Below are 57,671 nucleotides of genomic sequence, written 5' to 3'. Positions count from 1 at the left end.
CGAAAGTTGTCAAATATGACTAGTTTAGTCAGCCAACTTGCATTTGACAAGCCCTAAATTTAATAATACAACAAAAAATAATAGAGCTTGTAACAATGCCTTAAGTTTAAATATATTAAATTAATAATTAATCATATGCTAACTTAAGTGCTGCGATTGCAGGTAGGGTTTTGCCCTCTACAAACTCTAAAAAAGCACCGCCGCCTGTGGATAGATAACTGACATCATCTGCTACTTGGTATTTATCAATCGCTGCCAATGTATCGCCACCACCTGCAATGCTAAATCCTGATGAGTCTTTGACAGCCATTGCTAGCACTTGTGTGCCTGTGCCAAATTTATCAACCTCAAAGACGCCCACAGGCCCATTCCATAAAATGGTAGCAGCCTTATGAATATGCTTGGCAATCTCATCGGCACTTGCTTTTGAGATATCCAAAATCATGTCCGTATCATTAAGTTCATCGACAGGCTTAACCGTTGCTGCTGTCCTCTCAAGTGAACCTAAAAAGTCATCAAAATCAATCTCATTTTTGTCAGCCACCACCACTTCAGATGGCAACAAAATATTGGTTTTCTTCATGATTTGTTTAGCGGTATCAATCAAATCAGGCTCATATAATGATGCACCCACATTCACGCCTGTTGCAGCCAAAAAAGTATTGGCGATACCACCGCCAACGACGATACTGTCACATTTTTGAGCAAGGCTTGTCAGTACATCAAGCTTGGTTGAGACTTTGGAGCCGCCAACAATTGCAAGCACTGGTGCGGCAGGATTATCAAGCGCTCGAGACAGAGCGTTTAACTCCTCGGTTAATAAATTACCCGAACAAACCTGCTTGCCTTGCTCAATAGCAGCACGAATGACGCCTTCGGTTGATGCTTGGGCACGGTGTGCAGCACCAAAAGCATCCATCACAAAAATATCACAAAGATTGGCGTAAGCATTTGATAGTTCATCAGAATTTTTCTTCTCGCCAACATTAAAGCGTACATTTTCAAGTAAAACCAATTCGCCTACTGCCACTTCTATGCCATCTAGATACTCGGCCTCAAAGCGTACGGGTGCATCTAAATGCTTTGACAAATAGTCAGCAACAGGTGCCAGCGAATATTTTTGGTCAGGCTCACCCTCGGTTGGCCGGCCCAAATGTGATGCGACTAAGACCGCAGCACCTTTTGCTAAGGCATCTTTTAGGGTTGGTAAAGCGGCTTGTAGTCGCACATCGCTGGCGATGACACCATCTTTAATGGGGACATTCAAGTCCTCACGAATTAACACACGCTTGCCTGCCAAGTCCAACGCTTTCATGGTTAAGATTGCCATAAATATCCTTTGCTTAACTTAAAAATAATTTAAAAAATTTAGATATAAAATCCAAAACCAACAACAAATTATAAATGAAATTTTGGGTCATTGGCAACCATCATATCATCATGAGCAGTGATCGCCAACGGATATCACCGCCCCATCGCTCAGCCGATAAGCCACAAGCTTACCACCCCATACACAACCGCCATCAAGTGCACGCACAAATTTGGTCGCCACCTCAGCGTTTAAAGCTGCCCAATGTCCAAATAAAATGCGTCTTTCTCGTACCACAAACCAAGAAAACCAAGGGCGAAAATCCATTGGCATATCATCTTTTAGTGATTTTTTAAAAGAAAACTCCAATCGCCCTGATTGGGTGCAAAGACGCATCCGAGTAAAGTAGTTGGCGATGGCACACATTCTTTGGTGGCCATTTAAGTCATCTGACCACACTTCGCTTTTTTTACGATAAAGGTTTGGTAATAAACGATCTAACTGTTTTAGGTTGCCCGACAGCTGCTTTTCAAGCTCTTTGGCGTATCCTGCCGCCTCAGTGATGGACCAATTTGGCGGAATGCCTGCATGTGTCAGTACGGTCCTGTCATCTGGAAATACCAAAAGTGGCTGCTGTCGAAGCCAGTTAAGCAGCTCATCACAGTCAGGTGCTTCAAAAATCGGTAGCGTCTTATCTTTTGCTTTGGGGGTTAAGACACCCCGCCAAGTGGCGATTAAGGTAATATCGTGATTGCCAAGCACTGTGCTCAGTGCGTCAATGTCTGATAAGCGTTTTGCCTCCCTAAGTGTGGCAAGCGAATCTTCACCTCGTGCTACAATATCACCTGCAAGCCAAAGTTTATCTTGGGTTTCATCAAAATTTAACGCACTTAATAGCTCATTAAATGCACCAAAGCAGCCTTGTAAGTCACCGATGACATATTGATGGCGGTAGTGTTTTTGTTCTGTATTCATACTCAGCAATGATATGATTAAGGTGATGGCTGACGGTTTTTGACGACCAAATCAGCAAGTAAAACAAACTCATGTACACACAATGTCTCAGGGCGTGCACTTGGATTGATGCCGATTTTTTCAAAATCTGATTCATCTAAAGTCGGTAATAGCCCATTTGCCTTAAAAATTGCTCTTAAAGTCTTACGCCGATGATTAAAGCTTTCACGAACCACCAAAGCAAACACCGACTCATCCATTGCTGTAATGGGCTTGGTTTTATAAGGCGTTAGTCTAAAAACTGCACTGGTAACTTTGGGTGGTGGATTAAATGCCCCTTTGGGGACAGTGAGTAAATAATCCGATTGACAATAATATTGCATAATCACCGATAATCTGCCATATTCTTTTGAATTAGGCTCAGCTGTGATGCGATCAACCACTTCTTTTTGGAGCATAAAGTGCATATCTTTGATCACATCACTAAATTCAAGCAAGCGAAATAAAATCGGTGTAGAAATATTATAAGGCAAATTGCCCACCACCCGAAAAACACCTTTACCAATCTGCTCCGCCAACGCACGATAATTGACATGCATCGCATTATCATTGATGATCGTAAAATCAGAATGACTATTGGCACCAATATTAATCTTCAGCTGAGATGCTAAATCTCGGTCAAGTTCAATCACCGTCATGCCATCAACCTCAGCAAGCAAAGGCTCGGTTAATGCCCCAAGACCTGGCCCAATCTCTAATAAATTATCCTGCCTGTCTAACCGAATAGCGGTCACAACCTGAGAGATGATATGAGTATCGTGTAAAAAATTTTGACCAAAACGCTTACGAGGTGCATGCTTGGCTTGTTGCGGGGACTTTGGGATAATGTGCATAATTAATGATTGAACGCTGAATAAAAATTGTGATCATCATATCATGTTTCGATGATGAGCGTGAAAATTTTCATGATGAATTTTGCAAGTTTATGCCAAATCAAAGTCAGATATTGACATTTTATTGGCATAAAAAATCGCTTGTTTTAGGCTGCTACTAGATGCTCTGCCTGTCCCTGCCAAATCTAACGCCGTGCCATGATCTACCGATGTACGCACATAAGGTAAGCCCAAAGTGATATTGACTGTATCACCAAAACCATGCGACTTAAGTGGTGCAAGACCTTGATCGTGATACATAGCAATCACAGCATCACAGTCCGCCAAGTGCTGCGGTGTAAATAGTGTATCAGCAGGCATGGCATAAGAAATATTAATACCCTCAGCCATCAATACTTTTAAGGCAGGGTTGATAATGCAAATTTCTTCATCACCCAAATGCCCGTCTTCGCCTGCATGTGGATTAAGACCACAAACCAAAATTTTGGGTGATAAAATACCAAATTGTGTCACCAATCCTTGATGAGTAATCCTGATGGTTTCTTGGATTTCATTGGCGGTAATGGCATCAAAGATATCTTTGAGTGGCAAATGTGTTGTTACTAGTGCCACTTTCATCACACGATTAGCAAGCATCATCACGACTTTATGACAGTTTGATTTGTGCATAAAATATTCGGTATGACCGCTAAATATATCGCCATTATCAAGGCAAATGCCTGCTTGAATCATCACAGATTTTTGTATAGGAGCGGTGATGATGGCACGGATTTGATGCATTTTTGCTAACACATGTGCCAAATGTAGTTGCCGCTCTACCATGGCAGCGTTCGCGGTGTTTAATTGACCTGCGATAACTTCATCACAGCAAATTATATTTAAAACAATCACCAAAGGATGATTTTTTGATTGATTTTTTAAATTATCAGTTAACTGACTATCCAGCCAATTTTCTGTGATGTGATCTATTTTGTCAGGCACATCAATCACATAAAAATCAGGTATTTTGCTAAGCTTGCCTACCTTGATAAGTACTTTGGCTCGTGCAATAAATGCCGATTTATCGGCAGTGATCAGCCAAATACCTTCTGATAAATCGCCAGCATCGATCACATCCAACACAATATCCATACCAATGCCAGCAGGCTCACCTGTGGTGATGAGCATTGGCTTAGTAGGTGTGTGATTGAGCGGATAATTCGCCTGATTGTCAAGTGATTTATTGATGATATTTTTATCAAAATTAGGCATTTTTGAAGATTCTCACAAGGTTTTTATGGTACAATTTAAGTTTTTTTATGGCATATTTTCCAGCCGGATTTTATCATTATTTATAGCGATTACCAAACATAAATCCTATTTGTACGACCTTTTGCATAAGCCAAATACTGACATGACCAACACGAACGATAAAAAAGACAGCCTCCTTACGCTTCAGCCGCCCCACAGCATTGAGATGGAGCGTTCACTTTTGGCAAGCTTGATGAGTATTAATGATTCATTTGAAGACATAGAAAATATCATCAACGCCAATGATTTTTATGGCGAAAGACACAAAAAAATCTTTGATGCCATCAGTCATTTGGCGCGTGTCAATGAGCCATACGATAGCATCATGGTGCATGATTATCTAAGTCGCATTGGTCAGCTGGTATCAGCAGGCGGTGAAGACTATCTCATTACCATCAATCAAAGCACGGCAAATTATTTTAATCTCATCAATTATGCCGAAAAAGTACGAGAAATGTCGGTATATCGTCAGCTGATTTCGTCCGCCAATCATATGCTAAATTTGGCATATCACCCAAAAAAGCAAACCATAACAGAGATTTTAGATACGATTGAATCGGATATTTTTCGTATTGGGGAGAGCTTTGCTAAAGGTAGTAGTAAAACAGGCCCACAGCGTATCGATGATGTCATGGCAAATGTCGTCACTCAGCTTAACGACATTCGCTTACGCCCTAATGGCCTGATTGGTCTTGATACAGGGTTTATTGAGCTTAATAATAAAACACTTGGTTTTCAAAATGGCAACCTAATCATTTTGGCAGCTCGCCCAGCGATGGGTAAGACGGCTTTGGCACTAAATTTTGCACAATCGGCACTGATGTCTAATAAAGCAGTTGCCATTTTTTCGATGGAGATGCCTGCTGAATCGATTGCTATGCGTATGTTGGCAGCATGGGGCAGTATTGATATGAAGCGTCTAATGTCGGCGAATATGAACGAAGATGAATGGGGGCGTTTTATGAATGGCGTCACTTTGCTTCAAGACAAGCATTTATACATCGATGACCGTTCAGATCTTAGCCCTTCTGAAATCAGAGCCACTTGCCGTAGGATTGCCAAAAACCACCCTGACGGTTTGGGATTTGTTTTGATTGATTATATGCAATTGATGCGTGTGCCTGGTATGGGCGATAACAAAGTCAATGAAATGGGCGAGATTTCTCGCAGTTTAAAGGCACTGGCGCGTGAGCTTAACTGTCCTGTGGTTGCTCTATCTCAGCTTAACCGCAAAGTTGAAGACCGCCCAAACAAGCGACCATTAATTTCAGATATCCGTGAATCAGGGCAAATTGAGCAGGATGCTGACTTGATTTTATTTGTATATCGCCATCATTATTATCACCAAGACAAAGATGATATCAAGCATTTGGCGGAGGTTATCATCGGCAAAAACCGTCAAGGTGAGCGTGGTAAAGTGCCGCTCAAATTCATTGGTGAATATGTCCGATTTGATGATTTAATTCCAGGCGATATGCCTGAAGATTATGATATCGATGAATAATTTTAAGAATAATGAATACGATGCGTAGCACCTCTATCACCATCCACCCTAATGCTTTGACACACAATCTGCAAATCATCAAAAGCCAGCTTGACCCAACGACCAAAGTACTTGCTATGGTCAAAGCAGATGCATACGGTCATGGCATAGATGCAACCGTCCCTGCTTTGATCCATGCCGATGGCTTTGGTGTGGCGTGTTTGTCTGAAGCCATGGCGGTCAAGCAAGTACTTGATGGCATGAATCACAAAAAACCCATCGTACTGATTGAAGGTGCGTTCAGCTTAGATGAGTGGAAAGTGGCAATTGACCATGATTTTGGCTGTCTGATTCATCATGAAAATCAGCTCATATGGGCATTGTCTCATCGGCCCAAGCAAGACCAATTTTGCCATACCATTTGGCTAAAATACAATACGGGCATGAGCCGCCTAGGATTTAATGACGATCACATCATCACGGCCGCCAAATCGTTGGCCGATGCAGGCTATCGGCTAATTTTGACAAGTCATTTTGCATGTGCAGATGACAAATCACACCCACTAAATGCACAACAAATCAGCAAATTTGATCAAGCCTTGGCGTGTATTCGATCGTTTGCACCTGATACGCTTGCCAGTTTGTGTAATTCAGCAGGGATTTTTAATTTTAAGCACCAGCATCATGATTGGGTGCGTGCTGGTATTGCCTTGTACGGCTCTAAGCCCATCACCGACCAATCAGCCAAAGCACTCAATCTCATGCCTGCCATGACGCTATCGGCACAAGTGATGGCAATTCACACCTTGGCAGCTGGCGACAGTATCGGTTATAGTGCACTGTGGGCAGCACAAAAACCACATCAAATTGCTGTTGTCAGTATTGGCTATGGCGATGGTTACCCCAGAGTGGTGATGGGTGCTAAAGTCAGCGTGACCGATACTTCAGGCAATCGCCACTTATGCGATATCATTGGTAGAGTTGCCATGGATATGTTTATGATTGATATTGATGGGCTTGATATTGCCATTAATACGCCTGTTGTGCTGTGGGGCGATTCGCCCACGATAGATGAGGTGGCAATGTGTGCAGGGACAATTGGCTATGAGCTGATGTGCCGTTTGACCACTCGACCAAAGCGATGTATTATGGATACATACCTACCCAAGAAGGAATTTAAATGAACATAAAAACTTTCAGCTTAGCTGTGATCTGTGGGCTAACGACCACCGCATACGCCCAAAGCTTACCGATTGATCATGATGCCAACCTAAGACTTGGCGTCAATGCGACTTATAATGCGACCGCTTATCATGCCAAAGATCCTATTTTTGTCATGCCCCAAGCTTTTTATGATAATAATCGTTGGTATATCGAAGGTGCTGAAGCAGGTTTTTACCCTTATAAGGATAACAAGCACCATGTGCGTATCGGCTTAACTTATGATGGTCAGAGCTTTGACCCCAATCATGCCAATGCCATAGAACTTAAGCAGCTTAATAAGCGTCAATGGTCAGCACTCGCCCATGCAAGCTATCTTTATATCACCCCTTACGGTGGTCTAAAAGCAAAAGCTGCCACCGATGTGCTTGATCGGCATGATGGTCAGACTGTCACTTTATCGCACCTAAGCCGCTTTAATAAAGATGCTTGGACGGTATATCCAGAATTTGGTGCAACTTGGCACAGTAAAGATTACAATCAGTACTACTATGGCATTTTAGATGCCGAGGCCTTAAAAACCAATCATACCGCATATCAAGCCGATTCTGGTTGGTCGCCCTTTGTGACAGCGACAGTCAATTATCAAGTCACACCAAAAGTCAGTGCATTTGTTAATCAGCGTATCGAATGGCTATCAAATGCCCAAAAAAATAGCCCGATGACTGACAATAAAATTGACAGTAAAACTCGGCTGGGTCTAAATTATCATTTTTAATGATTTAACCTTTGATTAGCCAAAAACCGCCTATCTGATTAGGCGGTTTTTGTGAAACTCAATGGCTGATTTATTCAAATCAATTAATCATTATCTTGAGCTTTTAATTGGATATAGTTTTGAATACCCATATCTTCGATCAGTTCTTGTTGCGTGGTCAGCCAATCTTCGTACTCTTCATTTTCATCTTTTAGCTTCACCAAAATCTCTCGTGATACATAGTCACGATGATCCTCACAAATACCAATCGCTTCTACCAATATATCATGTTTACGCTTTTCAAGCTTTAAATCACATACCAAAATCTCAGCAACATCTTCGCCAATCAAAAGCTTGCCAAGATCTTGTAGGTTTGGTAAACCTTCTAACAGTAAAATTCGTTCGATCAGCTCATCAGACCATTTCATCTCTTGAATGGATTGCTTATAAAATACTTCATTAAGCTCATGGACGCCCCAATTTTTGGTGATGCGTGCATGTAAAAAATACTGATTGATCGCAATGAGTGACTGACCCAATACCAAATTTAACGCACGGATAACTTCTTTATTACCTTTCATAATCACTCCCAATTAGTGAGCATTGCCCTGCTGATCAACTTCAGCAGTCACACTTTGTAGGTAGTTTTGTAGACCCATCAAATCAATCAAACGCAACTGTTTTTCAAGCCAATGGGCGTGATCTTGCTCAGTATCTTCAAGCTGACGCACCAAAATATCTCGTGTCACATAATCTCGCTCTGTCTCACACAATGCGATACCCTCTTTTAAATGTTCTTGTACACGATACTCTAGCTCAAGATCACTTTTTAGCATACTTGGCACATCAGAGCCAATCTGAATTTCACCCACTTGCATATTTGGCTTTCCGCCCAACATCAAGATACGCTGAATTAATAACTGTGCATGTCCTGTCTCATCTTGCATTTCGTGATAAATACGATCATATAATTTACCAAAACTCCACTCCGCATACATTTGTGCATGAATGAAGTATTGATCACGAGCACCAAGCTCACCACCTAATAAAAAGTTAAGATAATCAATGACTTTTTGAGATGATTTCATGATAAAACTCCTTAGTAATATACCAAATTGATAACACTGTTTTAAATAGCGATTGGTAACTATATTGGCCACTATCTTATCATAAAATTTCAAATCGTCTATCTTAGCTTTGTAGGGATATTGAACCGCGAACGCTTTGCAATCTGATAAGCATTTACAAGTAAAACAAAAAATCATCTGCATAAAACTAGGCAGATGATTTTTAGGATAGATATAACTTTTTGATTTTAAATATAAAATATAATCTATAATGAGAATTGGTATAAATTGTGATTGATTAACCACTCGGTTTATTTGCTTATTTTGTTCAACAGACCGCCCAAAGCCGACATCGAATAAAAATTAGAAATAATTTAGAAACATTAATAATCAAAGTTTCTTAACCTGCCATCACATCAATGGCGATCACATTGGCTTGATGCTCATCAATCAAATCCTGAACCATCGGTACACAGCAACCACAACAAGTACCAACAGATAAAGACTCTTGAAGACCCTTCATACCTGATACGCCTGATGATAACGCAGTCTTGATTTGTGAGTCTTTTACATCATGGCAAATACATACATACATCAGATGACTCCTTTCGCTTTCGATACCGATAAACTTGAGAGGTTTTCATGATCAACAATGATTCATGTTTTTTACTTTACAGGCTTATAATAACAATAATTATTCCCATTTGCAATTCATTTTATTAATTTTTTCAAAAACAATTATTTAAAAAATTGATCATGATTAAAAATAGATTGAATATCACACTTATCGCCATGATTCATTATCGTATTTTAGCCTTTGGTAACATTTGATAAGTCGGCAAATCATCAAAATTTATTATCAATTGCTCATAAGGCTGTAATCCATTATAATCAATTGTATAGATAATTATATTTGGAATAATGCTTTATGATCAGCGTTTTTGAACTGTTTAAAATCGGCATCGGACCATCAAGTTCACATACGGTCGGCCCCATGGTGGCAGCCAATCGTTTTTTGGTATTGCTTGGCGATCGTATGGATAGCGTCCGTCAAATTACCATTGAGTTATATGGCTCGTTATCATCAACGGGCAAAGGTCATGCCACAGATACCGCTATTTTGCTTGGTTTATCAGGGCATGAGCCACCTACGATTGATACCACTCGAACCGAAGAATATTTAAAGCCCATCTACCAAGAAGGTCGGTTGATGTTGGGCGGCACGCATCAGATTGCATTTGATGCTAACGAACATCTTTTATGGGATGACACGCCATTGCCTGAGCATCCCAATGGCATGAAACTCATCGCCATACTTGATGATGGTGAACAGTTGGCACAGACTTATTATTCTGTTGGCGGTGGCTTTATCAAAGATGAGCAGCAAATTCACTTAGCACCATCTCAAGATACTCAATCAGCCTACCCTTATGATTTTGACAGTGCAGAAGAGCTGGCGGCATTATGCCAAGCACATGATTTAAGTATCGCCGATTTGATGCTTGCCAATGAAACTGCCCTAAGGGATATTGATGATGTTAAAGCGTATTTAAACGATGTTTGGGATACCATGCAAGCTTGCGTCACTCAAGGCTGTAAAGTTGATGGGATTTTGCCCGGTGGCTTAAATGTCAAACGCCGTGCCAAAGATCTGTATGAACAACTATCCAAAGAATATGGGTATTCAGGCAATGGAGGTCTGCTTGCCATGGATTGGGTGAATTTATATGCCTTGGCGGTCAATGAAGAAAATGCCGCTGGCGGAAAGGTCGTTACAGCACCTACCAATGGTGCGGCGGGCATCATTCCTGCTGTATTACATTATTACCGTGGATTTATTCCAGCATTTAGCTATCAAGGGGTGCGTGAATTTTTATTGGTTGCAGGTGCGATCGGTGCACTCATTAAACAAAATGCCTCAATTTCAGGGGCAGAAGTTGGCTGTCAAGGTGAGGTTGGCTCTGCTTGTGCCATGGCAGCGGCAGGATTGGCTCATGTTTTAGGCGGCAGTGTTGCTCAATGCTTGAATGCAGCAGAAATTGGACTTGAGCATAATTTGGGCTTGACATGCGATCCAATTGCAGGACTGGTTCAAGTCCCTTGTATCGAACGAAACGCCATGGCATCGGTCAAAGCCATTAATGCTGCGCGTCTTGCACTACGAGGTGATGGCAGTCATCATGTCTCATTAGATAAAGCGATTGCCACAATGAAAGAAACTGGCATGGATATGATGGATAAATACAAAGAAACCGCCAAAGGTGGACTGGCTATCCACGCTACCAATGCCATGAAGACAGCACAGCGTATTGATGCCATTAATATTAGCTCAGGATTTAGTCAATGCTAATCTCAATCATAAAAAACCAAGCAATGAGCTTGGTTTTTTATTGAAACACTTATTGAAACATTGATTGAAACAAGCTGATAATTATAGCATTTCAGGTGTTTTTGAGATAATTTTATTCAAAGTCCATTTTGGAACAACTTGACCAGTTGTCTCATTTAATAGACGCTCTTGTTTTAGGTCTAATACATAGCGGAAACCTGGCTCGTATTGGAAACCCTCAATATCACCACTTAGCACATTAAAATTACGATCAAAAGTACGGCGATATTGTAAGCATTCTGCTTGCACGGTTTCACCCAAGTTATTGGTTAGCTCGCACACAGCTTTACGAGGTGCGATCTCTACTTGGAAGCTACGCAAATCTTGAACTTGCACCTGCTTAACTTCACCCTCAACAATCATCAAACGCTTATCATCAAGCTGCTTTGATGCACATCCTGCCAATGCTACAGAAGCCAACGCCACGCCTGCAAATAATTTTTTCATATCAATTATCCTTTAAATAAATCATCTAAAAAAAGAGGAGACTATAAACTATAATCACACCCCGATGACGGATCTGCCATTCCAACAAATAGGATGCGATCTATAATCATCTTGTATAAATGCTACCACAAAATTTTGATACTTTTAAGTAAAAATCTGACACAATTTGTAAATCTTTTGTAAATTTATCAAATATTGCCATATAATGTGCAAATAGGCAGTATGACGCACTAAGATAGGCGATCAAAATTTGTCTATATAAATACAAAATAAGCACTTGCATATGATTAATGCTCAATAAAAACCCCACTTGCATGACTTTACAAGTAGGATTTTATTCAAAAGTAAAAATCTATCGTAATATTACAAACCTGCTTCTTTTTCGGCGGCCTCGACAGTTTGACGGATAAGCGTATTGATGGTCATTGGACCAACACCGCCCGGCACTGGCGTATAAGCAGAAGCGATGGCCTCAATACCGTCCAATTCGATATCCCCACAGCCGCCTTGATCGGTTGGATGAAATCCTGCATCAACGACGACCGCACCTTGCTTAATCCATGATTTTTTGATTAATTCAGGTACACCAACAGCACCAACAACGATATCAGCTGAAGCGAGATACTCAGCTAAGTTTTTGGTGCGTGAATGGCAGATTGTTACAGTACAGTTGGCATTTAATAGCATCATCGCCATCGGCTTACCTAAGATGGCACTACGACCCACGACGACCGCATGCTTACCTTCAAGTTCAATACCATAATGTGTCAACAGATGCATGATACCTTGTGGTGTGCATGAGCCATAAGCAGATTCACCCATTGACATACGCCCAAAGCCTAGGCAGGTGACGCCATCGACATCTTTATCCAAACTGATGCGATCAAAGCAAGCTCGTTCATCAATCTGAGTTGGCACAGGATGCTGTAATAAAATGCCGTGCACATCTGGATTATCATTTAGCTCATCAATCTTAGCAAGCAGCTCATCAGTTGTGGTATCTTTTGGCATATCAACACGCATGCTATCCATTCCGACACGCTGGCAGGCATTGCCTTTCATGCGTACATAGGTCGCTGATGCTGGATCATCACCCACCAAAATTGTTGCCAAAATTGGCGTGCGTCCTGTTTTTTGTTTTAATGTCTCAACACGCACTGACAGTTCGCTTTCAATGCTTTTTGCCAATGCCTTGCCGTCTAGTACAGTTGCCATAACCTTGCCTTTTTAGTGATCATCAATCAGTTAATAAATAAATCCAAATAAATTATAGTCAATTTGGCTTAATTTTACCAGTCAATTTGGTATCAATTGTCTCAAAATTAATCGCACCATCTTTCATGGTTGCAGCCACTTTCACACCTTCTTTACCCTGCTTTAGATCGCCAAACAAAATCAGTTTTGATAGCGGTTTTTTGAGTAGCTCTTGAATGGTTCTTGCCATGGGTCTTGCACCCATTAAGCGATCATAACCTTTTTTTGCCAAATGCAAACGCACCTCATCGTCCACAGATAAGATGATATTTTTATCAAGCAATTGATCATATAATTCGGTTATGAACTTATCAACCACATCGCCAATCACCTCGGGCGGTAATGGTGCAAAATTTACGATGGCATCCAAGCGATTGCGAAACTCAGGGCTAAATGTACGCTGTATGGCATTTTGATTATCACTATGATGATCTTGCTGTGTAAACCCCATCGATCGGCGGCTGATGCTATCTGCTCCAACATTGGTCGTCATAATCACAATCACCTGCTTAAATGATGCCATGCGTCCATTATTATCTGTTAATGTGCTATGGTCCATCACTTGAAGCAACAAATTAAATACATCACTGTGTGCTTTTTCTAACTCATCTAACAGTAGCACGCAATGTGGATTTTGCTGAATTTTTTCGGTTAATAAACCACCTTGATCATACCCCACATAACCAGGCGGCGCACCGATCAAGCGTGATGCTGTATGTGCTTCCATATATTCACTCATATCAAACCGCACCAAAGGCACACCAAGCAAATAAGCCAACTGGCGGCTGATCTCAGTTTTACCAACACCTGTCGGGCCTGAAAATAAAAATGAGCCAATGGGTTTATCAGGATGGGTTAATCCTGAGCGTGCAAGCAAAATCGCATCAACAAGTGTATCAACGGCTTGGTCTTGACCGAAGACCATCTGCTTTAGATTAGCGTTTAAATTTTTTAAAATATTCTTATCATCATGAGAGACAGATTTGGGCGGTATGCGTGCGATTTTTGCGACCACTTGTTCTATGATATCAATATCGACTTGGATTGATGATGAGGTTTTTTGGGTATCCATTTGACTATGATTGGTGACTTTATCATGATGCAAACGCACAAAAGAGCCTGCTTCATCGATCACATCAATGGCCTTATCGGGCAAAAATCTTTCATGAATATGCTTGACAGATAATTTAACAGCCGCCTCAATGGCATCTTCGGTGTATGCCACGCCATGAAAATCTTCGTAATATCCTTTCAACCCTTGTAAAATGGCGATTGTATCAGATACCGAAGGCTCTTTAATGTCTATTTTCTGAAAACGCCGAGATAGTGCATGATCTTTTTCAAAAATTTGGCGATACTCAGCAAATGTTGTAGAGCCAATTGAGCGAATATACCCCTTGGCAAGTGCAGGCTTGATTAGATTTGATACATCCATACTACTGTCCATGGACGCACCTGCCCCAATCATCATATGAATCTCATCAATAAATAAAATTGACTCTGGTGTATCTTTTAGCTCATCAATCAAGTCTTTCATGCGTGTCTCAAACTCACCACGAAACTTCGTACCTGCAATCAGCGCACCCATATCCAAGCTATAAATTGTCGCATTAGCAAGCGGTTTTGGCGCCTTGCCATTCACAATCAGCCACGCCAAACCCTCAGCAATGGCTGTTTTACCAACACCAGGATCACCAACCAAAAGCGGGTTATTTTTGCGGCGGCGGCAAAGGATTTGGACGGTGCGTTCAATTTCATCTGCCCGCCCAACCAAAGGGTCGGTTTTACCTTGCTTTGCTTGCTCATTAAGATTTAAAGTATAAGCATCCAGCGGATTTTGCTTGGGCTTTGTCGATTGATTGGCAGACTCGTCGACACCGTCATAAGCGTCATGTGCAGAACGCTGATGAATCGAAATTGCACGAGTAACCGATAAAATATCCACGCCACAAGACTGGATCAACTCATTGGCATAACTGCGTTCTTCTTTAAAAATTGCGACAAGTGCATCAATGGGTTTGACCAGCTGCTGGGTTTGGCTGGCTTGCACTTGCCAAATTGCACGCTGCATCACACGATTTAGGCTTTTGGTTGGCAATGGGTCGACATCTTCACGCTTGGGCATGAAATCTTTAAGATATTGCTTGATACTTGATAAAATAAATTCACTGTCAGCACCGCACTCCTCAAGCACTCTGACGGTAAACGCATCTTTTAATAAACCCATCAACAAATGCTCAACGCTGATAAATTGATGTGAATGTTGCTTAGCAAACTTCAGCATAAATTCTTGAATCGTTAACAATTCAGGACTTAGCATAATAATCCTTATAATAAAATCTAAAAATTAGGCAGGCTCAATCGTAGTGAGTAACGGATAAGACTCTTGTTCTGCCAATGCCGTCACTTCATCTACCTTCATCTCAGCTAAGTCATAAGGCAACAAGGCAACCGCCGCTTGTCCCAACTCATGAATCTGCATCATAAGCTGATACGCCTTATCAATATTGTGCTGAAAAATCTCAACGAGTACATATACCACAAAATCCATGGTCGTATAATTATCATTATACATAATCACTGTGTACAGCTTGGGCTGCTTGACTTGAATTTTGGTTTCGGTGATGACATCGGTATCTGACCGATGTTTGGAAGGTGATTTAAAATCTTGGACTGCCTTAATCAAAAAATAACTGCTGCACTGCTTCGTCATATCGTATTGCTGCTGGAAATTTCAATTTTGGTTAATATAAATTTGGTTAATATAAAACAGGCGAAAGCCACTGCCTCGCCTGTATTTGTGATAAAAAGTACCCATAAATTATTGCGTGCTTTTTTCAATTGGTCGGTGGTTTGAATGTGACATTTTTGCCAATGAAGGTGGTGCATTGGTGATGATTTTGCCAATTTGCCAATTATACAACTGCTGAACTTTTTGATTGCCAGCGACCAGCTCAAGCTTCATTTGCTTCGGCTCAAAGCCCTCAGGCATGATAAATCGACCACGAATATTTGCCACACCACGAATATCATAGCTTGATGGCTCAAGCGGTACCTCAACCATACTGGTTTCGTTTAGTAAAGTCAATTTAGGAATCATCTTAACGGCTTTTCCAGAAATATCAAGCATGGACACATCAAAGCGATATTCAAAGGTATCATTTGGTAAAGAGATGATTTCTGATGCCATGATAGATAATGCCACACCGCCCTGCTCGGCAACTGCAGTTTTTAGTAGCTCATTGACCTGCTCAAGTTGTAAATTGGTGGTCTTTAGATTGTCATAATCTGTACGCAGATTATTTAATGTCGATCGACTGATATCACGCTCTTGGATGGCAGTTGTCATCTCCTGCTTTAGCCGCACATTTTCAGCGGTCAACTCACTGACATTGACTGCTGTATCATGCTTTGCTAAGACGGTACGCTCAACACTGTGCATGCCTTGACGATAGCCAAATTTATAGCCAATCACAGCGACAATCAATGCAGAAACAGCAAGCGCAATCAAAAACAATGCCAAAATCTGATTGGTTGAGCCACGCTGCTTTTTAAAATGAGTGAAAAGGGTTAAATTTGGCATAAAAAACCTGATATTCATTGGTCGATCAAAATATCGCTATTATAACAAATATTGTATAAATAAGAATAATTATTTTTTATCAGCCAAACTCAGCCCCACTCTGCTCAATCAACAAAGCAGATGATATTAGCCCACGGATTTATCTGAGTGCATATCGTTTGGTGTAAGCTGTACACGCTTTAGTCGCATGGCATTTAACAGCACCGAGATTGAACTTAGTGCCATCGCAGCTGCCGCCATCATGGGATTAAGTAGCCCTATTGCAGCTAATGGAATACCGATACAATTATAAACCAGTGCAAAAAAGAAGTTTTGCTTAATATTGGTTAAAGTCATGCGCGCGATACGATAAGCATAAAAAATATGGTTGAGTGAATCGCCTAACAAGCGTGCTGATGCGGTATGCTTAGCAACGCCAGTGGCACTGCCAACTGCAAAACTGGCGTGTGATGCCGCCATCGCAGGTGCGTCATTGACACCGTCACCAACCATAACAACCCGCTTACCTTGGGTTTTTAATGTCTCAATGGCGGACATCTTATCTCGTGGCGACATTTGTCCAAAAGCGGCGGTAATGCCAAGCTGATTTGCGACGCCATCGACAACCGATTGGCGATCACCGCTCATTAAATAAGTTTTGATCCCATCATGATGAATGCGGCTGATGATGCTGTGTGCGTCTGCCTTTAATGTATCGCTCAGCCCAAAGACCGCCATCGGCTCATCATCTATGGCTAACCCAACCAAACTTGCATCCGACCACTGGTCATCTGCCTGCCATGTCTCTAGACCAATAAATTTAGGCGTTCCCACTTTTAGTCGCCCAATGCCATCAACATACCCCATCAGCCCTTGGCCGGTGGTGCTTTGGATATCAGATACCTCATATAAAGGTAAATTTTTATCTTTAGCAGCTTCCACCAAGGCATTTGCCAAAGGGTGGCTGGCGTACTGCTCTATGCTGGCTGTCAACCCAAGGGCCTGCGATTTATTTATCTTACTGCTTAAGCATTGGATTTTTTGGACACTTGGACGACCCAAAGTCAGCGTGCCTGTTTTATCAAAAATAATGGTATCAATGCTACCAGCAGACTCAAGGCTGACCGCATCTTTAAACCATACCCCATGGCGTGCTGCCGTGCCCATGCCTGCCATAATCGCAGCAGGTGTTGCAAGTCCAAGCGCACAAGGGCAAGCAATCACAAGCACAGCGACGCCACGCATTAATGCGATATCAAACTCTGCACCAAGTAGATAATTGACCAAAAAACTCATCATCGCCAATGCAACCACCACAGGCACAAAGACGGCTGCAACTTTATCGGCAAATCTGGCAATATCTGCCTTGGTACCTTGTGCATCTTGAAGTGCTGACATCATATCACCAAGCTGAGTTTTTGTGCCTGTTGCGGCTGCTTGGTAGTGTATTGAGCCATCTTCTACGCTACTGCCTGCATACACCGTATCACCGATATTCTTATCAATGAGTAAGCTTTCACCTGTCAGATGAGATTCATTGCAGACACCAAATCCGCCTTGCACCACACCGTCTACGGCGATCTTATCACCAGTATTAGCCAGTAGCACATCACCAACTTTAATATGCTCAATGTTGGTTTTGACCCATTTATCATCGATACGCCGATTGACTTCTGTAGGAATCAGCTGCGTCAATAAGCCTAAGCTGTTTAGGCTTTGTGTTTTGGTGCGATGCTCAAGATATTTACCAAGCCTAACAAATGCAATGACCATCACCGATGCTTCAAAATATACCATATGCATGGCGTGCAGATCGGTCAGCCATACATAGCTTGAATATGCCCAAATTGCTGTTGTACCAAGTGCAACCAAAACATCCATATTAGCAAGCCCGCCCCTAATGCTCGCCCAAGCACCCAAATAAAAGCGTGCACCGAACACAACTTGCACCACACTTGCCAAGACAAACTGAATCCACACAGGCATCATCAATGCGTGTGATCCAAACAACATACCAAGCATACCTACCCAAAACGGTAATGACAATCCCCAAAGAATCATCAAATCCCAAGGCATCTTGTGTTGGTCTTGGCGATCCGCCATTGGCACAGCCTCAAAGCCTGTTTTTGCCACCCAAGCCATCACTTCATCACGATTGGTCTGATTGGCATCATAAGAGATATGCAATACCTCTGTTGCAAAATTGACTGTCGCTTGATGAATGGCGGACTTTTTGCTTAGTACTTTTTCGATGCGTGTGGCACACGATTGGCAAGTCATGCCACTGATGGCAAATTGCTCAGTAATTTCATGCACTTGCTCAGGGGAAAAATGAGGATTTGGTGATTTGTCCGACATTAAGGCACTCACTTTTGGCTGCTGATGGCTTAATAATAGGGGCAAACTGTGCTTAATACAAGCAAAACGGTTGGTTTCTTAAGCTATCTATACATTTGCATAATCGTTCAAAAGCGAATACAATACCTTAAATTTGCATAGGAAAATTTATGACAACCATCAGCGTCCAAGCTTTGGTCAAGTTTTGTGACAACTATCTTAATGCTCATGAGTTTCAAGACTACTGCCCAAACGGATTACAAGTTGATGCAGGCAGACCCATTAAACGGATCATCACTGGAGTAACCGCTTGCCAAGCCTTAATCGATCAAGCAATCCAAGCCAAAGTACAGGCGATCTTGGTGCATCATGGATATTTTTGGAAAGGTGAAGACCAACCTTTGGTAGGCATGAAAGGCGTGCGTGTGCGTAAACTTATGCAAAATGGCATTTCATTGATTGCTTATCACCTACCACTTGACGCCCATCCTGACATTGGTAATAATCGCACCTTGGCTGATATGCTTGATTTGACGATTACGGGCGCATTGTATCCCAACCAAAAGCACCCGATTGGTAATGTGGCAACCACAAACCCTATTTTGGCATCCGAATTTTCCGATAAAATTACCAAAGTTTTAGGACGCACGCCCTTACATATTGCCGCCACCGATGGCGATCGCCGACTAAATAAAATCGCCCTATGCACAGGCGGTGCACAAGATATGATTGAGCAAGCGGCAACCATGGGCTGTGATGCGTTTATTTCAGGCGAAATTTCTGAACGCACAACACACATGGCGCGTGAGCTTGGTGTAGATTATTTTGCTGCAGGTCATCATGCCACAGAGCGTGGCGGTGTGATTCGACTCGGTGAAGTCATCAATCAACAATTGGGTATTGATGTGGCATTTATTGATATTGATAATCCTGCGTAATTGATATTTTTTACCAAATTAATCATACATCACCCAAATATCCCAATACCTAAATATCCCGATAAAACAGCATCATATCAGCGGTTATTTTTTGATGATAAGCATCGCCATTCTGCCGATTGCTGGGCGATTGGTGTGAGTTTGGAGACGGTACGAATAATATTTAGGTGATAAATAACTACATGGCACGGTATCGTTTAGCACTGTTATGCCAAATTTTTCAAGCTGCAACTGAGCCAATCTCTTAATATCAATATATGCCTTATCACTGTTATGAGAAGGTTTGATCAGCATATCAAACAGCACCTGCCTATCAAGTAAGACAAGTTTATTTGTTACCGCCTCATCAATGATATGCTCAGCTAAGTGCTGATCCACTTCATACGCTGGCAGTGAGATGCACGCACCGATGACAGCAAATAGCTTGTAAGAAGTTGGCATCAAAGCGACTGTTTTGGCGATTACGCCATTGGCCAGCCCTTGCCACCCTGCATGAATACAGGCGACCGTACTGCCATTTTTTTCAAATATCGCTATAGGCACACAATCTGCTGTCATGATCGCCAGTGCTGTCTTAGAACGCTGAGTGATCAAGGCATCTGCCAAGCTTAACGACTGCGATCTTGTCTGATCAACATCAATCACAACATTGCCATGGACTTGATTTAGCCAGTGGATTTGATTAGCACCTGCCTGCTCATACAGCCAAGCAAGTAGCCTGGCTCGTCGATTCAGTACCCAAGATGGCATATCATTGACATGAAGTGCCATATTAAATTTGCCATAAAGTGCCAATTGATTATCATCATGACCTATCAGCCGATCGGCTTTATCAGATACACCAGTATGAGTCTGTATAACCAACACATCATCATTTTGATAAAGAATATCCAAAGGCAGCGTCATATTTTCATTGGGTATCATCGTTTAAGATCTCAATCAGCTGCTGCATATCTTTAGGTAGCGGTGCATGAAATTTCATCGCCTCGCCAGTAACAGGATGAATAAAACCCAGCATGTATGCATGAAGTGCCTGCCTGCCAAAATCCAAAATTGCACATCTTTGCCTGTCGGATAAACCTGAACGCGGCGATGTGCCATAGACAGGATCGCCGACCAGCGGATGACCAACATAAGACAAATGTACGCGTATTTGATGCGTTCTACCTGTTTTTAGATGAATATCCAAAAGACTGTAACGCTCATGCAAATACTTGGCATTGACAATGTGCGTTAAAGCAGGCTTGCCCGTTTGTTTCACTGCCATCTTAGTCCGATGGGTGCTATGCCGACCAATGGGTGCATCAATTTGAGCATGGCGAAGCACTTCATGCACTGCACCCAAAGCAATACATTGATAATGACGGTAGACGCTTTTATCCTTAAGCTGATTAATCAAAGATAGCTGAGCTGATTTTGTGCGTGCGATGACAAGTAGCCCTGTTGTATCTTTGTCAATGCGATGCACTAGGCCCGCTCGTGGCAAGTGTGCCTGCTTGGGAAAGTGATACAGCAGTGCATTCACCAAAGTACCCGTACGATTACCAGCACCAGGATGCACCACCATACCTGCAGGTTTATTAATGATAATCACCGCCTCATCTTCATAAATGATATCAATATCAATATTTTCAGGCAAATCCTCTGAATGAGACTCGTGGACAGCTTCTAGCGTTAATATATCGCCCACTTTGACCGCATATTTTGGCTTAACCACCTTGCCATTAACCGTCAATTGACCCTCATCGATGAACTTTTTTAAATTTGCGCGTGAAAACCCCCCAAAAATATCCGCACAAAGCTTATCAAGCCTAATGCCAATTTGCTCGGTACTGACACTATGCGTCAGATGAATTTGGGTCGGTGTTTGGGTGGTCGTCTCATCTGCATCAATCAGATCATCAGCATCACTATCCTCACCTATGCCGCAGTCAGGTGCCTGATTGACCAAGTTATCCATCAATTCATCATGATTCATAATAAAGCCCAAGAGTAAATTTAGACCACTTTAGCACATTTTATCAAATTTGATAAGACAGGCCGCTGATATATCAACGCATTTTTACTTTTATCCAAAATATATCAAATTGGCTGGCCTTACTCATTATCCAAGCAATCTTTTAAATAGGTTTTGTGTGTTTATACAGCCAATAGACATTCATTGTCAGACCCATAAAAACATGCTAAACTAGCCCAAATTTAGACCAATTCATGAGAATTCCTATGAAATCACAAAACAAGCTGATTGCCGCCATGATGGCAGCGACTTTGACTGTTACAGGCTGCCAGAGCGTGAATGGACTGTTTGACCGCAAGGCTGATACCGTAGAAACGGCTGAAAAAACAGATGCTGCATATTATCAAGAAGCCAGTGAAGCACTTGATAAAAATCAAAATCGCAACGCCATTGAAGCACTAAATAACATCCGAACCTTTTATCCGACAGGTCAATATGCACAGCAGGCACTGCTAGATCTCATTTATGCCCAATATAAAGCCAATGATTTTGAAGCAGTTCTACAAAGTACAGAAGAGTTTATTCACCGATACCCAAACAGCCGCTCGGTAGACTATGCGTTATATGTCCAAGGCGTTACTCATATGGGCGGCGCTCCCAAAGCTTCTCGTTTGGTTAGATTTGATCAATCTCATCGTGATGTGACTTATCTACGCCTAGCTTTCCGAGATTTTCAAAACCTGCTTAAGCACTATCCTGATAGTCCATATGTTGCCGATGCCGCACAACGCATGATTGCCATTTATAATGACTTTGCTGAGCATGAATTGGCGGCAGCGCGTTGGTATGTCAAGCGTGATGCGATGGTGGCTGCTGCCAACCGAGCTAAGTGGGTGTTTCAATACTATCCACAGTCCACAGGTGTGCCAGAAGCTATCGCAATTTTGGCTTATAGCAATCAAAAGCTTGGCTTGACTGAGACCGCCAAACAGTACAAGCAGTTACTCCAAATTAATTATCCGCAATATCTCAATCAAGATGGTTCAGTACGCCTCAGTGATACGGGTGCCAAGACACGCACACAAAAGGTATTATCAGCACTAAGCTTTGGGCGTTTGGGGCGTGTCAGCGAAAATCTTGACAACTATCAAGGTCAATATCATGGCGCAACACGCACCCAAATCATCAACCAAGCAGGTGCGATTAGCTTACCTGCCACAACCCAAGTCCCAGAAGAAATTCCTACAGCTGGTGGTACAAATCATCGCCCTACCATCAGTTTAGACTTGCCATCAGCAGAGGCAGACGCTGGACAATTAAATCAAATACCACGCTAATGCCAGTTTTTAAGCAAGTTATCATTTGTTAATTATAACCTTATGTTAATTATAATCTCAGGCGGTGTATGGTCGCCTGAGATTATTACATCAATTGGAATTTTGGACATGAATATCCCCGAGTCCATCATTGAGCAGCTCAATAGTCAAGCTGACTTAGTGGGAATCATTGGCAAGCATACCACGCTCAAAGCGGCAGGTCGTGAATACAAAGGCTGTTGCCCCTTTCATGGTGAAAAAACGCCTTCCTTTTATGTCAATCCTGAAACCAACTTATATTATTGCTTTGGCTGTCATGCCAAGGGCAATCCGATCACTTTTTTAAAAGAATTTGAACGGATGAGCTTTATTGAATCGGTCAAATTCTTGTCCGAACAAACGGGCATCGAGCTGCCCAAAGATGACACTGATCAAAAAAAATTCAAATACAAAAAAACCGTTAAGACTCAGGGTGCCAAGCTCCCAACTCAACCTTCGCCAGATCCGAGCAGTCGCCAAAACTTCATTCATCATCAGTCCGATACACGCCCATCACCAGCAACCGATTGGGTCAATGATTTATCGGCATACGATACTTATTCTGGATTGGCTGATCCAAGCCATCATGCTGGTCAAGTGAATGAGCTTTATGGCACTCGAGCACCCATTTTGACTCAGTCGCCCAATGCAGCACAAGGTGATTTATACAGTCTACTAACCGCAGTGCATGATTATTATCAGCTGATGCTTAACAATTTTACTTTTGCAAAACAGTACTTTTTAGATCGTGGTCTTAGCGAAGAGACCATACAAACCTTTGGGCTAGGTTATGCACCTGACGGTTGGCAGCATTTGGAACAAGTTTTCCCCCAAGACATCGAGGGTTTGAAAATATTAGGTTTGGTTCGAGAATCATCTAAAAGTAATGGCAGGACTTTTTGCTTATTGCGTCATCGGGTGATTTTTCCGATTCGTGATAATCAAGGGCGTGTTGTGGGCTTTGCTGGGCGAAGCCTAGGTGATGAAAACCCAAAATACATCAACTCAAGCGAATCACCTGTTTTTCAAAAACAGCAGATTTTATATGGTCTGTATGAATCACGCAAACAAAAAGCCAAAAACTACCTACTGGTTGAGGGTTATATGGATGTTATTGCCTTATACCAAGCAGGGATTTATGGGGCGGTAGCGCCTATGGGTACTGCCGCTAACGAAAAGCAAATTGAGCGACTGTTACGCTATAATAATCAGCTGACTTTATGTTTTGATGGTGATAATGCAGGGCAAAAAGCAGCGTGGCGTACGCTAGAAATTGCCGCACCCATCTTAAACGATGGCCGTGAGCTTAAATTTTTAACTTTACCCGATCATCACGATCCTGACACTTACCTAAAATCTCATGGGGCAGCCGTAATGCGTGATGCTATCGAGGGTGCGGTGAGCTTATCGGATTATATTTATGGCGTTTTGGCAAGTCAATACGACCTAACACGCCCCGAATCTAAGGCACAAGCCATGGCAACGCTTAGGCAACTGACCGAACTGCTGCCAAAAGGCTCTAGCTTAAAATGGTGGTTAAATAGCGATATTTATCAAAAATTAAAAGCCATTGGTCGAGAAGGACAGTTTAGCCCAAAAGTTGAGTTAATTAACTATAACCGCCACGACGCCGCCGATGCAATCACCGAAATCGCATTGCATCTGATTCACACCCCCATTTTGCTCAAATCTGATCCTTTGGCATTTGTCATCGAACACTCAGGCATGGCACAAGCACATTTACCATTATCTAATCATCTTGAGCGACAAGAAATTAGTTTACCCAAACTGCCCAATTGGGCAAGTTTTAAAAGCCCATTATTAGATGAAATCATTGCCACAGTCAGCACATTACCAAATGAAATTTTACAAGATGATACAAAAATGGTTCAAAGCTGTGCGTATTTTGTCATTGCTGCTTTGAGCGATGTTCACAAAAGTCAAATACAGCGATACTGGCAAAGATTTATCCAATCTTGGTCCAATCAAGATCTCAAAGCCATCACGCCAGTATTTTATGGACTGATTTGCACCGCCTTAAAAGATATTCTGCTTAAACAACAAACTAACAGTAAAAATTTAATTTTATCAGAAGTTTATAAAAGACGCTTGCAAGCATTGGTTCATTGGGATAATATCCATAATAAATCACAATTGGCAGAAATTTTAACAAAATAAGCCAAATCCCATCAAAGGCATGCTATACCGTCTTGATAGTTAAGTATTTGGATCATTGAGTTGGCAAATCACAATACCGTTTTGGACGATGGGCGTTTGATTGATAGAGTTACAATAATTCATTTGGCGTGACTGATGGGCAAAATATCCTGCCACAAAGCTTAATAAACATAGCACGCCCACCAAAATCTTGACACCGCTGTTTTGTAAAATGACTGGTTTATTTTTGTTCATCGCCATCATCTCCTTGGCAATTGCCTAATTATAAAGGTGAACCCGCCAAAGAAATAGCGGATTTGAAACCTTGGCGACTTTCACAAGTGCCAAGCCAAGCATGCGTGTTGGTGTGCGTTTGTGGTATCAATCCACGCAAGCGTGTGCCATACACTGCCAAATACATCTGTATATCAGCGGCACTAAATTGCCCTGTTAAGTATAACTTATCAGCCAAAGCTATCTCTAGCATCTTTAAAGCATTCATCACATTCTTATCCAAAATAATCTGATGAATGCTTGAGTTAAATTTATTGAGTACAGGTTTAACAAACCAAGGAGATTTTTGGCGAGCTTTATCTAAAATCAGCCCCATCACCAAAGGCGGCATCAATGACCCTTCGGCAAAATGTATCCAAAAAGTATAATCACGCCATACTTTGTCATTGGCTTGTTCGTTTGGGTTGGCTGCAGCAGGATAAAAATACGCTTTAGAATCATAAGCTTTTAATAAATAAGATAAAATTAGTGCAGATTCTGCCAGAACTTGCTCCCCCTTAGGCAATCTGTCATCGATTAAAATCGGTGCCTTCCCCATGGGGTGAATCTGCTCAAGATTTTTGGGCGCTAAAAAAGTTTTTTGATCACGCTCAATCAGATGCAGCTGATACTCTAAGCCATAAGCCAATTTAAGCTCTTCAAGTAGCCAAACCACTCTAAAAGAGCGAGAGTTATTCAAATGATATAAATGCAACATGATTGACAATTCCAAAAAGCCAAGCCCGTAAGCTTGGCTGAACATTCACTCAATAGACTCAGATGCCTATTGCACCACATCAGCTAACACCTCTGACTCTTCGATTTCATCGTCATCATGTTCAACACATGCCATGCCAACCAATACCTCTTCATCAGCAATGCGAATCAGCTTAACGCCTTGAGCATTGCGACCAGCATTAGCAATCTGAGCCACAGGCGTACGCACCAAAGTGCCTTTATCCGAAATCAAAATGACATCTTCCTCGCCAGTCACTGCAATCGCCTTGACCAATTGTCCGTTACGCTCAGAGGTCTTGATTGCAATAACGCCTTTACCGCCACGACCTTTAGTTGGATAATCATCAATCGGCGTGCGTTTACCAAAACCATTTTCGCAAGCACACAAGATCTCACCTTGTTTGGGTGCAACCACCAAAGACACCACTCGGCTCACCGCAAAATCATCGCCGACTTCATCGCCATCTTCATCCAACAGCTCTTCTTCATCAGTTGTCGCAAGCAGATTCACACGCATACCACGAACGCCTTTGGCAACTCGGCTCATGGCACGGATACTCTGTTCTTTAAAGCGAATGGCTTTACCTTCATTACTAAATAGCATAATCTCTTGTTCGCCATCGGTGATCGCAACACCAATTAAGGTATCACCTTCTGCTAGATCAATCGCTCGTAAGCCTCCAGCACGCAGATTGGCAAATTGTGATAAAGCCACACGCTTGACTGTCCCTGATGCTGTTGCAAAGAACACAAAGCTATTTTCGTCTTTTAGGTCATTGACAGGCAAAATTGCTGTGACCAACTCATCTGACTCAAGATTAATCAAATTTACCAAAGGGCGGCCTTTTGAGCCACGACTGGCAATCGGAATTTCAAACCCACGCAATCTAAAGACACGACCTGTATTGGTAAAGCATAAAATATGGGCATGCGTACTGGTTACCAACAAATGCTCAATAACATCATCTTCTTTCATGGCAGTCGCTGAGCGTCCTTTACCCCCACGCTTTTGGGCCTGATAGTCACTGATCGGCTGAGTCTTGGCGTAGCCTGTGCGAGAAACCGTCAAAACAACCGTTTGTTCAGGGATTAAATCTTCACGATTAAAGTCATGACGCGCATCGACAATATCGGTTTTACGCTCATCACCAAATTCATCACGAATGTCAATCAATTCGGCACGCACCACACCCATTAAGACATCAAAATCATCCAAAATCAGGGTCAGGCGTGCAATCTCACCCAAAATTTCTTGATACTCACCCGTTAATTTATCCTGCTCAAGCCCAGTCAAGCGATGCAACTGCATATCCAAAATGGCGTTCACTTGGTCAGGTGACAGACGATAGCGGGTTTTATTCTCAATCAAGCCATACGGTGCTTTGAGATCCTCGCCATCAATCATCTCAGGGCGGATAGATTTAGCACCTGCTGCGTCAAGCATTGCAACAACGCCAGCTGACTGCCAAGTACGCACCAATAAATTTTCTCGAGCTTGGCTGCGATTGGCTGACTGCTTAATGGTCTGTAAGATATCATCAATATTGGCAAGTGCAATGGCCAATCCTTCAAGCAAATGCCCACGTGCCAATGCTTTATTCAGCTCAAAAATTGTACGGCGTGTGACCACCTCTTGACGATGGCGAATAAACGCCGCCACCAAGTCACGCAGCGTCATAAGCTTAGGCTGACCATTATCCAATGCCACCATATTAATACTAAAGCTTGTTTCAAGTGGCGTTTGGTTAAATAAATTATTAACCATTACCTCACAATTTTCGCCACGGCGTAAATCGATCGCCACTCGCACACCTTCTTTATCTGATTCATCTCGGATTTCGGTGATGCCTTCAATTTTTTTGGCATTGACCAAATCGGCGATATGCTTGATCAGATTGGCTTTATTAACTTGGTAGGGAATTTGTGTAAAAATAATGCGCTCACGGTCTTTGTTTGCACCGCTGTCGCCCATTGGCTCAATGTGATAGCGACCACGAATGTGTAAACGACCTTTGCCAGTACGATAAGCATCGATGATACCGCTTCTGCCATGGATAATGCCGCCCGTTGGGAAGTCCGGCCCTGAAATATGGCTAATTAGCTCATCGGTTGAAATATTTGGATCTTCGGCGTATGCTAAGCAGGCATTGAGTACTTCTGTGAGATTATGTGGTGCCATATTGGTTGCCATACCAACAGCAATCCCTGTTGCACCATTGACCAATAAATTTGGAATGCGAGCAGGCAACACGCTTGGCATTTTCATCGAACCGTCGTAGTTATCTTCCCAATCGACAGTCTCTTTATCAAGATCGGCAAGCATTTTATGCGTTAGCTTCTGCATTTTCATTTCTGTATAACGCATGGCTGCTGGCGGGTCACCATCCATTGACCCAAAATTACCTTGACCATTGACCAGCATATAACGCAAGCTAAAATCTTGTGCCATACGCACAATGGCATCATAGACGGCAGTATCGCCATGTGGATGATATTTACCAATCACATCACCGACCACACGCGCCGATTTGAGGTATTTTTTATTATAATCATTTCCAAGCTCATGCATGGCATATAAAATACGGCGGTGAACAGGCTTAAGTCCATCACGCACATCAGGTAGCGCGCGAGAAACGATGACACTCATCGCATAATCCAAATACGAACGCTTTAATTCTTCGACAATGCCAATTGGACTGACCGAATCACTCATAAATAATCCTTGCTACAAACGATTAATTTACACGGTTATGGTAAATATCTCATCACCAAACCCATGCACAAATACCTTAAAAATAAGGCAATATTTTAGCACAAAATGCCCAAAAAATGTAGGTAATCACGGATTTTATTTGGGTGGTCAAATCAAGACCAGCCAATCCATATCCCAAATCTAATCACCAATTAAACCGTGTTACGCTTAATCACACATCAGATAGCCATCTTGGATGAAGATTTGGTTATTTGGATTTTTTATTGGGGCGAATGACGCTGTTGAGCATCTGTTCATGTGTGATGATCGTGGCTTGGTTTGGTGTGCGTAGCTGCGGCTGATGGTTATGCTTATAGGCGGTAATCGCCATACAAGCGGCGACCTGTTTTGGCTCAAGCGCGCGTTTGTTTTTATTGAGTGTAGATAATACACCATTGAGTGCTTGGCTGCCGAGGCTTTTTAGGCTCAGGCGGTGCTTGGGTAAGGTTAAGCGATACAAACGAAAAATTGCCAATGTATCAAAGCTGAGCGTGCGTAAATCATATTCTACATCTGCCTTGGCAGTTAGCTCATCATCATGATTGGGGGTATCAGCACCTTCTTTGGATAAAAAATAAAACTGTTGCACGCCCTTTTGTTTGCACGCTTTGGCAAATTCTAAATTATACAGGACATTGACTTGATAAAATTCATCATGACTTGGTACTTGCTGTTTTGAGACACCAAGACAACTAAAAGCATCTGTATCAGCACCAATCGCCACCGTCTCAATGGTCGATGCAAGTGCCCGAAAATCCGCCACATGATACACCTGCATATTTGCACTCATGGCACGCGGCTGAGTACGCGTGATGAGTATCACCGACTCATAGATCAGTGCAAGCTCTTGTGCCAGTGCCTCGCCCACTCGACTCGAACCACCGATTAAGATTGCTTTGGTTTTCATCAATTTTCACTCACGCTAAATAATACATAAATTATCTTCAAGCAATCAAGCGATTGCACCAAGTGCTGATTTTACATTTCTTGTTCTAGATTATTCTAGCACAAAATCCATCAAAAAAATCAAGCACCAAGTCCGTCAGTCAATCGACTAAGAAAATTTTTATTTGCATATTGTGAGATTGCCAAGATTTTGGTATCATAGACGGCATATTGTCCAAGCGGTGTGTCTTCCTCAAACACATTGCCCCACTTTTTATAATTTAGCATTTTACTTTTTAAGGATTTACCCTATGGCAAACTCTGCACAAGCTCGTAAACGCGCTCGTCAAAATACTAAGCGTCGTCAGCACAACGCATCTCAACGCTCTATGGTGCGTACCTACATCAAACGCGTCAATTCTGCAATTGAAGCAAAATCTTATGAGCTTGCAACCGAAGCCTATAACAAAGCTGTGCCAGTCATTGACCGTATGGCTGATAAAGGCATTATCCATAAAAACAAAGCCGCTCGCCACAAGAGCCGCTTGAATGCCGCAATTAAAGCTTTAAAAGGCTAGGCTAATATTAAAAGGCTAATAGTTGCTCAGCATCATAGAGCTCAAGTCATCTTGGGCTCTTTTTATATCTAAAATGATAGATTAGCCAAATCTCATTTATTAATGCATGATTTTGCAATAAAATGGCGACACAAACCTAAATTCTTGTTACAATATTCTAATCAATAAATAGTATGGGCGTTTGATGAGTATTAAAGTTTTGGTCGTAGATGACCATGATTTGGTAAGAATGGGCATCACTCGGATGCTTGATGACGATCCAAATATTGAAGTTATCGGTGAAGCGATTGATGGCGACAGTGCGGTGATACAGGTGCGCGCCATAAGTCCTGATGTTGTTTTGTTGGATGTCAATATGCCAAATATCAATGGTGTAGAAGCCACTCGACGCATTAAACAGTTTAATCCAAACATCAAGGTACTTGCTGTTTCAAGTTTGACAGCTCAGCCATATCCTTCCATGCTTTTAAAAGCGGGTGTCAATGGCTATATTACCAAAGGCACGCCGCTTGATGAGATGATTCGTGCCATCAAAAAAGTACACGCAGGATCGCGTTATTTTAGTCATGATGTTGCCGAGCAGCTTGCCGAAACTGTACTTGGTGAACAAAAAGAGTCGCCCTTTGATGCCTTATCTGAGCGTGAAAAACAGGTTGCCATGATGGTTGTTAACTGTCAAAGTACACAGCAAATTGCCGATCAGCTATTTGTAAGCGCCAAAACAGTCAATACTTATCGCTATCGGATTTTTGATAAACTGGGCATTGATAGCGATGTCAAACTCACGCACCTTGCCATCAGGCATGGGCTGGTACAGACTCACTGATAAAATTAGCCATCAAAAGCGTCACTTGATAATCTTATGATGGCGATTTTGGTTGTCTTAAATCAACTTTGGTTTGTTTTTACTCGCTCCATCAAATCTAGGCTCAAACGCAACCATTCATCGTCTTGTGAATCGTTAGAAGGTGGTTTAAAACTCACATCAGGCACCACACCGATTTTATCGATTTTTTTGCCATTGGGCGTTAGATAATGTGCGGTAGTTATCTTAATCCCTTGATGATTTCCCAAAGCGATGACCGACTGCACCGAACCCTTACCGTAGCTCGCCTCACCCACGATCATTGCCCGCCCATGGGTTTGCAATGCACTTGCCAGTACTTCAGCTGCTGATGCCGAATAGCGGTTTTGTAAAATAATCACTGGCATGGATTCTAGTACGGGTGAACCATGCGTTTCTATCACCCTTTCTATGCCACTTCGGTTTTGGACTTGGGTAACGACTTGCTTTCGCATAAATAAAGAGGCCACCTCAGCGGCTGAATCAAGCACGCCGCCAGGATTGTTTCGTAAATCAATCACCACACCCCGAACCTGCCCTTCTATTAAGGCAAGACGATCAATTATATCTTGTCTGGTGTTATTTTGAAAGACGGGAAGTTTGATGACAGCAATGCCATTTTGAACAAAAACTTCAATGCTACTCTTTTGAGCTTGGTTACGAATGACATTGACGGATTGCTTGGATCGACCTGCTCTTGAATAAGTGATATCAACGCTTGAGCCTGCGATACCACTTAAAAGCTGAATGATGTCATTTTCGGTTTGGGATTGGTTAAGTTTAATATCACCAATCTGGTGTAGATAATCACCAACATTAATGCCTGCACTTTTGGCAGGGCTATCGGCAGTCACTTCAGTCACCACCCAATGTGCATCTTGGCTCCTCCAAACTGCCTTTAGACCCACGCCTGCCACATTACCTGTGGTAAATGAGCTAAGATTGGCAAAGGCAGTCGCATCAAGAAACTCAGCATTGCGATCCACACGATTTAGCATCCCATGAATGGCGTGATAAAACAACATCTCATCATCTACAGGCTCAATGTATTCACGACGCATCAAATCAACCACTTGTACAAAAGTTTTGAGCGTGGTGGGACTGATGGTATTCAAAGGCACTCGCCCAGAGTGCAAACCGTCAATACCATACAAATGATTTGGTGCTACATCCAAAGCAGGCGTATCTATTATCAGATCGTCTACATCTGCTTGATCATCAAAAGCCTGTGGATTGGCAAATGCACTCATATAGCCCATCGCACCAATCAATAAAGCCGTTATTACTGCCGAAAATCGCATACCAAACCTTCTTTGTTTAATCACTCAAAAAACCAATAAACTCTCTCCAGTCATCTGACTTGGCTTATCTAACCCCATCAGATCCAACAGTGTTGGTGACACATCGCACAGCTTGCCGCCACGACGCACAGTCGCTTTTTTATCACCAATATAGATAAAAGGTACAAGTTCTGTGGTATGCTGCGTGTGTACCTGACCACTTTGGTAGTCTTGCATCTGCTCACAGTTACCATGATCAGCGGTGATTAATAAATGGCCGCCAGCGGCACGAATATGCTTGACCACCTCGCCTATGCACTGATCCACTGCTTCCACTGCCTTAACTGCCGCATCAAATACCCCCGAATGCCCCACCATATCGCCATTGGCATAATTGACAATTAATACATCATATTTGCCCGAGTCAATCGCATCATTTAATTTTTCGGTAACCTCAAAAGCACTCATTTCAGGCTTTAGGTCGTATGTTTTAACATCAGGACTATTAATCAAAATGCGATCTTCGCCATTGTACAGCGCTTCACGACCACCGCTAAAGAAAAAGGTTACATGTGCGTATTTTTCGGTTTCGGCAATTCTAAGTTGGGTTTTACCCAAATTTTGCAAATATTCGCCCAGCGTATTTGTCAGACTTGTTGGATGATAGGCAATGTCGGTTTTTGGATTATTTTCAAGCTCATCTGAGTATTTGGTGAGCATAACAAATGCCGATAACTCAGGCACAATATGACGATTAAAGCCATCAAAATTTGTATCCACAAAAGCCAAGCTGATTTCTCGTGCACGGTCAGCACGGAAATTCATAAAAATCACGCCATCATTATCACCAATCACGCCATCATCTTCAATGAAAGTTGCAGCGATAAATTCATCCGTCTCCCCTGCAGCATATGCTTGCTTGATTGCATCTAGAGCATTATCTGCGGTTCTGACCGATTTGCCTTCGGTTAATAGCTGGTAGCAAGATTCCACACGATCCCAACGCTTATCACGATCCATGGCATAAAATCGACCGATGACGCTGGCAATTTTAACATTACCTTCAAATTCTTGATTAAGCTGAGTAAAATAATCTTCAATATCAGTCACATAGCCTTTGGCAGACTGTGGCGGTGTATCACGACCATCCAAAAACGCATGCACAAACACTTGCATAGCGCCTTGAGATAACGCAAGCTTAGCTGCCGCCTTAATATGATCAATGTGTGCATGCACCCCGCCATCAGACAACAGTCCTAAAATATGCACCACGCCTTTATTATTCAGTGTGGCTTGAATGGCATCTATCAATGCTGAATTATTAAAAAATTCTCCTGAGGCAATCTCATTCATAATTCGGGTTGAATCTTGAAATAAAATACGCCCAGCACCCAAATTCATATGCCCCACTTCAGAATTACCAAACTGGCCTTCTGGCAATCCAACATCCATACCAGAACCAGAAATCAGCCCATTGGGATAGCTGGCAAATAAAGCATCTAAGTTTGGTGTATTGGCTACGGCAACGGCATTATCTTTGGTCTCTTCACGATGGCCAATACCATCCAAAATCATCAATACATGGGGAATTTTTTTCTGATTTGACATCGCACGCTCCAAATAAACTGATAAAAATACCCCTTATTGTAGCATAATTTTTGGTAAATCATCCTTGCCTGCTAAGAAATAAAATTCATCATCCTGCTGCATCTGTGCTTGCAAATTCTCATAGAGTTTTATAAAATACCGACCAGTTGGTTTCATTTAGTTTTACCGTTATTTATCCCAATTTTATTTATCCCAATTAACGATAAGTTTTATTAAATATTTTTTAATTTTGAATGGTTTATCATATGAATGACAATTTATTTATTGGTGAAAACAATCTACACGCTGGCACATCAGGTACAAAGCGAAAAAATAAACCAGAGGAGCTTAAACATGGGTTGATCATGGCGGCCAAGCACTTGATGGTCAGTGATGGTGTGGCGAATTTATCCATGCAAAAAGTTGCGGACGCTGCAGGTACCAGTAAAGGCGGACTATTTCATCATTTTAAAAATAAAGAAGAGCTGTTAAATGCCGTGGTGGGTCTTTATATCGCTCAGCTAAATACTGCAATTTTATCCATCACTGATGAATTGGGTGCTATTCAAGGTCGATTTACCAAAGCGTATTTGCAAGTGATTTTTCAAGATTCTAAGATTGGTATGAACAGCAACTGGTCTGGGCTACTAACAGCCATTCATGCTGATGCTAATATGTTTGAGGTGTGGCAAAACTGGATGGCTCAAAAACAAAAGCAGTTCGCCGCCACCGATAGTCATCCACAGTATCAAGTGGTACGCTACGCCATCGAAGGTGCTCAGCTTGACACCGAACTAAAATCCAACCAAGCCAAACAACATGAGATTTATGAGACCTTAGCCAGTCTGATTTAGCCTAAAACCCACCCCAAAATTAGCAATCTAACTTTGAGGTGGGTTTTAATTTTTGACAGAGTTTTTGGGTGCTTAGTATCAAATGGCATAGCCCAATGCATAAAATGCGACAAGCACGACAGCAATAATCACGGTACCAAGATTAAGCTTGTTAAATTCACCAGAAATTAGTCGTCCAAGCACCAATGTACCAAAACCAAGCATAATTCCTGTGACAATATTGGCAGTCAAAACAATAAATACAGCACAAATTAAACCGCTCATTGCTCCGACAAAATCTTCAAAATCAAGTCTTGAGACATTGCTTAGCATCAAAAGACCGACATACATGAGTGCAGGTGCGGTAGCATAGCTTGGTACCAAAAATGCCAATGGCTGAAAAAATAGCATCAATAAAAATAGCACGCCAACCACAATCGCTGTCAAGCCTGTCTTACCGCCTACTGCCGTACCGGCAGCAGATTCGATATACACCGCAGCAGGTGCTGTCCCAAAAATACCCGAAAACAGGCTACTGACTGAATCTGATGTCAAAGCACGACCGCCATTGATGATTTGACCATCTTTGTCCAGTAGATTTGCCTGACCTGCCACGGCACGAATGGTACCTGTTGCATCAAAAATTGCTGTCATAACTAAGGCAAACACCACCGGTAAAATCGCTGTATTTAGCGCACCCATGACATCCATTTGCATAAATAAAGAGTCTGAACCAAAGCTTGGTACTTTTAAAATGGCACCATCTGACTTCACCGCAGGATCAAAAAGTAGCCCAATCATCGTAATGGTAATAATCACCCATAAGATACTGCCCTTAATGCGTAATCGCTCAAGACCAATAATCGCCGCCAGCCCCACTAAAGATAAAATCACAGGCAACGACATAAACTCGCCCATTGTCACAGGTAAACCTGCATCATTTTTGATGACTAAACCCACACCATTGGCAGCAATCAGCAGTAAAAACAGTCCGATGCCGATGCCTGCACCGTGTGCAATCGATGCAGGCAAATTGCGTAAAATCCACGCACGAACACCAGTCACCGAGATTAAGGTAAAAACCACGCCCATTAAAAAAATTGCACCCAGTGCCACAGGAATGCTCACACCTTGCCCAAGCACTAAGCTAAAAGCGGTGAATGCCGTCAAAGAAATCGCACAGCCAATCGCCATCGGTACATTTGCCCAAAGTCCAATTAATATTGAACCAAGGCCTGCCACCAAGCATGTTGCAACAAAAACGGATTCAGCAGGAAATCCAGCTGCTGATAACATATTTGGCACAACGATGATCGAATACACCATCGCCAAAAAAGTCGTCAAGCCAGCAATGATTTCTTGACGCACGGATGAGCCACGCTCATTAATTTTTAAATAGGATGATAAAGTCATATTCTATCCAGATAATAATCGCTAAAGCCTTAATTCAAAAGCGGTAAGCCAAATGGCAAGGCAATTTGGTTATTCATAAAATAAAAACGCATAATTCTACCGCAAAGTCATTATGATGCCAAACAAAAATTTGCAAATTGATGTATTTTAGAAAGAATTGATGCTTACTAAGCAATTATGATGAATAAAAATGTTCTTTCATGGGTAAATTTTGCTAAAATATACATCGTTTAACTGTTATGATTAAAATGACAACGAGATACCTAATGCTACAAAATTCTAACGAAACCATCACGCTGCCAAGTTTTGAGTTAACCATGGTGGCAGCCGATACCCAAGAAGCCACTGCTGTGCAGCTCAATCAACTGCTTAATCAAAGTCATCAGGGCTTGATTTTGTATTTTTACCCCAAAGACAACACGCAAGGCTGTTCCATTCAGGCGGTGGATTTTAGTCATCATAAAGCCAAGCTTGAATCATTGGGATTTTATATCCTTGGCGTCTCTCGAGATGGTATCAAATCTCATCAAAATTTTATCAATAAAAAAGCCTTATCAATTGATTTAATTAGTGATACCGATGAAAAACTTTGCCAATATTACGATGTCATCAAAGAAAAAAAGATGTATGGCAAAACCCATCTTGGCGTGGTACGCTCTACATTTGTGTACAATAAAAATGGCGAGATGATTGGTAGTTTTCGGGATGTCAAAGCCAAAGAGCATGTTGAGAAAATTTTAGATTTTCTTGAAAATAAAACCAATTGACCCATCAGATAATAAGTTATGAAAGTTCTTCAACTGTCATCCTCGCTTAGGCATGATGAGTCCGAGCGTGGCATTTATCCCATCTCCCATGCGCTCATCAAAGCTGGTCATGAGTCTATCATCATCGGCAGTGCTCCAAGCGATAGCAAGCTTGTTGTGCGTCTTGTGCGTGATGGGGCAATATATTACCGCCTACCTATGCCCAAAAAAAGCTGGTGGGCATTGATACACACACTTAAGCTTCGTCAAATCATTGAACAGCATCAGCCCGATATCATTCACATACATTCTCGTACGCCTGCTTGGGTGTTATATTGGGCAATGCATTCCTTTCCAAATGACAAGCGCCCCAAAATTATTTCAAGTTTATACGGATTTTATCCTGTCAATTCTTATTCAAAAGCACTGTTTCATGTTGATTTGCTGATCAGTGCATCTAAAAGTATTGATAAACATTTTAATAAAATTTTTGAAAAAGTAAAATCAGAAAAAATTGATAAATCCATCAAGTTGCCTGATATCATTTGTGTGCCGCGTGGGGTGGATGTTCGAAAATACCCCTATCGCCATCACTCATCTGTGCATTGGCTACATCAAACCTTTACCCAATTTCCTGAGCTTGAACACAAAAAATGGTTGGTTTTTCCAACACCGATCGGTCCTGAATATGGTCAAGAATGGCTCATTGATATTTTAGGAAATCTACAAGAAAAATTTCCAAAAATTCACGCAATTATCATGGATGATGACCCCACAGCACGCATTCATCAGTGTGTTTTTTATGAAGATTTTGTCCAACGCCTGCATACTTTGGGCTTACAAGATCGGGTCTCTTTTATCGGCAAAAATCCACCTGATATGCGTGAATGGTTGTCATCAGCTAATATCGTATTATCGCTTGCCAATCACCCCGAAAGTATTGGCATGACAGCACTTCAAGCCATTCATTTAGGAACACCAGTGATTGGTTGGGCAAAAGGTGCCTTTGCAGATATCCTAGGAGACTTATACCCCCAAGGATTGGTCAAAGAACAGACTGCGATCATGCTGTGTAAAAGTGTTAAGTTTTTATTATCAAACCCCATTCCGCCTGCCATGACGCATGCTTATGAGATTGATGATATGGTCGATAATACAATTCAAGTTTATCAAGACTTAGTCAAGCAAAGCACAGAGTGATAAATTAAACTTGACCCTCACCCTCGATTTTGATGACCTGAACCTCACCCATCTGTTGCCACAGCTGGTGGGTGCAAATTAATAACAAGCCAATATCACCAGATTTTTGGGCATCAATTAGACTCAACCATACATTGTGGCGTGTATCTGGATCCAAGCCTGCAAAAGGCTCATCTAGCATCATGACCGCTTTTGGGGATAGCAACAGTCGAGCCAAGGCGATACGCCGTGCTTGCCCACCAGACACAGCCATACCATATTCTCCGAGCCGAGTTGCCAGACCTTTTGGTTGATTATTTAGCCAAGTTAATAAATTTACTTTTTTAAGAGCTGTTATAAGCTCATCATCGGTTGCGTTTGGTTTACCCAAACGAAGATTATCTGCCAGCGTTTGATCAAAAATATCAACTGTTTGCCCCAAAAATCCCAGTGATTGGTCAAAATCAACTGACTGCCACGGATATTTTTTGGTGTCGGTACATAACCAAATCTCACCCGAGGTCAAATCATGCTCTTGGGCAAGTGTATGCAGTAAAGTGGATTTACCAGCACCTGAAGGACCTATAATCAAGCAAGGCTTATCAGAGCGAATCTTGGCATGGTGAATATGAGCACTGATGATGGCATTTGGCGCCCTAACAATGGCATTATTAAGCCATAAAGTCAAAGCATCCTGCTGATTGGTAATCTGATTAAAATTGATTTTGGGAGCAACGTTTTGGCCGACAAGCATCTCGTTGAGGCGCTGCTTGGCTACCTGACTACGCCCCAAAGCCAATGGCTCAGCAATCAAGTTTTGGATAAACTCACCCAAGCCCATCAATCCTAAAAATACTGCCAGTGCGACCGCCGAACTCATCATCGGATAATCATTTAATGTCTCAATGGTAAAAGCAACACTATCTGTCTGTCTAAAAAATCTCCCTACACCCCAAAGCATAAGTGTCGCCGCCAGTGCCAGTGCCACTTGCACCCCCAACATGCCCATTCTGCGTAAACGATGTGATGACAGTGTTATTTTGGTTTGCTGAGCATCCAAATCACTCAGCTGATGTATGTACGCATCCCAGCGATGCCAAATCAGCAAGGATGTCAGTGCTGGCAAGGTATCCAGCAGTTTTGATTTGCGAGTTTCAAGTATAGTACTCTCGTCATACGCCAAATGAATGCCACGATATACCACAAAAGCAGCAATCAAAATCGCCAAGCCGATCGGCACTAGCCCAAACCATGCTTTGGGTAATAGCAACAGCGTAACACCAGCCACCAAAATCACCGCACCGATTGCCATAATCCAAGGTGATATCAAGCGTAAAACAAATTCATCTAAAACATCAATGTCTTTGACAAGGCGATGCATTTTTTGGCTGCTAGACTGTCTTTGCAGGTTTCGGGCATTAAAATCCAAACTTGCCCAATCGGCAAAAAATCGTACACGCAAATCTTTTAACAGCCCAAAGACAGCATGATGCGATACCATCAAGTCACCATAGCGAGATAGCGTGCGTGCAATGGCAAAGGTGCGTATAATGGCCGCTGGCATCATATAATTAAATGTATGAGTACCTACCGCAACTAGGCCTGCCACTGCTGACATGGTCACAAACCACCCTGACACCATCGATAATCCTAAGACTGACCAAACAGTCACAAGCCCTAGAAGCCAAGCCACCAAGATCCATACCCAAACTTGGGTACTGATGAGTTCACGAAGCTTAAATGGTTGATTTGATTTCATCATAACCCCCTAAATGATGGATATCATCAAAGGCGATATCAACACTTTGATCATGGGTAATCCAAATGACCGTCCGATGCACTGATAAGCGTTTTAATAAATCTTTGATCATAAAGGCAGTCTCACTGTCTAGATGTTCTGTTGGTTCATCAAGCAGCCACACCTTAGCATCTTGAAGCAAAAGCTGCGCAATGGCAAGGCGATGTGCCTGCCCACCTGACAGCCCACCACCCCGCTCACCAAGCATGGTATCCATCTGCTCGGGCAAATCACGGATCAAAGACCACAGTCCAACAGCATCTAGTACATCAATCAGCTCATCATCGGTCGCATCAGATTTTGCCAATGTCAGATTATCACGAATACTGATGGGCAGCAGTGCTGGCATTTGTGCCAAATAGCCAAACTGATGTCTAAGATACGCCATATCCAGCGTATCGTAGCGATAGTGTCCTTGATCATCATACACCTCAACCACGCCAGTATATTGCCCAAATCCCAATAAAATCTGTAAAAGTGTCGATTTGCCTGCGCCCCTTTCCCCTTTTAATAATGTTGATTTACCTGCCACAAAATGCAGCGTCGTCGGCGTTAACCTGACTCGCCCATCATCACCAAAGGCAGCCACTTGCCTTAAACAAAATCCCACTTTTCCCATCAAATCCACCTGATGTAGCTCGGTTTTGCTATGTTTAAAATCAAGTATGCCAACCATCTCCTTGGCAGCACCGACGGCTTGACCTTTGACATGATACTCAGCACCCAAGCGGCGTAGTGGTGCATAAAATTCAGGCACCAATAATAAAATCATCAAAGCTGAGCTATAAGTTGTTATGACAACACCAGATTGCCAAGGTAAAATTCCAATCAGCCCAAAACCCAAATAAACAGCCACAAGTGCAATGGATAATGCCGATAAAAATTCAAGCACCGCACTATTTAAAAAAGCAATGCGTAGCACTGCCATGGTTTTTTTACGGTAATTGTCGCTACTGACATCAATATCTTTAACAGCGATATCAACCACGCCCAGACGAGATAGTGTATTCACCCCTCGTATCCAATCAAAAAATCGACCGCCAAGCTGTGCCATCGCATCCATCTGCTCACGGCTTTTGCGTGCAGTTGCTACACCAATCATCGCCATAAAAATCGGTACCAGTGGTGCCGTCGCCAGTAATATCATTGCAGCAGTTTTATTTAAAAAACTAATACAAACTGCCAATAAAATTGGTGTACTAACGGCAGTTTTTTTCTGAATTTCAAAGCGAGCATAACCGATGAGATGCTCAGGTTCATCAATGATTTTGCTTGCCAGTGCACCATCAGAGCCAAAAAAGCGTCTAGCAGGACCCATGTCACCCAGTTTAACCAATAGCCGCTGACGCACATCACTGGCTGCTTGCACACCGATGCGTGTGAGTAGTGCATCTTTGGCATAACCAATCAATGCGCGTAATAACATCACGCCAAATAAAGCCATCACATAAACAGCCAAAGCCTCGATCGCCATCACTTGATGCTGGGATAATTCAGGAATAAATGGCAAAAGCCAGCCATCAAAAATCATCACCAAAATCCAAGCTTGTACCATGAATAATAGCAAGCTAATGACATCGCACAGCCATGCTAAAGTCAGCTGCTTTTTTGCAGGACGAAAAACAGAATTTAAAAAATTATTAGCCACGATATCAGCTTGTGAACGCCGAGGTTTTTTGGGCTTTTTAAGACGGGCTTGCGTGGTGGTCATGATGAATGGCGTATGATAATGGACAAATAAGCTATTATCGCTAAATTATGGCTTTTTTTCAACCAAAAACACCGCCAAATCGCTGGCGGTGTTTGAGTATCAAAAGTTTATTTTGGGGCAACCATTTGTTCTGGACGCACAATCTCATCAAATTCAGCTTCAGTTAATAAGTTCAGCTGAATGGCAGTTTGTTTTAAAGATTGATTATTTTTAAAAGCGGTTTTAGCAACTTTGGCGGCATTTTCATAGCCAATATGGCGATTGAGTGCGGTGACCAACATCAAAGAATGATGTAAATAATGGTCAATTTTTTCGTAAATTGGTTCAATGCCTACTGCACAATGCTCATTAAAGCTATTGATCGCATCCGTTAGCAGACGAATCGACTGCAATAAGTTATATCCAATCACAGGCATATAAACATTTAATTCAAAATTACCAGAAGCCCCTGCCATAGAAATGGTCGTATCATTACCAAAGACTTGGGTGACCACCATGGTCATCGCCTCACACTGAGTTGGATTGACTTTACCAGGCATGATGGATGAACCAGGCTCATTTTCAGGAATGCTAAGCTCACCTAGACCGCAGCGTGGGCCTGAAGCCAGCCAACGCACATCATTGGCGATTTTATTTAGGCTTGCTGCCAGTGTTTTTAGTGCACCTGAAGCAAATACTTCGGCATCTCGTGCGGCCAAAGCCTCAAATTTATTGGGTGCTGTGATAAAATTCAGCTTGGTTAATTCTGCCAGAACTTTAGCGACTTTGACAGCATAATCAGGATGACTATTTAGCCCTGTGCCGACTGCTGTACCGCCCAATGGTAACTGATAAAGACCGCTTAAGGCCGCCTCAATACGCTCCAAAGCATAATCAAGCTGCATGACATAACCACTAAACTCTTGACCCAAAGTCAGCGGCGTGGCATCTTGTAAATGCGTGCGTCCGATTTTGATAATCTCATCAAAATCAGCTGATTTTTGTGCCAATGTTTGGCGTAAATTATTAATGGCTGGCAACAGTTTATTACTCATCTCTTGAGCAGCCGCCACCCGAATCGCCGTCGGAAAGCTGTCGTTAGTCGATTGGGCATGATTGACATGATCATTGGGGTGAATCGGCTGATAACTGCCTTTTGGTTTACCAGCAATTTCATTGGCACGATTGGCGATAACCTCATTAATATTCATATTAGACTGGGTGCCTGAGCCTGTTTGCCACACCACAAGCGGAAATTGATCATTAAGCTTACCTGCCAAAATCTCATCACAGGCTTGAACGATTAGCTGTGATTGTTCGTCAGTGATGCGGCCAAGTGTCGCATTAGTCATGGCGGCGGCTTTTTTAACAGTTGCCATCGCATGGATTAAAGGCTCTGGCAGTCTTTCTCCGCCAATACGGAAATTTTGGCGACTGCGTTCAGTTTGTGCCCCCCAATAAGCATCAGCAGGTACAGCAATCTCTCCCATGGTGTCTTTTTCGGTGCGTATTGTCATATTTTACTCCATTGATTTTTTGATAAAAGTCGCTTAAGATGAGTGATACGACCAGCGATGCAATTCTACTAACTGAATTGTACCACTTTATCTAAATGATGAGATGATTTAGCATACCATCAGTTTACCTAGGATTCAATAACAAATAATAATCATTACCAAATATAAACACAATGACCAAGACCAGCCACCAAACCAATTTATCCGCTGTCCATTTGCGTAAACACATGCGTATGCAAAGACGATCGCTTAGTCACTGTGAGCGTCAAAGATCCGCTTACCTAGCAACCAGATTTTTATATAAATTAATACCGCTATTACCCAAAAAAGCCAATATTGGTTTTTATTTGGATGGATTTTGTGAACTACCAACCGCCACCATTGCCCAATTTTGTCAAAAACTTGACTATCAAGCGTATTTACCCATCACCACGCCAAACAAACCCTTGACATTTGCCCCCATCATTCAACCACTGAATAAAACACCTCTTAAAAAGCATCGCCTAGGCATGCATGAACCCCGCTCAAAACTGATATTATCTGCCAATCACATGGATGCCATCATTTGCCCTTTGGTGATGGTTGATCTTGACGGTATACGCCTTGGTATGGGGGGCGGCTACTATGACCGCACATTTGCAAAAGCCAAAAACTGCCTAAAAATCGCTTGGTGTTATGATTTTCAAGTGGCAGATCGGCTACCCAAACAGCCTTGGGATATGTCGGTGGACATCATCATTACCGATCAAAGGCTAATTAGATTAAAATAATGCCAATTCATCATCTGTTAACCAAATAGCCGAAATAAAAAGAGATTAAATATGGCACGATTTAATCTCTTAATTGAATCAATTGAATCAGTTTCAAATACATCAGCTATAATGTGCTGGTTCTTCATCATACACATGTGCATGCCAAAAATTACTTTGGCGTTGTACAACACTTGCGATGGCAGCATGAATCATCGCTTGCCCAACCACTCTGGCATCAGCACCTAGCATATCTTGGACTTGCTCTGAAAAAGCAATACTCACCAAAGGCTCATCATGATCATGACCCACTTCTCGCAAAATCATCACCCCTGATGACTCTTCAATAAACTCAAGCAAAGTTTCTTGGACAAAACCATCTTTGGTCTTTTTTGATTTGCTGGGATGTTGCAACCGTGATACACGCTCTTTGGTACCCAAATCCTCTTGATCTTGCTGCTTACGCTGACGACGCTTGCGCTTGGGGCGATGCTCACCGTCAGATGCTTGTACCTGTGCGTTTAATCGCTGAGTACGTGCCAGTTTTGATAATCTGGCTAAATCGACGCCTAATGTCCGCTCTACTTGCTGTGCAAGCTCCTCAACTGTCGCAGAATCCATAAACTGAGAAATGGCTGAAGCAAGTGCATCAATCAGCGTCTCATCACCACGCCCATTGATTTCCTGAAAAAACAGCTCATGTAAAATTGATAGTGTGTCCTCTTCATCGGAATCAGACGCATGATATACCAAATCATCAACAAATGATAGGCATTCTGCAATACTCATCGTTTGCCAATTTTCAATGGTTTGTGAAATTTGATTTGTCATTATGATTGCCATCTCATCATTATTTTAGTCTATCTTGGTATATGGCATCATTTTGGTGCTTTTCAAGTCATCGCCAGTAGCGTAGCTTTGCCAACATAAATAAAAGTGCAACAAACATACCCAAATAATAGACCATACGCACATCAAAGGTGCTATCACGCCACTTTAAAGGCAATGAGATCAATGCAGTTAAGGCAGGAATCACCACCAAAGCGACGAGCCAATTTTCAAGGACATGAAGCCATCCTTCCACACCGCCATATCTAAGCCCTGATAAACCCACCAGCAAACACGCCACAATAAGCAATAAAATCAAGCCTTTAGGGATATCTTTTGGCGTGATGATATCAGGAATTAGCTTGGAGAGCATCAGCTATACACTCCCATAATGGATAACATCGCAACAGTCGATAATAACCAACCAAAAGTCCAAGCATTTCTAGGGTGGATATTGGTTTTACCCAGTTTATTTAGTCCAGTTGCACCAAGCCAAGTCATCAGCGGAATGCCAATCACAAATACAGGCACAACGACAGCAGCATGACGCAATACCTCAGACATCTCATCACCAAACATCAATCGAAATCCATAGCCTGCCAAGCTTAATAGCAAACTTGCCAAACATAGCCCTATGGTAAAACCCATCGGTACGACGCTGGCGGGTTTGTTGGGTTTTGGGGGGTTGTGATGCGTGGTTTGGGCTTGATGGTGCGGTATGGTCATGATCGATTTACCTTTGATAACTCATCACGCATGGCATCAATTACAGCCTTATAATTAGGCTGATTAAAAATCGCCGACCCTGCCACAAACATATCAGCACCCGCTTCACCAATGGTGCGAATATTTGCCACATTGACACCGCCATCAACTTCCAAGCGAATGTCTCGACCACTATCGTCAATCATTTGACGCACAGTTGCTAATTTATCTAATGTTGCATCAATAAACTTTTGACCACCAAAACCTGGATTGACACTCATCAGCAAAATTTGATCAACCTTATCCAATGTATGATCCAAATAATATAAAGGTGTTGCAGGATTAAAGACCAAACCACATTTGGCACCACCATCTTTAATCAGCTGAAGGCTTCTGTCTATATGCTCACTGGCTTCAGGATGAAAAGTGATGATGTCAGCCCCCGCCTTTAAAAACTGCTCAATCATACCATCAACTGGCTTAACCATCAAATGTACATCAATGGGTGCAGTGATGCCATAGTCTTTTAATGCTTGACAAATCATCGAACCAAAAGTTAGATTTGGTACATAATGGTTGTCCATCACATCAAAATGCACAACATCTGCACCAGCTTCAAGAACGCTTTCAATATCCGCTCCAAGCCGTGCAAAATCAGCAGACAAAATCGATGGGGCAATCAAAAAAGGCTGGGTCATAATCACTCTCAACAATTAAATGGTATGGTGTATCATACCAAAAATCGGATATTTGTACCAATGTTTGATGTCATTGGCACAATTTTGCTCACTACCAACTTAACTTTTTATGAAAGTTTTAAATCGTTGTTATTGTTCGCCGTCGCCTGCCATCATCATGATTTTTTCACTGATGGCAACGGTATTAAAGCCTGCATCCACAAATAAAATCTCGCCAGTAATACCGCTTGCCCAAGGTGATAACAAAAACAGCGCAGCATTACCCACTTCTTCTTGGCTGACATTACGCCCAAGTGGTGCGATTTTTTCGCTAACATCAAGCATACGGCGAAATGATTTAATACCACTGGCGGCCAGCGTGCGGATAGGGCCTGCACTGATGGCATTGACACGAATGCCCTCACCACCCAATGATGATGCCAAATAGCGTACCGAAGCTTCTAGGCTTGCTTTTGCCATGCCCATGACATTATAGTTTGGCAATACAGAAATACTGCCTTCATAAGTTAAAGTCAACAGTGAGCCTTGGCGTGCAGCAAGTAATTCACGCCCTGCTTTGGCAAGTGCGACAAAACTGTAGCTTGAGATATCATGGGCAATTTGACTGCCTTCACGAGTGGTTGCTTGGGTAAAATCGCCATCAAGCTGATCGGCAGGGGCAAAACCGATGGCATGCACAATGCCATCAATGCCTTTATCGTCACCTACGCCCCAATGTTTGGCGATTTCATCAAAACACACTTGAATCGACTCATCTGAGCCAACATCACACTCAATCCCCGCCACCGCATCAAATGCTTCGGCAGCCATATCCACACGCTTTTTAATTTTATCATTCGGATAGGTTAAAATCAGCTGCGCCCCCTCACGATGCAAGCTTTCAGCGATCGCCCAAGCAATTGATAATTTACTGGCAATCCCAGTCACCACAAAACGCTGACCTTTTAGTAACATGACTTTATCCTTTTGATAGAAATTTTTGCCATTATAGCATAGAATTTTAAAATGTGGGATATAATTAGTACAAATGTAAACTTAATTTTAAACATCAACTCGTCCAAAGTGTTTGATAAACGCTCAAAAAGTGATGAAAAAATCAGTTTTTTGTTAAATCAATCGCTATTTTATGATAAGCTATGCATTTTTTTACTAGACGCTTAAAATATGTCAAATTCTGATACCGTAAACTTTATCCACGATTACGAAATCCTGTCTAAGCATTATGCCGAAATCATCTCCTCAGCAGGAGAAGATTTGACCCGTGATGGATTAATTGACACACCAATGCGGGCTGCCAAGGCGTTTGGTTATCTTACTCGTGGCTACCATCAGGATTTGGCAACCGTGGCTAATAATGCCGTCTTTGATTCTGATAATCCTGAGTTAGTTTTGGTACAAAATATTGAATTTTATTCGCTATGTGAGCATCATCTACTACCTTTTTATGGGGTCGCCCATGTTGGCTATCTGCCAGATGGCAAAGTATTAGGATTATCTAAAGTGGCACGCATCATTGATATGTATGCACGCCGTCTACAAATCCAAGAAAACTTAACCAAGCAAGTGGCCAGTGCTATCGAAGAGCTGACGGGTTGCCGTGGTGTTGCGGTTATTATGGATGCCTGTCATATGTGCATGATGATGCGTGGTGTTGGCAAACAACAATCCACCACACGCACCACCAGCATGTTGGGTGAGTTTACCACCAATCATGACGCACGCCGTGAATTTTTGGATGCTGTACCTCGCCGAATGCCCGCTTTTGGTTAATTGGTTTACTTGTGGTTAAATGATTTGGCAATAGCTCGCCATTTGATAACAATCATCGCCAAAATGATTAAAAAAGAAGCGATTTTGTTTGGTAAAATTTTAATAAAGCACTTCTTTTTTTGGATAAATTTGCTATGATAAATCAAATTTTTAGACTTTTTGAGTCATGACTCATCATTTTCGCTCTTTGTTTGTCATCAGTATACATACTGTCATGCTGGTATTACTTGTTGGCTGCAAAAATTTGCCCGATACGCCTCACTTACCAAAGAGTCTGGCATTGACCAAACAGGTTCAAGAGCGTCACCAAATGGTCAAACATGGTGGCAGTTCAGACGGTCTCATCTCAGCCATCAACGCCCAAAGCCATCATCACCCCAATCAATCTGGATATTATCCGATTACAACAGGTGCCAATGCGTTTGCTGCACGCAGTACGCTGACTGATGTGGCAAACCAATCCATTGATATTCAATACTACATTTGGCATAACGATGAAGCTGGTCAACTGATGCTTAAAGACCTGTGGGAAGCGGCTGATCGTGGTGTGATTGTTCGATTGCTGCTTGATGATTTTAATAGCTCACCTGAACTTGATCAGCTCCTACTACGTATCTCAAAGCATAAAAATATTGCTGTCAGATTAATCAATCCCATGCCTTATCGTGGCTTCCGTAGTCTAAACTATATGTTACATCCCATACGCACCAATCGGCGTATGCATAATAAAAGCATGACATTTGATAATAAAATCAGTGTCATAGGTGGTCGTAATATCGGTAATGAATATTTAAATAATGCACCTGTTAATCATTTTGCTGATTTGGATGTCATGTTAGTTGGTCATGTCGTTGGCAAAATTACCCAAAGCTTTGAGATTTATTGGGCTTCACCCCTATCCTTTGATATTGAAACACTTGTCAAACATGACAACAAAGATGACATCAGTGGCATCAAACCTGTGGTATTTGATGAACTTGAAAAAGTCAAAGACAGCTCAGATGCTGATCGTGAGCTACGCACTTATCGCCAAGCCATGCAAAATTCAACCATTGGGCAAGATTTACTCGCCCAGCAAGTACCATTTTTTTGGACAGAGATTGATTTGATAGCAGATAATGTTATCAAATTAAACGGTCACTCAGATCCTAATGAATTTTTGGTTTCACAGCTACAAACACAATTGGGTCAACCAAGCAAAAAACTCAGCATCATCTCTTCTTATTTTGTTCCTACCAAAGAAGGTGTCGACACACTGATCACGCTTGCTAAAATGGGTGTTGAGGTGCGTATTTTGACCAATTCATTTGATGCCACCGATGTTGGTATTGTACATGCAGGTTACGCACACTGGCGAAAGCAACTACTGGCGGCAGGCGTGCATCTTTTTGAGATTAAATCTAGCGCTCAGAGTATCCAAGATAACGAAAATCGTTTTTGGCGTACACGCCAGCACAGCACCACAAGTCTACACGCCAAAGCCTTTGCGGTAGATGATGATCAAATATTTATTGGTTCATATAATGTCGACCCACGCTCAGCCAATATCAATACCGAGCTTGGTGTTCTTATCAAAGATAGTAAATTGGCAGGACAGCTACACAAAGCTTTGAGTAATAGCCAAGCCATCACCCATCAAGCCTATGAACTAAAACTTGACGCCAAAGGTAATATTAATTGGCATACCATCGAAAATGGTCAACCAGTCATTTTGCATCACGAACCACACATGAATCATAAAGATCGTATTATCATTTGGCTGGCTGGACTGATGCCTATCGATTGGCTACTTTGATATTAATCATAAATATATACCATCTAAATGAAAGCTTGAACCAAATTGTATAAATAATACTAGTGTTTTGTATGTTTTATTTGTAGAATATCCATGAGCAATCAATGCTTTATGGATATTTAGTGTATCTGCTTTTGATAAGATCTTATGAAGCATCAGATTTGCAAGATATTATCGATACTTCGCACCATCAAACCGTATGTTTGATTGGTATTTCATGAGAAGATTATCATGCCAGCCAACCAATTACCCAGCCAGCACTATTTTAGTGCCATTCTCATTACAAGTCTCATCGCCAGCGTGGCTTTTTTTGACTTTGCTATTTTTATATATCTGTCTGATTTATTACGACAGATCTTTTTTGGTGGTACGGAGTATACTTGGCTTTCTCGCCTGCAGTTGTTTGGACTGTTTTCAGCAGGTTATATTGCCAGACCCTTGGGCGGTTTGATGATTGGCTACTATGGTGATACCAAAGGTCGCAGGCCTGCACTATTCATCAGTTTACTGGGCATAACGATATTCACTTTATTCATCGGGTTATTACCACAGTATAGTCAAATTGGCTTCATCGCCCCCATTATCTTTATCGTTGCTCGAGTTATCCAAAGTCTTACCATTGGTGGCATCATGCCAAGCGTTTGGGTGTATGTCACCGAACATCTACCAACACGCCATATTGGCGTAGGTTGTGGTGCAATCTTATCTGGCTGTGTGCTGTCTTTGATTTTTTTAATTTTATTAATGAACTGGCTAGACGATACGCTAACTTGGGCACAGATGATGAGTTTTGGTTGGCGTATTCCGTTTATTTGTGGCGGTTTATTAAGCGTTATTTTAATCTTAATATCATACAAACACTTGCAAGAAACGCCCATTTTTTTAGAAGCACACTCTGAGCGGTCATTTCGCCCCAAACATGAGTCAATGCTTAGTAACATGAGTTTATCCACTTTGACCAACTCACAAATCAAGCAGCTTGATCATCTGCCAGCAATTGAGTTTCAGCTTTCTGAAGATACAAAAATGCCCGATCACAGCATAAGCCCAAGCTCAATGACATCACCACCCAAAATCAATGAGATAGATCAACGCACAGTCACAACAGCCATGCGACTGACCTCAAAACTAACCAGCTTTGCTAGGTCGTCAATCTCGTTTTTTCAAATCATTTGCAATAAAAATATGCTCATCAGTATTATTCCTGCCATAATGTTAATCAGTATTATGGTCAGTTTATTGATATTTACGCCAATTTTATTGGTAGATTTGATTGATGGTAGCTTTCGAATCTCTGAAACGGTTTTATGGTTTGGCAATGTGCTTGCAATTTTATTTATGGCAATTGGTTGCTTGATATTTGGCATTTTGGTGGATAGGCTTAATCCTGGTATTGTGCTAACTTTTGGTAGCCTATTCTTGGCGATGCAAGTGGCTTTGTTTTTTAATCATTTGCGTAATGGTGGTGAATATGGGTTGATATTTTTTGCCCTATTTGGATTTGCTTCAGGTATCATTGGTGCAATTCCTTCGGTTGTCGTGCGACTATTCCCTGCCAAGATTCGATTAACAAGCGTCAGTATCATTTATAATATCATCATCGCACTTATCGGCGGTTTGTTGCCGTTTGTTCTACATTCAGCCTCAGCTCATATCGCTTTTGCACCTATGATTTTCATCGTTTCATTATCGCTTTTAACAATGTTTATAAGCTTTTATATTTACTACATTCCTCGTACCGACCTTGATATGAATCGCTAAAAAACACCGCATGAGCTAATCATGCGGTGTTTTATATTGATGTGTTGTATTTTAATTATTTTATTAAAATACAACAGTTTTATTAAAATACAACAGTGTCCACGCCTGTGCTGCCAGCTTTTAGCATTAGATCCGCTGACTGCGATGCAAATATACCATGGCAAACCACACCCACGATATTATTTAAGGTGAACTCCATCTTGGCAGCATCGGTAATATCAAGGTCATAGGTATCCAAAATGACATTGCCATAATCTGTCACAAACCCTTCACGATATACAGGATCGCCACCCATTGCCACCAATTCACGCGCCACATAAGAACGCGCTTGAGGCAAAACTTCAATTGCAACAGGGAATTTGCCCAGTGTATTGACGATTTTTGAGTCATCTACCATACAAATAAACCGATTTGAGGCGGCGGCAACGATTTTTTCTCGTGTCAATGCACCACCACCACCTTTAATCATATTGCCTTTAGCGTCAATCTCGTCAGCACCATCTATATATAAATCCAGCACACCCAATTGATTTAAATCATAAATCTCAATACCCAAGGCCTTTAATTTATCCTCGGTAACCTGTGAGCTGGCAACTGCACCCTTAAGACGCACTTTTGGTAAAAGCTCAATCAGGCAATTGACTGTACTGCCTGTACCAACACCTAAAATCATGCCATCTTCAATATGGCTTAAAGCAGCTTTGGCAGCAGATTTTTTTTGAGTAAGTTTTGGATCGGTTGCGGTCATGACTATTTCCAATAAAAATTTATCTAATTTTACGCCAAAGTTACCAAAAACTAAACCATTTTTTATCAATTTGCTGATTTTCACTCACTTTAAGCCACTCATTTTATATCAAATCTAAAATTAACATGGCTAATATCCAAAATATGGTGGATAATCACGAAAATTTTTTGTAAAAATGTTACAATGCCGATTTATTTTTACTTTGATGAATTTGGGGAATTGGATGCAGGGAATCATCACATTATTACTTATTTTAAGTCCAATGTTTGTTGGTTTTGCACTACCAACATCACAAAAGTTGGCCGCATTTGGTGGACAGGCTCTGACTTATCTGATTTATCTTATTTTGATTGTCATTGGTATTGAGCTTGGTTTGGTGGATGATTTGGTGCAAAAGGTTGGGGACATTATCAAATATTTGGTTGTGTTAATCACACTGACCATTGGCTTTGGAGCGATTAGCTTGGTTTTTTTTGATAAATTCACTCAAAAAAATCAGTTATCTAAACACACACTACCCAGCCAAAAACCCAAAATCAGCCTAAGGGGCAGTTTGGCTCAGCTCATTTGTTTGGCAATTGGATTTATGGCTGCTAAATTTTTGCCAGCTGGATTTATACCACCTGAAAAGACGACCACCATCCTGCTAATGGCACTATTATTTTTGGTGGGTGTCAGCCTAAAAGGATCAGGGATTGGATTAAAGCAAGCCTTGGTCAATAAAACAGGTCTACAGGTCAGTGTCATATTTATTTTTTGTACCACCTTATCAGGCATCATTTTTGCAAGCATTTTTCATGAAGTCACGCTGATGCAGGGTTTGGCTTTGGCATCAGGTTATGGCTGGTATTCGCTATCAGGTACGATTATGACAGATGCTTATGGTGCGGTTTGGGGCAGCGTCGCCCTGCTTAATGACTTGGCTCGTGAAGTGATTGCCTTAATCTTTATCCCATGGGTCATGCGTTATTCGACATCTGTCGCTGTGAGTTTAGGCGGTGTAACCAGTCTTGACTTTACCCTACCAACCATCTTACAGGCGGGTGGTACACAGATTATGCCCATCGCCATCAGCTTTGGATTTATCGTTAATATTGTATCACCTGTGCTAATGGTGCTGTTTAGCTCATTTGGATGATTCATCAGGCACATTCAAAGCATTAAACCGAGTTACTTTAGCAATTGGCCCGCTCAATCAGCAGACGCATGACGGATGGTGACTTAGAAATCGCCTTGACAATCTCACTGCGTGCATGGCGTATCACAGAAATATTACTCAGTGCTGATGTATAAGCAAAATTAATCATAGAAAAGCTATGCATCATCAGCGAATTATGCCCTTTGACCGTGCGTTCATAATCGCTTAATAAGCGTGTGCTTAAGGGCATATTTTTGGCATGATACACATCTACCAATGCCAGCAATGCCTTCACATCAGATAAGCCCAAGTTAAGCCCCTGTCCTGCCAACGGATGTACCCCATGTGCAGCATCACCCATCAGTGCGATTAAACCCTTATGATAGCGATTGGCGGCTTGTGCAGATAGTGGAAAACTTGCGACCGACTGTATCTTATGAATATCCCCAAGTACATAGCCGCTTGCCAAAGCCAGCCTATTGATTAGGCTATCAGGATTTTGGTGGTAGTCGCTCAAATATGTCTCTGCAATCTGCTTGGGCAATGTCCAAACAATCGACTGCCATCGGCATTGATCATCTTGATTGAGATTGGCAATGGGTAATAGTGCCAAAGTGCCTGTTGGCAACATCACTTGGCGTGCTGTGTTACCATGTGGCTGATCGGTTCGTATGGCACAGCAGATGGTTTTTGGTGATAATTTAAGGTATCTACCCCCACCCCCATCTCACGGCGTACCAAAGACGCACGGCCATCGGCACCAATCAATAGCTTAGCCTTCACCATCTTGGCTTGATTGTCAGCTTGATAGCGTATGCACACACCGTCAGGCATCTCATCAAAAGCCATGCCATGAGCCGCCAAGCTGATCTCATATTTTAAAGTTAAATTTTCATAAGCTTTTGCACGATGCCAAAGTGCTTCATCCAATACTGATGGCTCAACCATAGACCCAAGCATGATATTTTCAAAGGCGTGTTCATCTTGAAAAATCAATTCACCAAAATCATCTCTCGCCCATACATGCATTTGGTCATAATCGGCGCGTCTGGTGATACCGTCCCATACATCGGCACTTTTTAATAAATCGATACTGCTAAGATTGAGTGCATAGACTCTGGCATCTCGCTGAGCCAATCTCTGATCAAACGATGCCTTACTAGGGGTAGGCTTACTATCCAAAATAATGACCTGCTTGCCTCTTTTGGCAAGTAAAATGGCACAGACCATACCGACAACACCAGCACCGATAATGGCAATATCATATTGTTTTATTTGAGATTTTGGATAAGCCCATGAGCTTGGTGGATTGTCTGCTGGATGATTTTGAACGGTCATAATAATCAGATGCGGTAAAATATGGTTTATTTTACCGCATCTGCTTTTATTTTTCAGAGAAAATTTGACGCTGATAAGCTTGGGTTGTTAAATTCAACATTTATCCCAAATAAACCCCAAAGGTTCTACCTGCTTGGGGTTTATTTCAACGATAAACATCTGCCAACTGATAAGTCAGCAATTAGCAGCGATAATATAAATCAAATTCAAGCGGATGCACCGCTTCATTTAATTTATGAACTTCTTGCATTTTTAGATCAATATAAGCATCAATCATATCTTTGCTAAACACATCACCTTTTAATAAAAAAGCATGATCTTGTTTTAAAGCTTTTAAGGCAGTTTCTAGATTTTCTGCCACGGTCGGAATCAATGCTTCTTCTTCTGGTGGCAAATCATACAAGTTTTTATCAGCTGCCTCGCCTGGGTCAATCTTATTTTCAATACCATCAATGCCTGCCATCAACAATGCCGCAAAACACAAATAAGGATTTGCTGCAGGATCTGGGAAACGGGCCTCAATACGCACCGCTTTTGGGCTAGAGACATGTGGAATGCGAATGGACGCCGAGCGGTTTGATGCTGAATACGCCAATTTAATCGGCGCCTCAAAATGTGGTACCAAACGCTTATAGCTATTGACGGTTGGGTTGGTGATGGCATTTAACGCACGAGCGTGTTTAATAATACCACCAATAAAATACAATGCCGTCATTGACAAGCCAGCGTACTCATCTCCAGAAAAAGTATTCACACCCTCTTTTGAGATGGAAATATGTACATGCATGCCAGAACCATTATCACCAACAATCGGTTTTGGCATAAAGGTTGCTGTTTTACCAAATTGATTGGCGACATTTTGCACCACATACTTAAATTGCTGAACCTCATCGGCCTTTTTAACCAAAGTATTAAAAGACACACCAATCTCAAGTTGACCCGATGCCACCTCATGATGATGCACCTCGACACGACCCTCGCCCATGATATCTTCAATACGATCACACATAACTGCACGCATGTCGTGATAATAATCCATGGGTGCAGTCACCGCATAGCCACCTTTTAAAGCTGGGCGTTGACCATTATTACCCCAAGCATACTCTTTATTTGACGACCAAGATGCCGCTTCGGAGCTTATGCTGTGCTGTGCCCCTGATTCATCAATTTGCCACTTCACATCATCAAAAACAAAAAATTCAGGCTCAGGGCCAAAATAAGCCGTATCGCCAATCCCTGTTGATTTAAGATAAGTTTCGGCACGGCGTGCAATTGAGCGGGGGTCTTTTTCATAACCTTGCATTGTCGCAGGCTCAATCACATCACAGCTAACCACGACAGTCGGTGATTCATAAAAGGGATCCAAATATGCTGTTTTGGCATCAGGGAGTAAAATCATATCCGAAGATTCAATTCCCTTCCAGCCTGCCACTGACGAGCCATCAAACATTTTACCATCTTCTAGCGTATCTTCGTCCACGGTCGATGCTGGAAAAGTTAAATGTAGCTCTTTGCCGTGCGTATCTGTAAAGCGAAAATCCACCCATTTCGCCCCTGATGATTCAATCAGGTCAAATAATTTGTTTGACATCGTACACTCCTGATTTTTTATTCAATTTTTAATTACGCTTGCTGATCTGATCAAGTATCAGCAATTAACCTAACAAGTATCATACGCTTTTTTTGGATAAAGGTAAAGGTGAAAACCCAACCAAACCCTTATTATTTATATAAAGAATAAATAACTATATATTTATAATTAATAAAAATATATAGATGGATATTTTAATTTTTTTATCTATAAGTATTTGATTATATTTATTTTATGTGTCTATTATAAAGTTATTGAATTTATGTAATATTAAATAAATTAAATAACTATTTTTATTATTTTTTTAGTAATAATAATATATGATGATATCATTAGTTTTTATTATGATATATTAGTACGCAGCATCACTGTGATTGTCATAAAAAAAAATCGCACTCACAAGTGCGATCAGCGTCAAAAAGTATCAAAATTTTACGCAGTCAATCAGGCAGATTCATCTTGGTCGTGTCAGGATTTAGACCAAAATAAAATACGACTGTTGCCACCAAACTATTCACGCCAATAAACGCCCAATCTGGCCCATCATGATGTAATACAAATCGCCCAAGCAATACCGATACACCAAGCATAATCATAAAACATCCCGGCAAATAACCAATCATGATTGGGTGTGTGACACAAATGACCGCACCCGCCTGACGCTTGGGGTGTAATCGTTTAAGATTAATAAAAAAACCAATGGTATAAACAATGCCACCCATCAACAAATAACCTAAAAATCCCATACCATTTTTCCTTACCCTTTAGTACTTAAGCCCAAATCAGTGATTGGTTATGTTAAAACTCTTGTATTAAATTAATGCGTTTATCATCACAAGCGACTTGGTAGATGGTATTTACCGCACCCATTAAGGCAACAGCATAGCGACTATCAAGCATGGGATTGGTGTTCGTACTGGCATCATGCAGCTTAGCGATAACCAATAGCCCGTCAGGTCTTACGATAACCTGATCGGTGATATCATTGACTGATAAATTGATGGCATTGGTAGAAAAATACTTCCAGCCATCTTGTTTGGTGAGTACAAGCAGTGGCTCTGGTGTATCCCAAGCTTTGGCGGCATCGTTTGGTTCTTTCATTTGCATCTTGTAGCCGCCTTGTGCTT

At 41.8% G+C, this 57,671-nt stretch carries 52 protein-coding genes and 2 pseudogenes; 17 read left to right on the top strand and 37 right to left on the bottom strand.

All coding sequences use genetic code 11. The annotated features are described in order from the left end of the window. Window positions 1–127 precede the first annotated feature (127 nt). The 4 genes from HMPREF2573_RS06835 to pdxA all read right to left on the bottom strand — a co-directional run bounded on the left by HMPREF2573_RS06835 (window position 128) and on the right by pdxA (window position 4,407). Window positions 128–1,330: a phosphoglycerate kinase gene (locus HMPREF2573_RS06835; RefSeq protein ID WP_003663476.1), complete on the bottom strand. Its 1,203-nt coding sequence runs from the start codon at window positions 1,328–1,330 to the stop codon at window positions 128–130. Window positions 1,331–1,438: 108 nt separating this feature from the next. Continuing rightward, window positions 1,439–2,284 carry a symmetrical bis(5'-nucleosyl)-tetraphosphatase gene (locus HMPREF2573_RS06830; protein WP_070472993.1) on the bottom strand — a complete coding sequence of 282 codons (846 nt, stop codon included), beginning with the start codon at window positions 2,282–2,284 and terminating at the stop codon, window positions 1,439–1,441. A 17-nt stretch (window positions 2,285–2,301) separates the two neighbouring features. Beyond that, window positions 2,302–3,156 carry a 16S rRNA (adenine(1518)-N(6)/adenine(1519)-N(6))-dimethyltransferase RsmA gene (gene rsmA / locus HMPREF2573_RS06825; RefSeq protein WP_003659883.1) on the bottom strand — a complete coding sequence of 285 codons (855 nt, stop codon included), beginning with the start codon at window positions 3,154–3,156 and terminating at the stop codon, window positions 2,302–2,304. A 90-nt stretch (window positions 3,157–3,246) separates the two neighbouring features. Beyond that, the gene (gene pdxA / locus HMPREF2573_RS06820; RefSeq protein ID WP_003673159.1) at window positions 3,247–4,407 is read right to left on the bottom strand and encodes a 4-hydroxythreonine-4-phosphate dehydrogenase PdxA; all 1,161 of its coding nucleotides are present in this window, start codon (window positions 4,405–4,407) and stop codon (window positions 3,247–3,249) included. Between the two features lie 25 nt (window positions 4,408–4,432). Here pdxA and dnaB point away from each other — a divergent pair, with 25 nt between their 5' ends. Genes dnaB through HMPREF2573_RS06805 form a run of 3 tightly spaced genes read left to right on the top strand, consistent with a single transcriptional unit; the run spans window position 4,433 to window position 7,868 of the window. Then, window positions 4,433–5,950, top strand: coding sequence for a replicative DNA helicase (dnaB, locus tag HMPREF2573_RS06815; protein WP_003658004.1), 1,518 nt, complete (start codon window positions 4,433–4,435; stop codon window positions 5,948–5,950). 20 nt (window positions 5,951–5,970) lie between these two features. After that, on the top strand, window positions 5,971–7,113 hold the full coding sequence (gene alr, locus HMPREF2573_RS06810; protein WP_003673160.1) for an alanine racemase: 1,143 nt from the start codon (window positions 5,971–5,973) through the stop codon (window positions 7,111–7,113). Continuing rightward, the gene (locus tag HMPREF2573_RS06805; protein ID WP_070472991.1) at window positions 7,110–7,868 is read left to right on the top strand and encodes a MipA/OmpV family protein; all 759 of its coding nucleotides are present in this window, start codon (window positions 7,110–7,112) and stop codon (window positions 7,866–7,868) included. Before alr ends, HMPREF2573_RS06805 begins: the two co-directional genes overlap by 4 nt. Window positions 7,869–7,951: 83 nt before the next feature. On the opposite strand, the gene bfr (HMPREF2573_RS06800) is transcribed toward HMPREF2573_RS06805, so the two are convergent. The 3 genes from bfr (HMPREF2573_RS06800) to HMPREF2573_RS06790 all read right to left on the bottom strand — a co-directional run bounded on the left by bfr (HMPREF2573_RS06800) (window position 7,952) and on the right by HMPREF2573_RS06790 (window position 9,509). After that, complete coding sequence (gene bfr / locus HMPREF2573_RS06800) at window positions 7,952–8,428, bottom strand: bacterioferritin (RefSeq protein WP_003657997.1); 477 nt, start codon at window positions 8,426–8,428, stop codon at window positions 7,952–7,954. A 12-nt stretch (window positions 8,429–8,440) separates the two neighbouring features. Beyond that, entirely contained in the window at window positions 8,441–8,935 is a 495-nt protein-coding gene (bfr, locus tag HMPREF2573_RS06795) for a bacterioferritin (RefSeq protein ID WP_003657994.1), read from the bottom strand. A gap of 379 nt (window positions 8,936–9,314) precedes the next feature. Beyond that, window positions 9,315–9,509 (bottom strand): (2Fe-2S)-binding protein, encoded by a 195-nt coding sequence (locus HMPREF2573_RS06790; protein ID WP_003659890.1) that lies wholly within the window; start codon window positions 9,507–9,509, stop codon window positions 9,315–9,317. Window positions 9,510–9,842: 333 nt separating this feature from the next. On the opposite strand from HMPREF2573_RS06790, the gene HMPREF2573_RS06785 reads away from it, so the two are divergent. Then, window positions 9,843–11,264: an L-serine ammonia-lyase gene (locus HMPREF2573_RS06785; protein ID WP_003663480.1), complete on the top strand. Its 1,422-nt coding sequence runs from the start codon at window positions 9,843–9,845 to the stop codon at window positions 11,262–11,264. An 81-nt stretch (window positions 11,265–11,345) separates the two neighbouring features. On the opposite strand, the gene HMPREF2573_RS06780 is transcribed toward HMPREF2573_RS06785, so the two are convergent. The 6 genes from HMPREF2573_RS06780 to HMPREF2573_RS06750 all read right to left on the bottom strand — a co-directional run bounded on the left by HMPREF2573_RS06780 (window position 11,346) and on the right by HMPREF2573_RS06750 (window position 18,924). Further along, window positions 11,346–11,750, bottom strand: a complete 405-nt coding sequence (locus HMPREF2573_RS06780) for a DUF4377 domain-containing protein (protein ID WP_003657987.1) — start codon at window positions 11,748–11,750, stop codon at window positions 11,346–11,348. Between the two features lie 363 nt (window positions 11,751–12,113). Then, window positions 12,114–12,965 carry a bifunctional methylenetetrahydrofolate dehydrogenase/methenyltetrahydrofolate cyclohydrolase FolD gene (gene folD / locus HMPREF2573_RS06770; RefSeq protein WP_003659896.1) on the bottom strand — a complete coding sequence of 284 codons (852 nt, stop codon included), beginning with the start codon at window positions 12,963–12,965 and terminating at the stop codon, window positions 12,114–12,116. Between the two features lie 58 nt (window positions 12,966–13,023). Next, complete coding sequence (locus HMPREF2573_RS06765) at window positions 13,024–15,324, bottom strand: AAA family ATPase (RefSeq protein ID WP_070472988.1); 2,301 nt, start codon at window positions 15,322–15,324, stop codon at window positions 13,024–13,026. A 27-nt stretch (window positions 15,325–15,351) separates the two neighbouring features. Beyond that, the gene (locus tag HMPREF2573_RS06760; RefSeq protein WP_003663483.1) at window positions 15,352–15,717 is read right to left on the bottom strand and encodes an ATP-dependent Clp protease adaptor ClpS; all 366 of its coding nucleotides are present in this window, start codon (window positions 15,715–15,717) and stop codon (window positions 15,352–15,354) included. Between the two features lie 108 nt (window positions 15,718–15,825). Continuing rightward, entirely contained in the window at window positions 15,826–16,587 is a 762-nt protein-coding gene (locus tag HMPREF2573_RS06755; protein ID WP_070472986.1) for a hypothetical protein, read from the bottom strand. Window positions 16,588–16,713: 126 nt separating this feature from the next. Continuing rightward, window positions 16,714–18,924 carry a heavy metal translocating P-type ATPase gene (locus tag HMPREF2573_RS06750; RefSeq protein ID WP_070472984.1) on the bottom strand — a complete coding sequence of 737 codons (2,211 nt, stop codon included), beginning with the start codon at window positions 18,922–18,924 and terminating at the stop codon, window positions 16,714–16,716. Window positions 18,925–19,073: 149 nt separating this feature from the next. Here HMPREF2573_RS06750 and HMPREF2573_RS06745 point away from each other — a divergent pair, with 149 nt between their 5' ends. Then, window positions 19,074–19,841: a Nif3-like dinuclear metal center hexameric protein gene (locus tag HMPREF2573_RS06745; RefSeq protein ID WP_003657977.1), complete on the top strand. Its 768-nt coding sequence runs from the start codon at window positions 19,074–19,076 to the stop codon at window positions 19,839–19,841. Between the two features lie 84 nt (window positions 19,842–19,925). On the opposite strand, the gene HMPREF2573_RS06740 is transcribed toward HMPREF2573_RS06745, so the two are convergent. Both HMPREF2573_RS06740 and rluD read right to left on the bottom strand, forming a co-directional pair. Continuing rightward, the gene (locus HMPREF2573_RS06740) at window positions 19,926–20,765 is read right to left on the bottom strand and encodes a purine nucleoside phosphorylase YfiH/LACC1 family protein (protein WP_070472981.1); all 840 of its coding nucleotides are present in this window, start codon (window positions 20,763–20,765) and stop codon (window positions 19,926–19,928) included. Next, window positions 20,752–21,819 carry a 23S rRNA pseudouridine(1911/1915/1917) synthase RluD gene (gene rluD, locus HMPREF2573_RS06735; protein WP_003668270.1) on the bottom strand — a complete coding sequence of 356 codons (1,068 nt, stop codon included), beginning with the start codon at window positions 21,817–21,819 and terminating at the stop codon, window positions 20,752–20,754. Before rluD ends, HMPREF2573_RS06740 begins: the two co-directional genes overlap by 14 nt. Window positions 21,820–22,064: 245 nt before the next feature. Between rluD and HMPREF2573_RS06730 the strand changes: the two genes are divergently transcribed. Further along, the gene (locus tag HMPREF2573_RS06730; protein ID WP_070472978.1) at window positions 22,065–23,135 is read left to right on the top strand and encodes an outer membrane protein assembly factor BamD; all 1,071 of its coding nucleotides are present in this window, start codon (window positions 22,065–22,067) and stop codon (window positions 23,133–23,135) included. Window positions 23,136–23,243: 108 nt separating this feature from the next. After that, on the top strand, window positions 23,244–25,331 hold the full coding sequence (locus HMPREF2573_RS06725; protein ID WP_070472976.1) for a DNA primase: 2,088 nt from the start codon (window positions 23,244–23,246) through the stop codon (window positions 25,329–25,331). 39 nt (window positions 25,332–25,370) lie between these two features. On the opposite strand, the gene HMPREF2573_RS06720 is transcribed toward HMPREF2573_RS06725, so the two are convergent. From HMPREF2573_RS06720 to HMPREF2573_RS09355, 5 genes are all read right to left on the bottom strand, one after another. Continuing rightward, entirely contained in the window at window positions 25,371–25,565 is a 195-nt protein-coding gene (locus HMPREF2573_RS06720) for a hypothetical protein (RefSeq protein WP_003657969.1), read from the bottom strand. Window positions 25,566–25,593: 28 nt separating this feature from the next. After that, a complete protein-coding gene (locus HMPREF2573_RS06715; RefSeq protein ID WP_003671269.1) occupies window positions 25,594–26,346 on the bottom strand; it encodes a glutathione S-transferase in 753 nt (250 codons plus the stop codon). Between the two features lie 21 nt (window positions 26,347–26,367). After that, the gene (gene gyrA / locus HMPREF2573_RS06710; RefSeq protein ID WP_003657965.1) at window positions 26,368–29,034 is read right to left on the bottom strand and encodes a DNA gyrase subunit A; all 2,667 of its coding nucleotides are present in this window, start codon (window positions 29,032–29,034) and stop codon (window positions 26,368–26,370) included. Window positions 29,035–29,281: 247 nt separating this feature from the next. Further along, a complete protein-coding gene (locus HMPREF2573_RS06705; RefSeq protein ID WP_003657963.1) occupies window positions 29,282–29,980 on the bottom strand; it encodes an NAD-dependent epimerase/dehydratase family protein in 699 nt (232 codons plus the stop codon). Window positions 29,981–30,099: 119 nt separating this feature from the next. Further along, the gene (locus tag HMPREF2573_RS09355; protein ID WP_003657961.1) at window positions 30,100–30,246 is read right to left on the bottom strand and encodes a hypothetical protein; all 147 of its coding nucleotides are present in this window, start codon (window positions 30,244–30,246) and stop codon (window positions 30,100–30,102) included. A 23-nt stretch (window positions 30,247–30,269) separates the two neighbouring features. Here HMPREF2573_RS09355 and rpsT point away from each other — a divergent pair, with 23 nt between their 5' ends. Continuing rightward, complete coding sequence (gene rpsT / locus HMPREF2573_RS06700; RefSeq protein WP_003657959.1) at window positions 30,270–30,536, top strand: 30S ribosomal protein S20; 267 nt, start codon at window positions 30,270–30,272, stop codon at window positions 30,534–30,536. Between the two features lie 184 nt (window positions 30,537–30,720). Beyond that, window positions 30,721–31,362 carry a response regulator gene (locus tag HMPREF2573_RS06695; protein ID WP_003657958.1) on the top strand — a complete coding sequence of 214 codons (642 nt, stop codon included), beginning with the start codon at window positions 30,721–30,723 and terminating at the stop codon, window positions 31,360–31,362. Between the two features lie 62 nt (window positions 31,363–31,424). Here HMPREF2573_RS06695 and HMPREF2573_RS06690 read toward each other — a convergent pair whose 3' ends face one another. The 3 genes from HMPREF2573_RS06690 to HMPREF2573_RS09750 are packed head-to-tail and all read right to left on the bottom strand — an operon-like array spanning window position 31,425 to window position 34,424. Continuing rightward, window positions 31,425–32,681, bottom strand: a complete 1,257-nt coding sequence (locus HMPREF2573_RS06690; RefSeq protein WP_003657956.1) for a S41 family peptidase — start codon at window positions 32,679–32,681, stop codon at window positions 31,425–31,427. Between the two features lie 24 nt (window positions 32,682–32,705). Then, window positions 32,706–34,268 carry a 2,3-bisphosphoglycerate-independent phosphoglycerate mutase gene (gpmI, locus tag HMPREF2573_RS06685; protein WP_003663723.1) on the bottom strand — a complete coding sequence of 521 codons (1,563 nt, stop codon included), beginning with the start codon at window positions 34,266–34,268 and terminating at the stop codon, window positions 32,706–32,708. A gap of 33 nt (window positions 34,269–34,301) precedes the next feature. Beyond that, on the bottom strand, window positions 34,302–34,424 hold the full coding sequence (locus HMPREF2573_RS09750) for a hypothetical protein (protein ID WP_003657953.1): 123 nt from the start codon (window positions 34,422–34,424) through the stop codon (window positions 34,302–34,304). An 89-nt stretch (window positions 34,425–34,513) separates the two neighbouring features. Between HMPREF2573_RS09750 and HMPREF2573_RS06680 the strand changes: the two genes are divergently transcribed. Further along, on the top strand, window positions 34,514–35,101 hold the full coding sequence (locus HMPREF2573_RS06680; RefSeq protein ID WP_003657951.1) for a TetR/AcrR family transcriptional regulator: 588 nt from the start codon (window positions 34,514–34,516) through the stop codon (window positions 35,099–35,101). 78 nt (window positions 35,102–35,179) lie between these two features. Here the strand turns inward: HMPREF2573_RS06680 and HMPREF2573_RS06675 are convergent, their stop codons facing one another. Further along, window positions 35,180–36,493, bottom strand: a complete 1,314-nt coding sequence (locus tag HMPREF2573_RS06675) for an NCS2 family permease (RefSeq protein WP_003671259.1) — start codon at window positions 36,491–36,493, stop codon at window positions 35,180–35,182. A gap of 266 nt (window positions 36,494–36,759) precedes the next feature. Here HMPREF2573_RS06675 and HMPREF2573_RS06670 point away from each other — a divergent pair, with 266 nt between their 5' ends. Both HMPREF2573_RS06670 and HMPREF2573_RS06665 read left to right on the top strand, forming a co-directional pair. Continuing rightward, window positions 36,760–37,260, top strand: coding sequence for a peroxiredoxin (locus HMPREF2573_RS06670; RefSeq protein ID WP_003657947.1), 501 nt, complete (start codon window positions 36,760–36,762; stop codon window positions 37,258–37,260). Window positions 37,261–37,278: 18 nt separating this feature from the next. After that, window positions 37,279–38,439: a glycosyltransferase gene (locus HMPREF2573_RS06665; protein ID WP_003657946.1), complete on the top strand. Its 1,161-nt coding sequence runs from the start codon at window positions 37,279–37,281 to the stop codon at window positions 38,437–38,439. Between the two features lie 4 nt (window positions 38,440–38,443). Here the strand turns inward: HMPREF2573_RS06665 and HMPREF2573_RS06660 are convergent, their stop codons facing one another. From HMPREF2573_RS06660 to fumC, 3 genes are all read right to left on the bottom strand, one after another. Beyond that, window positions 38,444–40,177 (bottom strand): amino acid ABC transporter ATP-binding/permease protein, encoded by a 1,734-nt coding sequence (locus tag HMPREF2573_RS06660; protein ID WP_070472974.1) that lies wholly within the window; start codon window positions 40,175–40,177, stop codon window positions 38,444–38,446. Continuing rightward, window positions 40,155–41,927, bottom strand: a complete 1,773-nt coding sequence (cydD, locus tag HMPREF2573_RS06655; RefSeq protein ID WP_070472971.1) for a thiol reductant ABC exporter subunit CydD — start codon at window positions 41,925–41,927, stop codon at window positions 40,155–40,157. The genes HMPREF2573_RS06660 and cydD overlap by 23 nt, the downstream gene beginning before the upstream one ends. Window positions 41,928–42,034: 107 nt before the next feature. After that, entirely contained in the window at window positions 42,035–43,423 is a 1,389-nt protein-coding gene (gene fumC / locus HMPREF2573_RS06650) for a class II fumarate hydratase (RefSeq protein ID WP_003663732.1), read from the bottom strand. Window positions 43,424–43,596: 173 nt separating this feature from the next. Between fumC and HMPREF2573_RS06645 the strand changes: the two genes are divergently transcribed. Then, on the top strand, window positions 43,597–44,193 hold the full coding sequence (locus HMPREF2573_RS06645; protein ID WP_003659935.1) for a 5-formyltetrahydrofolate cyclo-ligase: 597 nt from the start codon (window positions 43,597–43,599) through the stop codon (window positions 44,191–44,193). 102 nt (window positions 44,194–44,295) lie between these two features. On the opposite strand, the gene HMPREF2573_RS06640 is transcribed toward HMPREF2573_RS06645, so the two are convergent. From HMPREF2573_RS06640 to HMPREF2573_RS06620, 5 genes are all read right to left on the bottom strand, one after another. Beyond that, complete coding sequence (locus HMPREF2573_RS06640) at window positions 44,296–45,003, bottom strand: structural protein (protein WP_003657938.1); 708 nt, start codon at window positions 45,001–45,003, stop codon at window positions 44,296–44,298. 67 nt (window positions 45,004–45,070) lie between these two features. Beyond that, the gene (locus HMPREF2573_RS06635; RefSeq protein WP_003659938.1) at window positions 45,071–45,373 is read right to left on the bottom strand and encodes a hypothetical protein; all 303 of its coding nucleotides are present in this window, start codon (window positions 45,371–45,373) and stop codon (window positions 45,071–45,073) included. Continuing rightward, window positions 45,373–45,726 (bottom strand): hypothetical protein, encoded by a 354-nt coding sequence (locus tag HMPREF2573_RS06630; protein ID WP_003659940.1) that lies wholly within the window; start codon window positions 45,724–45,726, stop codon window positions 45,373–45,375. Before HMPREF2573_RS06630 ends, HMPREF2573_RS06635 begins: the two co-directional genes overlap by 1 nt. Further along, complete coding sequence (rpe, locus tag HMPREF2573_RS06625; RefSeq protein WP_003657929.1) at window positions 45,723–46,403, bottom strand: ribulose-phosphate 3-epimerase; 681 nt, start codon at window positions 46,401–46,403, stop codon at window positions 45,723–45,725. Before rpe ends, HMPREF2573_RS06630 begins: the two co-directional genes overlap by 4 nt. 129 nt (window positions 46,404–46,532) lie before the next feature. Next, on the bottom strand, window positions 46,533–47,357 hold the full coding sequence (locus HMPREF2573_RS06620; protein ID WP_070472968.1) for an enoyl-ACP reductase FabI: 825 nt from the start codon (window positions 47,355–47,357) through the stop codon (window positions 46,533–46,535). Window positions 47,358–47,567: 210 nt separating this feature from the next. Between HMPREF2573_RS06620 and folE the strand changes: the two genes are divergently transcribed. From folE to HMPREF2573_RS06605, 3 genes are all read left to right on the top strand, one after another. Then, on the top strand, window positions 47,568–48,173 hold the full coding sequence (folE, locus tag HMPREF2573_RS06615) for a GTP cyclohydrolase I FolE (RefSeq protein ID WP_003659947.1): 606 nt from the start codon (window positions 47,568–47,570) through the stop codon (window positions 48,171–48,173). A gap of 166 nt (window positions 48,174–48,339) precedes the next feature. Then, window positions 48,340–49,968 (top strand): phospholipase D family protein, encoded by a 1,629-nt coding sequence (locus tag HMPREF2573_RS06610; RefSeq protein ID WP_003659949.1) that lies wholly within the window; start codon window positions 48,340–48,342, stop codon window positions 49,966–49,968. Window positions 49,969–50,199: 231 nt separating this feature from the next. Continuing rightward, window positions 50,200–51,729, top strand: coding sequence for an MFS transporter (locus HMPREF2573_RS06605; protein WP_049166970.1), 1,530 nt, complete (start codon window positions 50,200–50,202; stop codon window positions 51,727–51,729). 82 nt (window positions 51,730–51,811) lie between these two features. Here HMPREF2573_RS06605 and rpiA read toward each other — a convergent pair whose 3' ends face one another. Beyond that, window positions 51,812–52,561, bottom strand: coding sequence for a ribose-5-phosphate isomerase RpiA (rpiA, locus tag HMPREF2573_RS06600; protein ID WP_003663743.1), 750 nt, complete (start codon window positions 52,559–52,561; stop codon window positions 51,812–51,814). Between the two features lie 139 nt (window positions 52,562–52,700). On the opposite strand from rpiA, the gene HMPREF2573_RS06595 reads away from it, so the two are divergent. Then, window positions 52,701–53,615, top strand: a complete 915-nt coding sequence (locus HMPREF2573_RS06595) for a LysO family transporter (RefSeq protein ID WP_003659955.1) — start codon at window positions 52,701–52,703, stop codon at window positions 53,613–53,615. A gap of 37 nt (window positions 53,616–53,652) precedes the next feature. Here the strand turns inward: HMPREF2573_RS06595 and HMPREF2573_RS09825 are convergent. From HMPREF2573_RS09825 to HMPREF2573_RS06575, 4 genes and pseudogenes are all read right to left on the bottom strand, one after another. Next, a pseudogene (locus HMPREF2573_RS09825) lies at window positions 53,653–54,953 on the bottom strand (FAD-dependent oxidoreductase). A 181-nt stretch (window positions 54,954–55,134) separates the two neighbouring features. Beyond that, complete coding sequence (glnA, locus tag HMPREF2573_RS06585; protein ID WP_003657911.1) at window positions 55,135–56,544, bottom strand: type I glutamate--ammonia ligase; 1,410 nt, start codon at window positions 56,542–56,544, stop codon at window positions 55,135–55,137. Between the two features lie 440 nt (window positions 56,545–56,984). Further along, window positions 56,985–57,290, bottom strand: a complete 306-nt coding sequence (locus HMPREF2573_RS06580) for a hypothetical protein (protein WP_070472964.1) — start codon at window positions 57,288–57,290, stop codon at window positions 56,985–56,987. 52 nt (window positions 57,291–57,342) lie between these two features. Continuing rightward, window positions 57,343–57,671 (bottom strand): annotated as a pseudogene (locus tag HMPREF2573_RS06575) (hypothetical protein); the annotation flags it as partial.

It is taken from the genome of Moraxella sp. HMSC061H09 (assembly GCF_001809255.1).
Taxonomy (GTDB): domain Bacteria; phylum Pseudomonadota; class Gammaproteobacteria; order Pseudomonadales; family Moraxellaceae; genus Moraxella; species Moraxella catarrhalis.
The sequence above is the reverse complement of the archived record's forward strand: the minus strand, read 5'-3'. Positions and strand labels throughout refer to the sequence as shown.

Excerpts from the sequence above, each read along its gene's own strand:
- HMPREF2573_RS06835 (WP_003663476.1), bottom strand. The coding sequence starts at position 1,330 with ATGGCAATCTTAACCATGAAAGCGTTGGACTTGGCAGGCAAGCGTGTG.
- HMPREF2573_RS06830 (WP_070472993.1), bottom strand. The coding sequence starts at position 2,284 with ATGAATACAGAACAAAAACACTACCGCCATCAATATGTCATCGGTGAC.
- rsmA (WP_003659883.1), bottom strand. The coding sequence starts at position 3,156 with ATGCACATTATCCCAAAGTCCCCGCAACAAGCCAAGCATGCACCTCGT.
- pdxA (WP_003673159.1), bottom strand. The coding sequence starts at position 4,407 with ATGCCTAATTTTGATAAAAATATCATCAATAAATCACTTGACAATCAG.
- dnaB (WP_003658004.1), top strand. The coding sequence starts at position 4,433 with ATGGTACAATTTAAGTTTTTTTATGGCATATTTTCCAGCCGGATTTTA.
- alr (WP_003673160.1), top strand. The coding sequence starts at position 5,971 with ATGCGTAGCACCTCTATCACCATCCACCCTAATGCTTTGACACACAAT.
- HMPREF2573_RS06805 (WP_070472991.1), top strand. The coding sequence starts at position 7,110 with ATGAACATAAAAACTTTCAGCTTAGCTGTGATCTGTGGGCTAACGACC.
- bfr (WP_003657997.1), bottom strand. The coding sequence starts at position 8,428 with ATGAAAGGTAATAAAGAAGTTATCCGTGCGTTAAATTTGGTATTGGGT.
- bfr (WP_003657994.1), bottom strand. The coding sequence starts at position 8,935 with ATGAAATCATCTCAAAAAGTCATTGATTATCTTAACTTTTTATTAGGT.
- HMPREF2573_RS06790 (WP_003659890.1), bottom strand. The coding sequence starts at position 9,509 with ATGTATGTATGTATTTGCCATGATGTAAAAGACTCACAAATCAAGACT.
- HMPREF2573_RS06785 (WP_003663480.1), top strand. The coding sequence starts at position 9,843 with ATGATCAGCGTTTTTGAACTGTTTAAAATCGGCATCGGACCATCAAGT.
- HMPREF2573_RS06780 (WP_003657987.1), bottom strand. The coding sequence starts at position 11,750 with ATGAAAAAATTATTTGCAGGCGTGGCGTTGGCTTCTGTAGCATTGGCA.
- folD (WP_003659896.1), bottom strand. The coding sequence starts at position 12,965 with ATGGCAACTGTACTAGACGGCAAGGCATTGGCAAAAAGCATTGAAAGC.
- HMPREF2573_RS06765 (WP_070472988.1), bottom strand. The coding sequence starts at position 15,324 with ATGCTAAGTCCTGAATTGTTAACGATTCAAGAATTTATGCTGAAGTTT.
- HMPREF2573_RS06760 (WP_003663483.1), bottom strand. The coding sequence starts at position 15,717 with ATGACGAAGCAGTGCAGCAGTTATTTTTTGATTAAGGCAGTCCAAGAT.
- HMPREF2573_RS06755 (WP_070472986.1), bottom strand. The coding sequence starts at position 16,587 with ATGCCAAATTTAACCCTTTTCACTCATTTTAAAAAGCAGCGTGGCTCA.
- HMPREF2573_RS06750 (WP_070472984.1), bottom strand. The coding sequence starts at position 18,924 with ATGTCGGACAAATCACCAAATCCTCATTTTTCCCCTGAGCAAGTGCAT.
- HMPREF2573_RS06745 (WP_003657977.1), top strand. The coding sequence starts at position 19,074 with ATGACAACCATCAGCGTCCAAGCTTTGGTCAAGTTTTGTGACAACTAT.
- HMPREF2573_RS06740 (WP_070472981.1), bottom strand. The coding sequence starts at position 20,765 with ATGATACCCAATGAAAATATGACGCTGCCTTTGGATATTCTTTATCAA.
- rluD (WP_003668270.1), bottom strand. The coding sequence starts at position 21,819 with ATGAATCATGATGAATTGATGGATAACTTGGTCAATCAGGCACCTGAC.
- HMPREF2573_RS06730 (WP_070472978.1), top strand. The coding sequence starts at position 22,065 with ATGAAATCACAAAACAAGCTGATTGCCGCCATGATGGCAGCGACTTTG.
- HMPREF2573_RS06725 (WP_070472976.1), top strand. The coding sequence starts at position 23,244 with ATGAATATCCCCGAGTCCATCATTGAGCAGCTCAATAGTCAAGCTGAC.
- HMPREF2573_RS06720 (WP_003657969.1), bottom strand. The coding sequence starts at position 25,565 with ATGAACAAAAATAAACCAGTCATTTTACAAAACAGCGGTGTCAAGATT.
- HMPREF2573_RS06715 (WP_003671269.1), bottom strand. The coding sequence starts at position 26,346 with ATGTTCAGCCAAGCTTACGGGCTTGGCTTTTTGGAATTGTCAATCATG.
- gyrA (WP_003657965.1), bottom strand. The coding sequence starts at position 29,034 with ATGAGTGATTCGGTCAGTCCAATTGGCATTGTCGAAGAATTAAAGCGT.
- HMPREF2573_RS06705 (WP_003657963.1), bottom strand. The coding sequence starts at position 29,980 with ATGAAAACCAAAGCAATCTTAATCGGTGGTTCGAGTCGAGTGGGCGAG.
- HMPREF2573_RS09355 (WP_003657961.1), bottom strand. The coding sequence starts at position 30,246 with ATGCTAAATTATAAAAAGTGGGGCAATGTGTTTGAGGAAGACACACCG.
- rpsT (WP_003657959.1), top strand. The coding sequence starts at position 30,270 with ATGGCAAACTCTGCACAAGCTCGTAAACGCGCTCGTCAAAATACTAAG.
- HMPREF2573_RS06695 (WP_003657958.1), top strand. The coding sequence starts at position 30,721 with ATGAGTATTAAAGTTTTGGTCGTAGATGACCATGATTTGGTAAGAATG.
- HMPREF2573_RS06690 (WP_003657956.1), bottom strand. The coding sequence starts at position 32,681 with ATGCGATTTTCGGCAGTAATAACGGCTTTATTGATTGGTGCGATGGGC.
- gpmI (WP_003663723.1), bottom strand. The coding sequence starts at position 34,268 with ATGTCAAATCAGAAAAAAATTCCCCATGTATTGATGATTTTGGATGGT.
- HMPREF2573_RS09750 (WP_003657953.1), bottom strand. The coding sequence starts at position 34,424 with ATGAAACCAACTGGTCGGTATTTTATAAAACTCTATGAGAATTTGCAA.
- HMPREF2573_RS06680 (WP_003657951.1), top strand. The coding sequence starts at position 34,514 with ATGAATGACAATTTATTTATTGGTGAAAACAATCTACACGCTGGCACA.
- HMPREF2573_RS06675 (WP_003671259.1), bottom strand. The coding sequence starts at position 36,493 with ATGACTTTATCATCCTATTTAAAAATTAATGAGCGTGGCTCATCCGTG.
- HMPREF2573_RS06670 (WP_003657947.1), top strand. The coding sequence starts at position 36,760 with ATGCTACAAAATTCTAACGAAACCATCACGCTGCCAAGTTTTGAGTTA.
- HMPREF2573_RS06665 (WP_003657946.1), top strand. The coding sequence starts at position 37,279 with ATGAAAGTTCTTCAACTGTCATCCTCGCTTAGGCATGATGAGTCCGAG.
- HMPREF2573_RS06660 (WP_070472974.1), bottom strand. The coding sequence starts at position 40,177 with ATGAAATCAAATCAACCATTTAAGCTTCGTGAACTCATCAGTACCCAA.
- cydD (WP_070472971.1), bottom strand. The coding sequence starts at position 41,927 with ATGACCACCACGCAAGCCCGTCTTAAAAAGCCCAAAAAACCTCGGCGT.
- fumC (WP_003663732.1), bottom strand. The coding sequence starts at position 43,423 with ATGACAATACGCACCGAAAAAGACACCATGGGAGAGATTGCTGTACCT.
- HMPREF2573_RS06645 (WP_003659935.1), top strand. The coding sequence starts at position 43,597 with ATGACCAAGACCAGCCACCAAACCAATTTATCCGCTGTCCATTTGCGT.
- HMPREF2573_RS06640 (WP_003657938.1), bottom strand. The coding sequence starts at position 45,003 with ATGACAAATCAAATTTCACAAACCATTGAAAATTGGCAAACGATGAGT.
- HMPREF2573_RS06635 (WP_003659938.1), bottom strand. The coding sequence starts at position 45,373 with ATGCTCTCCAAGCTAATTCCTGATATCATCACGCCAAAAGATATCCCT.
- HMPREF2573_RS06630 (WP_003659940.1), bottom strand. The coding sequence starts at position 45,726 with ATGACCATACCGCACCATCAAGCCCAAACCACGCATCACAACCCCCCA.
- rpe (WP_003657929.1), bottom strand. The coding sequence starts at position 46,403 with ATGACCCAGCCTTTTTTGATTGCCCCATCGATTTTGTCTGCTGATTTT.
- HMPREF2573_RS06620 (WP_070472968.1), bottom strand. The coding sequence starts at position 47,357 with ATGTTACTAAAAGGTCAGCGTTTTGTGGTGACTGGGATTGCCAGTAAA.
- folE (WP_003659947.1), top strand. The coding sequence starts at position 47,568 with ATGTCAAATTCTGATACCGTAAACTTTATCCACGATTACGAAATCCTG.
- HMPREF2573_RS06610 (WP_003659949.1), top strand. The coding sequence starts at position 48,340 with ATGACTCATCATTTTCGCTCTTTGTTTGTCATCAGTATACATACTGTC.
- HMPREF2573_RS06605 (WP_049166970.1), top strand. The coding sequence starts at position 50,200 with ATGCCAGCCAACCAATTACCCAGCCAGCACTATTTTAGTGCCATTCTC.
- HMPREF2573_RS06595 (WP_003659955.1), top strand. The coding sequence starts at position 52,701 with ATGCAGGGAATCATCACATTATTACTTATTTTAAGTCCAATGTTTGTT.
- glnA (WP_003657911.1), bottom strand. The coding sequence starts at position 56,544 with ATGTCAAACAAATTATTTGACCTGATTGAATCATCAGGGGCGAAATGG.
- HMPREF2573_RS06580 (WP_070472964.1), bottom strand. The coding sequence starts at position 57,290 with ATGGGATTTTTAGGTTATTTGTTGATGGGTGGCATTGTTTATACCATT.